Source organism: Streptomyces sp. NPDC047981, from assembly GCF_040653315.1.
In the GTDB taxonomy this organism is placed as follows: Bacteria; Actinomycetota; Actinomycetes; order Streptomycetales; family Streptomycetaceae; genus Streptomyces.
Genome location: NZ_JBEZNQ010000068.1, coordinates 1 through 43,052 on the forward strand (window position 1 = coordinate 1; position 43,052 = coordinate 43,052).

The window sequence follows — 43,052 nt, forward strand, 5'->3', positions numbered from 1 at the left end:
GTTTCTAGAAAAATATTCGAGTTCTTGACCCGGACCTATACTCCCTCCATGGCAAAGCAGTCCCGTGGCGAGGCCACCGTCGAACGCCTCCTGGCCGCGGCACTGGAGGTGTTCGCCACGTCCGGGCAGGCCGGGTTCACCGTGAACGCGGTGACGAGGGCGAGCGGGGTCAGCCTCGGCAGCCTGTACCACCACTTCGGCAGCTTCGACGGTCTCGCGGCGGCCCTGTACGGCCACTGCCTGCAGCAGACGTACGCGGCGGCGCTCGGCGCCGTCGACCGGGCCAGGACCGCCCACACCGGCATCCGGGCGTTCGTGACGACGTACCTGCGCTTCAACCAGGAGAACCCGGCCGTGGCCCGCTACCTGCACGGCTCGGCGTACTCCAGCTACCTGGCCGTCGACGCCGACCGGGCCCGCGGTGCCGAGCCGGACCACTTCCCCCGGGTCGCCGAGCACCTCAAGCGCTGGATCGACGCGGGCGAGATCGCCCCGCTCCCCGGCCCGCTCCTGGAAGTCCTGATCGTCGGCCCGGTCGCGGTGGCCGCCCACCGCTGGCTCGCGACCCCGGAGGACATCGACCTCAACCAGGCGGCCCGAATCCTCTCGGACCGCGTCTGGGCGTCCGTCCGGGCCGACCAGGGCCTGTCCGGCGGATCATGACCGGGGCCGCGGCGCGAGCGGCTAGTTCAGCAGTGCCCTGGCCGCCTGGGCCTTGTTGCGGATCGACGCCGCCGCGCTCGGTTCGACCGCGGCCACGACCGAGGCGTACGCCTCCATCTCCGCCGCCCCCGCCTGGAACTCGCCGCGCTGCACCAGCAGCTCCGCGTGCTCGTAGCGCAGCCGGGCCGGGTGGGAGGGGAGGAGGAGGGACAGTTCCACCGCCCAGAGCGCCACGCTCGACCGCTCCGGGCGAGGGGCCGCCCAGGCGCGGATGTTGTTCAGGACCCGCAGGACGATGTCCAGCGGGTCCGTCGGGCGCAGCATCGACGGTTCGAGGGGCTCGCCGGTCGCGCCCGCGACCAGCAGCTCCGCGTCCATGCCGGTCATCGGCCGGCCGCCCGCGAAGGGGTCCGCGAAGACCTGGGCCGACGGGTCGCCGAAGCCGATCACGAAGTGGCCGGGCAGACCGAGGCCGTACACCGGCGCGCCCGCCCGCCGCGCCACCTCCATCCAGACGACGGAGAGCAGGATCGGCAGCCCGCGCCGGCGCCGCAGCACCTCGTGCAGCAGCGAGGACTCCAGGCGCTGGTAGTCGGCCGGAACGCCCTGGAAGCCGTACCGCCCGCCGAGCACCCGCTCAAGGGCGGCCACCCAGTCCGCCGGGTCCCGCACGCCGTACGGCAGCTCCCCGGCCAGCCGGTCGAGCTCGATCTCCGCCGCGTCCAGGTCGGCCTCGCGCAGGCCGTCGTCCGCCACCGCCCCGATCAGCAGGCAGAGCCGTGCCAGGTCCGGACGCCGCGCCCGGGCCTCCTCGGCGAACTCCCGCCGCCAGTCGGTCACCCCGGTCACCTCGCTCACCCCTCCGTCGGTCGGTAGTGGTGGTAGTGGTGATGGACCGCGAAGCCCATGCCCTCGTACATCGCCCGGGCCCCGTCGTTCTCCGTCTCGACCTGGAGCCAGGCGGCCGACGCGCCCTCGTCGAGGGCCCGCCGGGCGAGTGCCGTCATCACGGCCGAGGCCAGGCCCCGACGCCGCTGCTCGGGGTCGACCTCCACCGCCATGAACCCGGCCCAGCGGCCGTCGACCACACACCGTCCGATCGCCGCCGGTATGTCTCCCGTGCCCGGTACGGACGCGAACCACACACTCGGGCCGCCGGACAGGACGCTCAGCACATGGGGCCCGACCACGCCGGACCGGTTGTAGCGGCGCAGCCACGCCTCGTCCACGCTCCGCGCGAGCCGCACCCGCGAGACGTCCGCGTCCAGGTCACCGACCGGGGCGAGGCCCCCGATCCGTACCTCCGCCGTGACCTCCGCGCGCCAGCCGTGCCGCTCCAGCTCCGCGCAGAGGAGCTCCTGGGTGCCCTCGGCACCGGTCGCCGTCTGGATACAAGGGGGAAGGTTCCGCTTCGCGTACCACTCGCGGACCCGCGCGAGCGCCTCGTCCAGCGGCAGACCGGGGTCGCCGAGCGGCAGCACCGAGTTCGCCCGCCGGGTGAATCCGCCCGAGGCCCGCAGCGTCCACGCGCCGAGCGCCTCGCTCTCCACCGGCGGCCAGCCGCGCGCCATCGCGCGCGCGAGTTCCTCGAAGGAGGCGGCGGGGCCACGCCTGCGGGCCGGGGCGGCGGGCACGACCTTGCCCGCGACCAGGGCGGAATCCGGGATTCGGACGGCCTCGCCCGTCCTGCGTGTGATCAAGAGCACACCCTGATCCCAGGATGTGAGAACTCCGACCGCGTCGGTGAATTTCCCGCCCGGATCGCCCGCGTCCGTCACATACCGAACTGAGACACGTTTTCCCACGTCAGCGCGGGTAATACGCACCTCAAGGCGCCCTCCAGCGGTGAATTCCACAGCTTCTCCGCCCCTCCTGTTCGGATCGTCCCCAAGAACGGAGATACTAGGGGCGGGCATCGACGACGCCGCGCTCCCGCGCAGACCAGCCCTACCGAGGAGGAACGACAGCGTGACCTACGTCATCGCGCAGCCTTGTGTCGACGTCAAGGACAAGGCATGCATCGAGGAGTGCCCCGTCGACTGCATCTACGAGGGCTCCCGGTCCTTGTACATCCACCCGGACGAATGCGTCGACTGTGGTGCTTGTGAGCCGGTGTGCCCGGTCGAGGCCATCTTCTACGAGGACGACACCCCGGAGGAGTGGAAGGACTACTACAAGGCGAACGTCGAGTTCTTCGACGAGCTCGGTTCGCCCGGTGGTGCCTCCAAGCTCGGCCTGATCGAGCGCGACCACCCCTTCATCGCCGCTCTGCCGCCGCAGAACGGCTGATCGAACCGTCCTCGGTCCCGTACAGCCTCGCCGACCGGCGCGCTGTACGGGACCGACGCGTTTCGACCACGCGATTTTTCCGTGCGTCCGTACGTATGAGGAAGTGAGCCAACTCGTGAGCGCAGTCCCGGGCGCAGTCTCTTCGCGCCTCCCCGCCTTCCCCTGGGACAAGCTGGAGCCGTACAAGAAGACGGCCGTCGCCCACCCGGACGGCATCGTGGACCTGTCCGTGGGCACCCCGGTCGACCCCGTCCCTGAGCTGATCCAGCGGGCCCTCGTGGCGGCGGCGGACTCGCCCGGTTATCCCACCGTCTGGGGCACCACCGAGCTGCGGGACGCGCTCACCGGCTGGTGCGAGCGGCGCCTCGGCGCGGTCGCGGTCGGCCACCGCAACGTGCTGCCGGTCGTCGGCTCCAAGGAACTGGTCGCCTGGCTGCCGACCCAGCTCGGCCTCGGCGCCGGCGACCAGGTCGCCTACCCGCGCCTCGCGTACCCGACGTACGAGGTCGGCGCCCGGCTCTGCGGCGCGGAGCCCGTCGTCTACGACGACCCGGTGACGGATCTCGACCCGGCCCGGGTCAAGCTGCTCTGGCTCAACTCGCCCTCCAACCCCACCGGCAAGGTTCTCGGCAAGGACGAGCTGACCCGGATCGTGGCCTGGGCGCGCGAGCACGGCATCCTCGTCTTCTCCGACGAGTGCTACCTGGAGCTGGGCTGGGAGGCCGACCCGGTCTCGGTCCTGCACCCGGACGTCTGCGGCGGTACGTACGAGGGCATCGTCGCCGTCCACTCGCTCTCCAAGCGCTCCAACCTGGCCGGCTACCGCGCCGCGTTCATCGCCGGCGACGCGGCCGTCCTGGGCGAGCTGCTCCAGATCCGCAAGCACGGCGGCATGATGACCGCCGCCCCCGTGCAGGCCGCCACGGTCGCCGCCCTGGGCGACGACGCGCACGTCGCCGAGCAGCGCGAGCGGTACGCGGCCCGGCGCGCGGCGCTGCGCACGGCGCTCGAGGCGCACGGCTTCCGCATCGAGCACAGCGAGGCCAGCCTCTACCTGTGGGCGACCCGCGACGAGCCCTGCTGGGAGACGGTGGCGTACCTGGCCGACAAGGGCATCCTGGTCGCGCCCGGCGACTTCTACGGGACGGCGGGGGAGCGGTTCGTCCGTGTGGCCTTCACGGCGACGGACGAGCGGGTCGAGGCCGCGGTGAAGCGCCTGGCCTGAGTGCGGCCGGCGTGCAGCGGCTCGCGTGACGCGACTCGCGTGAACTGACGCGGAAGGGCCCGGGGAGCCGTGTGCTCCCCGGGCCCTTCCGTGTGTCCGCGGGCGTGTGTCCGCGGGCGTGTGTCCGCGAGATCAGCCGCCGATCGGCAGGCCGCCCAGCGACGGGACGCCGCCGCCGGTCGGGAGGCCACCGCCGAGGCCGCCGGCCGACGGGGCGGTCTCGCCCACGACCTGGCCCGCGTTGCCCGCGGTGTCGCCGGCGATCTGCTGCGCGGCCGGGGTGGCGGTCTTGGTGGCCGAGCCCACGGTCTTGCCGGCGGCCGGAACGGCCTTGCCGACGGCGTTGCCGCCGGTCTCGCCGACGGCACCGGTGGCGGTCTGCGAGGCGCCGTCGACCGTGCTGCCGACCCCGGCGGTGTCCAGCGAGCTGATGCCGGAGAGCGCGCCGGTGGGCGCGATGCTGTGGTCCAGGGCGCTCGCGGAGCCGGCCGCACCGACCACGGGGGCTGCTCCGGCCGCGACGAGGAGGGCGGCGCGGGCGATCCGACGGGTCAGGGGGAGGGACATGGTGCTCCTTCGACGGAGAGGACGTTCTGACGCCGTGCTCAACCGAGGCGGGGGAGGGGGAGGTTTCGGCGTTCGAAGGTAAAGCCCGTGCGATGGATCGCATTATCGGGTGGGGAGGAAAGCGGACGAACGCGCAGAAGATCCAAGCCGTGCTGAACCGTCACTGCCCTTGTGGCACAAGGGCAGTGCGGGTTCGGAGGGGTGGGTGCGCGGCGCGGGTCGGCGAATACCCGGTCGGGTGACACCCCGCACGCACGCACGACGCCCGTACGACCCCGGCCCCGGCTACGACCTCAGCCCCGGCTACCTCTACGGCTGCATCCGGATGCGGACGGCGTCCGCCGCTGTTCCGTCCGGTGTCCTCGCTCGGTTCCACGTGCCCTTGGTGTCGGTCGCCCGCCAGACCATGCCCCCGTACGACACCTCCGCGATCCGCAGGTCGTCCGCGCGTGCCACCGCCCAGTGGGCCAGCTCCCAGCCGCGCTGGGCGCCCGTGCCCGAGGTCGCGAGGACGGGGACCGAGAGCACGGCGGGAGCGGCGGCGGACTTCGCGTCCGCGCCGCCGGCGTTCCGGCCGGCGCTCGGGCCCGCACCGCCGTTCTCCCCCGCCGTCGCCTTCGGGGCGGCCTTCTTGCCGAAGGCCCGGACCAGCTCCGCCCGTACCTGCGCCGGGTCGCCCGGCCGCTTCGTCTCCGCCGGGCTCGTCGTGCAGTTCAGGGCGGCCGCCGAGCGGCCCGTCAACGCGGCGGCGAGCAGCCCCGCGTCCGGCTCGTGCTTCGCGTACGCCTGCGGGAAGCCGCTCTTCTGCACCTTCTGCGCCGCCACCGTCAACGGCAGCCGCGAGTACCCCGGAACCTTCGCCAGACCCTCGTAGAACTTCCCCGAGGAGTACACCGGGTCCATGATCTGCTCCGGCGTTCCCCAGCCCATCGACGGGCGCTGCTGGAACAGGCCGAGCGAGTCCCGGTCGCCGTGCTCGATGTTCCGCAGCCCGGACTCCTGGATCGCCGTCGCCAGGGCGATCTGGACGGCCCGCTCCGGCATCCGGCGCGTGGTGCCCACCGCCGAGATGGTGGCCGCGTTCGCCGCCTGGTCAGGAGTGAACTCGTACGTGTTCTCGCCACTGCCCACCGTGCACATGGGCGCGCCCTTGGAGCCCGTCACATGGTGCACGGCCACATAGCCGGCCAGGCCGCAGAGCACGACGAAGGCGGCCGTGTACCTGGTGAGACGGCCGGTGCGGCGGGTTCGGGGGGAACTGCTCGGCGTGGACACGGGGCCCACCGTACTGGAGGCCGCGTTAGGGTCGGCACATGGCTGACAACGCTCCCTTGGACCTCACGCTCGACGGCCCCGCGCTCACCGCCTGGCTCGTCGACTTCCCCTCGGTCAGCGGAACGGAGAAGCCGCTCGCCGACGCGATCGAGCAGGCCCTGCGGACCCTGCCGCACCTCACCGTGGACCGGTTCGGCAACAACGTCGTCGCCCGGACGAACCTCGGGCGCGAGGAGCGGGTCGTCCTCGCCGGCCACATCGACACCGTCCCCATCGCGGACAACGTGCCCTCGCGGCTCGACGAGGACGGCATCCTCTGGGGCTGTGGCACCTCGGACATGAAGTCGGGCGTGGCCGTCCAGCTCCGGATCGCCGCGACCGTTCCCGCGCCCAACCGTGACCTCACCTTCGTCTTCTACGACCAGGAGGAGGTCGCCGCCCACCTCAACGGGCTCGGGAAGGTCGCCGAGGCCCACCCGGACTGGCTGGAGGGCGACTTCGCGGTCCTGCTCGAAGGCTCCAACGCCGAGGTCGAGGGCGGCTGCCAGGGCACGCTGCGCGTCTTCCTGTGCACGGAGGGCGAGCGAGCCCACTCCGCGCGCTCCTGGATGGGCTCCAACGCCATCCACGCGGCCGCCCCCATCCTCGCGCGCCTCGCCGCGTACGAGCCGCGCAGGCCGGTCATCGACGGCCTGGAGTACCACGAGGGCCTCAACGCCGTACGGATCGAGGGCGGCGTCGCCAACAACGTCATCCCCGACGCCTGCACGGTCGTCGTCAACTACCGCTACGCCCCCGACCTCAGCCCGGCCGAGGCCGAGGCGCACGTGCGCGAGGTCTTCGCCGACTGCGGCGTCGCCGAGTTCGTCGTCGACGACCACAGCGGAGGCGCCCTGCCCGGCCTCTCCCACCCGGCGGCCGAGGCGTTCATGAAGGCCGTCGGCGGCACCGCCCACCCCAAGTTCGGCTGGACCGACGTGGCCCGCTTCAGCGCGCTGGGCGTCCCCGCGGTCAACTACGGTCCCGGCGACCCGATCTACGCGCACAAGATCGACGAGCACGTCGTCGTGGAACGGATCGTTCACTGCGAGGCGAGGCTCCGCGACTGGCTCACTGCCTGACAGCCGAAATTCTGCTTTTTGTCACGTCTGTGGACCTACCCTGACCGAATCAGAAGATCAGTGGATCGGTGGAGGGAGCAGGCCATGGGTATCCCCGAGGGAGCGTCGAAGCCGGAGGAGCAGCGGCTGGGACCGGTGTTGAGGCGCCGGGAGCAGGTCCAGCCGGGCACCACGGATCAGCGTCTGCTGGACACCGAGGGCGACTCGGAGTGGGTGCACACCGACCCGTGGCGGGTCATGCGCATCCAGTCCGAGTTCGTGGAGGGCTTCGGCGCCCTCGCCGAACTGCCGAGCGCGATCAGCGTCTTCGGCTCGGCGCGCACCAAGCCGGACTCGCCGGAGTACGAAGCGGGTGTCCGGCTCGGTCACGCGCTGGTGGAGGCAGGCTTCGCGGTCATCACGGGCGGCGGCCCGGGCGCGATGGAGGCGGCGAACAAGGGGGCACGGGAGGCCAAGGGCATCTCGGTCGGCCTCGGCATCGAGCTCCCCTTCGAGCAGGGGCTCAACCCGCACGTCGACATCGGCGTGAACTTCCGGTACTTCTTTGTCCGGAAAACGATGTTTGTGAAGTATGCGCAAGGGTTCGTCGTGCTGCCCGGCGGCCTCGGCACCCTGGACGAACTCTTCGAGGCGCTCACCCTGGTCCAGACGCGCAAGGTGACCCGCTTCCCGATCGTGCTCTTCGGTACGGAGTACTGGAAGGGCCTCGTCGACTGGCTCCGCGACTCGGTGGTCGCGGGCGGCAAGGCCTCGGAGCGGGACCTGCTCCTCTTCCACGTGACGGACGACGTGGACGAGGCGGTCGCCCTCGTGACCAAGGAGACGGGCCGGTAGGCGCCGGGCGCGGGGCGCACCGGCGCCCCGCGCCTACGCCAGCCCTCGCCGAGCCACGGCGGGCTCACGGTGGCCCGCGATCGACGCCACCATGTCCAGCACCTGCCGCGTCTCCGCGACCTCGTGCACCCGGTACACCTGCGCGCCGAGCCACGCCGACACCGCCGTCGTCGCCAGCGTCCCGAGCACCCGCTCCTTGACCGGCCTGTCGAGCGTCTCGCCCACGAAGTCCTTGTTGGACAGGGACACCAGGACGGGCCAGCCCGTCTCCGTCATCTCCCCGAGCCGCCGGGTCGCCTCCAGGCTGTGGCGGGTGTTCTTCCCGAAGTCGTGGCCCGGGTCGATCATGATCCCGTCGCGTCGCACGCCCAGCTCGACGGCCCGCTCGGCCAGGCCCACGGTGACCCGCAGGATGTCGGCCATGACGTCCTCGTACGCGATCCGGTGCGGCCGGGTCCTCGGCTCGGCGCCGCCCGCGTGGGTGCAGACGAGACCGGCGCCGTACCGGGCGGCGACCTCCGCGAGCCGGGGGTCGACCCCGCCCCACGCGTCGTTGAGGACGTCCGCGCCGGCCTCGCAGACCGCCTCGCCGACGTCCGCGCGCCAGGTGTCGACGCTGATGACGACGTCCGGGTGCCGGCGTCGTACCTCCGCGACGAAGCCGACCGTGCGCCGGGCCTCCTCCTCGGCCGTGACCTCCTCGCCGGGGCCCGCCTTGACGCCGCCGATGTCGATGATGGCGGCGCCCTCGGCGACCGCCTCCTCGACGCGGGCGAGGGCGGGCTCGTCGCGGAAGGTGGCGCCCTGGTCGTAGAAGGAATCCGGGGTCCGGTTCACGATCGCCATGATCACCGGCTCGTGCGGCCCGAATTCACGCCGTCCCAAGCGCAGCATCCCTTTTGTCCTCCCTCGCGTCCGTTCGCCTGCGACCCTAACTGTCAGTGGCGCATGGCACGATCGGCACGGGACGATTTCCACTCCGGGGAGAGGCGCGCTGGTGTTCTGGTTTTTGCTGATCGCGATGGTCGTGGTCGTCGCCGCAGTCACCCTCGCGGTGATCGGCGGGGGCGACAGCGAGGTGCTGCCCGAGGTGGCGCCCGAGCAGCTGGTGGACCCGCTGCCGCGGGCCCGCCCGGTCGACCGCGAGGACATCGAGGCGCTCCGGCTGCCGGTGACGGCGCGCGGCTACCGGATGGCGGACGTGGACGACGTCCTCGGGCGCCTCGGCGCCGAACTCGCGGAGCGGGACGCGCGGATCGCGGAGCTGGAGGCCGCGCTCGCGGGTGGCCACGGCGGACGTGGCCCCTCGGCAGGTCCCTCCCTGCGCAAGGACGAAGGGCCGGAGCGATGACCGGCGAGGCGGTCCCCGGCCCCGACGGGCGGCTCCGCTGCCCCTGGGGCCTCTCGACCGAGGACTACGTGGCGTACCACGACGAGGAGTGGGGCCGCCCGGTCCACGGGGACGACGCGCTGTTCGAGCGGCTGTGCCTGGAGGCCTTCCAGTCCGGCCTGTCGTGGATCACGATCCTGCGCCGCCGCGAAGGGTTCCGCAGGGCCTTCGCCGACTTCGGGATCGCCTCGGTCGCCCGCTTCGACGAGGCCGACCGGGAGCGGCTCCTCGCGGACGAGGGCATCATCCGCAACCGCGCGAAGATCGACGCGACCATGGCCAACGCCAAGGTGCTCGCCGCGTGGGCGCCCGGTGAGCTGGACGCCCTGATCTGGTCGTACGCCCCGGACACGGCGACGCGCCCGGCACCTCTGACGGTCGCCGACGTCCCGGCCGTGACCGACGAGTCGACGGCCCTCTCCAAGGCCCTGAAGAAGCGCGGCCTCCGCTTCATCGGCCCGACGACGGCCTACGCCCTCATGCAGGCCTGCGGCCTGGTCGACGACCACCTGAAGAACTGCGTGGCCCGGGGCGCCCGCTAGGGGCGGCCCCGGGCCACGAGACGCGTGCGCCGGCCTGCGTGCGCCGGTCGCCGGACATCCGTCAGAAGACGTGCGCGCCGTCCGAGGCGTCGAACGGCGTCTGGTAGGTCGGGGCGCCGATGCCGCCCCGGCCGTTGCCGGCGTCGACGTGCAGGTCCCAGAAGTTGATCGTCCGCATGACGTCGGACAGGCCGTCCCCGGTCACGTCCCCGACGCTCAGCACCTGCTCGGTCGAGGGCCAGGCGTACGGCAGCTTGGTGCGGGCGCCGAACGCGCCCTTCCCGTTGCCCGGGTAGAGCCACAGCGCGCGCGAGCCGTCACGGGCGAGCAGGTCGGCCCTGCCGTCCCCGTTCATGTCGCCCGGCGCCACCAGCCGGTTCATGACGTTCCAGCCGGCCCCGACCTTCTGCCGGGCGCCGAACCAGCCCTTGCCGTTGCCCGGGTACGTCCAGAGCACACCGGCCGTGTCCCGGGCGACCAGGTCCCGTCGGCCGTCGCCGGTGATGTCGCCGACCGCGGCGATCTCCCGCATGGTGTTCCAGCCCGCGCCGATCTTGGCACGGGTCTTGAACGCGCCCGCGCCGTTGCCGGGGTAGAGCCAGAGCACGCCGGCCTTGTCCCGCGCGAAGACGTCCTCGTTGCCGTCACCGTTGTAGTCGCCGTGCCGGACGAGCTGGGTCATCGTGTTCCAGCCGCCGCCGATCAGCCGCCCCTTCGGCATCTCCATGCTGCCCCGGGGCCGGTCACCGGGCAGGAACCAGAGCCGGCCGTCCTCCCCTCGGTGGAGGAGGTCGGGGACCCAGTTGTTGTCCAGGTCGCCGAAGTTGGTCACCGGGGTGGGCTCGGGGCGGGCGCTGGGCGCCAGCCAGTCCATCCAGGGGACACCGTAGGAGAGCTCGTGGCTGGTGGTGGCGACCCGGATCGAGCTGATCGTGTTGTCGAACACTCCGTCGAACGCGCCGCCGCCGAAGCTGTAAGCGCCGTCGTGCGGACTGATGTGCAGCGAGTCGTTGCCCGAGTAGTTGGGGCCCGTGTGGGCGCTCGCGTACAGCGAGGAGTTGTTGACGAGCGACGAGGTCCTGTCGTTCCAGGTGCCCATGGTCGCCTGACTGGACGAGATGATCTTCATCTCGCCCTTGAAGTCCGGGTACTGGAAGAGGCAGAGCTTGCCCGCCGGGCAGCGGGCCGAGCTGGCCGCGGCGCTCGGCGCCGTGCCGACGAGGCCGGCCAGCGAGGCCACGGTGGCCAGGGCCGCGACGAGGGCGCGGCGGGGCCGAGAGGTTCCGACCATGGATCGGACTCCCTTCGAAGGAGGGGTGAGGTCAGAAGACGAAGTGGGAGGAGCGGAGCTGGGCGAACGTCTTCGGGGCCGCGAGGCTGCCGTCCGCCTTGCCGGGGTAGACCCGGAGGTAGATCGGGGTGGTGCGGTCCCAGGGCTCGGTGCCCGGGCCGTGCGCGACCAGGTCGGGCCGGCCGTCGCCGGTGAGGTCGCCCAGGCCGGCGAGTTCGCGCAGCCCGTTCCAGCCGCCGGTGCCGATGAGCTTGCGGGCGCCGAACGCGCCGCGGCCGTTGCCCGGGTAGAGCCAGAGCTTGCCGGCCGTGTCGCGGGCCACCAGGTCGGCCCGCCGGTCGGAGTTCATGTCGCCCGCGCCGACGAGTTCGTTCATGACGTTCCAGCCGGCCCCGACCTTCTGCCGGGCGCCGAACCAGCCCTTGCCGTTGCCGGGGTACGTCCACAGGACCCCGGCGGTGTCCGCCGCGAGCAGGTCGGCCTTGCCGTCTCCGGTCAGGTCGCCCGCGGCGGCGATGTCCCGCATGGTGTTCCAGCCCGCGCCGATCTTGAGGGGGGACTTGAACAGGCCCTTGCCGGTGCCCGGGTAGAACCACAGGACGCCGGCCGTGTCGCGGGCGAGGAGGTCCTCGGTGCCGTCGCCGTTGTGGTCGCCGTGCCGGGTCAGCTTGGTCATGGTGTGCCAGCCGCCGCCGATGCGCTGCGTGGTGCCCGTGCTCTCCCAGGCGTGGGTGGACCACAGCCCGCCGACCGCGTCACGGGTGAGCAGGTCGCCGTACTGGTCGCCGTTGATGTCGCCGAACGCGCCGAGCGCCGTCGAGGGGGCGGGCCGCAGCTTGGGACCGGTGTCGCCGTACCAGCTCGGGAGCCGGCTCTCGGCCCCGCAGAAGTCGTCCGCCTCCGGCCCGACGTCGATCGAGCTGGCCGCGCGGTCGAGCTGGGGATACGCGCTCTCGTCGAAGGACTCCGAGGTGTAGAAGTGCACGGACCCTTCGGGAGCGAAGCCGGGCTGCGGATAGAAGCAGACCGCGTCCGAGCTGTAGTTCACGAAGGAGCGGACACGGTTGTCCCAGGCCCCGAGGGAGTACATGGGCTTGCTGACGACGAGCATGTCGCCCTGGTAGAGCGGCTGGCTGAAGACGCAGACCTTGCCCGACGGGCACCGGTCCCAGCCGTCGGCGGCCTGCGCCGGCACGGCGAGGGCCGTCGCCGACAGGCCGAACGCCAGGGCAGCCGTAAGAGCGCCGCGAACGGATCGCGACGCGGAGAGGAGACGCACGGAACCCCCCAGGTATGTGCGTGAAGAACATGTGGAGCACTCGAGGTGAACGAGTGATGTGCGGATCATATAGAGGCGCGCACCACCCGCTCGACCGGGTTCCCCGGGGGTTCCGGCGAGGGCTCAGCGGCCCACGTACTTCGGCTTCTCCTTGGCCAGGAAGGCCTGGACCGCGATCGTGTGGTCCTCGGACGCGCCCGCCGCCGTCTGCAGCTCGTCCTCCTTCTCCAGGGCCTCCGCGAGCGAGTGGTCGGCGCCGTACGCCAGGGACTCCTTCAGGGCCGCGTACGCCACCGTCGGGCCCTCGGCCAGGGTGCGGGCGACCTTCAGGGCCTCCGCGGCGAGGTCGGCGGCCGGGACCAGCCTGTTGACGATGCCCAGCTCGTACGCCTCCTGCGCGCTGATCGAGCGCGGGAAGAGCAGCAGGTCGGAGGCGCGGCTCGCGCCGATCAGCCGGGGCAGCGTCCAGGACATGCCGGAGTCCGCGGTGAGTGCCACACCGGCGAAGGAGGTGTTGAACGCGGCGGTCTCCGCGACCACCCGGTAGTCCGCCGCCAGCGCGAAGCCGAAGCCCGCCCCCGCCGCGACCCCGTTCACGCCCGCGACCACCGGCTTCTTCATGCCGGTCAGCGCCCTGACGATCGGGTTGTAGTGGTCCCGGACCGTGTTCATGGTCGCCTGCGAGCCGGTCTCCTTGTCCTGGAGCAGCAGACCCACGTGCTCCTTCAGGTCCTGGCCCACGCAGAACGCCCGGTCGCCCGCCGCCGTGAGCAGAACCGCCCGTACGGCCGTGTCCGCGCCCGCCGCCTCGACGGCGTCCCGCAGGGCGAGCTTCGCCTCGACGTTCATCGCGTTCATGGCCTCGGGCCGGTTGAGCGTGATCGTGGCGAGTCCGTCGGTCACTTCGTACAGCACGGTGTCGGCCATCGCGGCTTCCCTTCGCGTCTTCGGGGTCCCTGACTCGCCCCAGCATGGCGGAGATCACCCACCCCGCACATGTGACCTGCGTCAAAGAGTCGAGGTGCGGTGGCGGAGCGATGGCGGCGAAGTATCGCAGGCCGATCGCCGAAATGTGCGGTTTTGCGGAAGCGCGTTGCGCAAGCGATGCAGTCCGATGTTGGTCATCGGGTCCTGTGATGCGGGATAATGACCTGGAAGCAATGTGTTCGATGCCGGTGACGTGTGCTCCCGATCAGGGGCCGTCGGCTGACGAAGAGCTGGTTTCAGGAAGGGGAACGAGCATGGCGGCCATGAAGCCGCGGACGGGCGACGGCCCGCTCGAGGTGACCAAGGAGGGGCGGGGCATTGTCATGCGCGTTCCGCTCGAAGGCGGCGGTCGGCTTGTCGTCGAGCTGACCCCGGACGAGGCCCAGGCCCTCGGCGACGCCCTGAAGCAGGTAGTCGGCTGACGCGACAAGCCAGGATTGTCCGCCCCTGCCCCGGCACGGTACCCACCGCGCCGGGGCAGGGGTGTATCGGGGGGAGGGGGCGGGCGTGGGGCGTCAGCCGCGGCGCACGGCGCACAGCAGGCCGTCGCCCACCGGCAGCAGCGAGGGCAGCAGCTCCTGGCTCTCCCGGACCGCCCGCAGCAGCTCGCGTATCCGCAGCACCTCCGCCGGCTGGGCCGCCGAGTCGACCGTGCGGCCGTCCGCGAAGACGCCCTCGAAGCAGACCAGACCCCCCGGTCGCAGCAGGCGCAACGATTCAGCGAGACAGTCCAGGCTCTCCAGCCGGTCGCCGTCGCAGAACACGAGGTCGTACCCGCCGTCCGCCAGCCGGGGCAGTACGTCAAGGGCGCGGCCGGGGATGAATCGCGCCCGGTTCGCGGCGAAGCCCGCCGCCCGGAACGCCGCCTTCGCGAACTGCTGGCGCTCCGGTTCCGGGTCCACGGTGGTCAGGACCCCGTCCGGCCTCATGCCCTGCAGCAGATAGATCCCGGACACGCCCGTGCCCGTACCGATTTCGGCCACCGCTTTCGCGTCCGCCGTCGCGGCCAGCAGGCGCAGCGCGGCGCCCGTGCCCGGTGACACCGAGGGCAGCCCTGCCTCCCGGGCCCGCTCACGGGCCCAGCGCAGCGCTTCGTCCTCGGCGACAAAGGCGTCGGCGAACGCCCAGCTCGTCGGCCGGTTGGCGGTAATGGCCCTCTCCTGTCCCCGTAGTTGGCGCAACGGTGACTGTATCCGCTGCGCCCGGGAACCCGCAGATGGGACCGCGCGTTCACAGGGGGAGGAACGCGGCTGAGAGGTACCGGGGGAAGAAGGAAGACCCGGTCCCCAAATTCGCGTAAAGATTCTTATCCGGAGCTAACGGGCGAGGTGGCTATGGTAGGGGCTCCACTGGACACCACCAGAGCCGACAGGGGAGGTGCGGCTGCGCCTGTGGACCGGGGAGGAGTGCTTCGGCGTCTTCTCAGGTCGGCGGGTGAGCCGAAATCCGTGACCGACACCGCTGACCGAATCCACACCGCCGACTCCGCTCCCACCACCGCGACCTTCGCATCGGATGCGGAATCGCAGGCGTGGACTCCGCCCACCTGGGAGGAGATCGTCAGCACGCACAGCGGCCGGGTCTACCGCCTCGCGTACCGGCTGACCGGAAACCAGCACGACGCCGAGGACCTCACGCAGGAGGTCTTCGTCCGTGTCTTCCGGTCGCTGTCGACGTACACGCCGGGCACCTTCGAGGGCTGGCTGCACCGCATCACCACCAACCTCTTCCTGGACATGGTCCGCCGCAAGCAGCGGATCCGGTTCGACGCGCTCGGCGACGACGCGGCCGAGCGGCTGCCCAGCCGCGAGCCCTCGCCGCAGCAGGCGTTCAACGACACGCACTTCGACGCGGACGTGCAGCAGGCCCTCGACACCCTCGCTCCCGAGTTCCGGGCCGCGGTCGTGCTCTGCGACATCGAGGGTCTTTCGTACGAGGAGATCGCCGCCACGCTCGGCGTGAAGCTCGGTACGGTCCGCAGCCGTATCCACCGGGGCCGCTCGCACCTGCGCAAGGCGCTCAAGCACCGTTCCCCCGAGGCCCGGGCGGAGCGCGCGCTCGCCACCGTCGGCTGGGAGGGCGGAACGGCGTGAGCATCAGTCCTGCCGGCCCGACCCCCGCGGAGCAGCACCTCGGGGACCGACTCGCCGCGCTGGTCGACGGGGAACTCGGCCACGACGCCCGCGAGCGGGTACTCGCGCATCTCGCGACCTGTGCCAAATGCAAGGCGGAGGCCGACGCCCAGCGTCGGGTGAAGAGCGTCTTCGCCTCCACCGCCCCGCCACCGCCCTCCGAAGGGCTCCTCGCACGCCTCCAGGGGTTGCCCGGGGGCCCTGGCGAACCGGGGGGTGACGACAGACGCGGACCCTTCGACGAGCTCTTCGCCCTCGGCGGGGGCAGCGGCGTCGGAGGAGGCATCGGCGGAGTGAGGTCGGACGGCTTCGCTACGGCCGCACCGGTCTCCCCCCACCACTCCGGCTTCCGCATCCACGCCGTCGGGCGGCCCGAGAGCGACCGCTCGTCCTGGCGGAGCCGGCGCTTCGGCATCGCCGCCGCCAGCGCGGTCTCGTTCGCCGCGATAGCACTCGGCGGCGCCCTGCCGCTGGAGACGACGGTGAACGTCGGCGCGCGCGGCGAGGGCACGGGTTCGAACGTCACCCCGCTCCGGTCCGCCGGCGCGGGCCCCGGCACGGGCTCGGTCACCGGGACGGGCACCGGGTCCGGTACGGGCACGGCGACGAGCGCCGGGGCGACCTTCGGGCGAGGCGGGCGTACGGAGGAGCGCACGGCCATCGGCTCCTCGGCGAGCCCGATCGGCGTCGGCTCGACCACCGGCACGGTCTCGGCCGGACCCCTGGTCCCGGGCACGCCGGCCCACGACGTCTCCCTCCGGCTCCAGGGCACATCCAGCCAGTCCGTCTTCGAGCTCTCCCCGTTCGTCAGGCCCACGGGCCCGGCGCTGCGCCTGGCCTTCACGAGCGGGTACGCCCCGCTGAGCGGCCCGGTGGCCACGCCGTCCCCGGCCCCGCTCGTGGACGCCAACCCGACGACGACGCCGCTCACCTCCCACCGCTGAGCCCGGACCTGGTTGAATCCTGGGCACGGGCGCCTGCCGTGAGGCCGGCGCGGACAGGTGAGCTGTTGCGGGGAGAGCATGAACGACGGGAAGCCGACCGGCCAGAAGCCGAAGTGGTGGAGTCGGCCGACGAGTACGCCGCCGGCGGCGATACCGGAACCGCAGGCCGCGGACGAGGGTGACTTCACCCTCGCCGCCCCCGCGACACCGGAGGCGCCGTCCATCCCGGACGCGCCGTCCACCCCGGCGCCCGCGTCCGTACCGCAGCAGGCGGAGGCCGAGGCGCCGGGCGAGCCGCAGGATCAGGTGCCCCCGCAGCCGCAGCCGCAGCCGCAGCCGCAGGCCCAGCCGCTGCACGAGCCGGACGAGTACCGGACCCCGCCCTACGGTGAACCCGGGCCCTGGGCGCCCGCGCCGCCCGTCCAGCGACCGGTGGCGACCCCGGCCCACGGCGTCCCCGTACCGCCGCAGGCCGTGCCGCCACAGCCCGTACCGCCCCAGGCCGTGCCGCCGCACGCCGTCGCCCCGCCGACCGCACCGCAGCCGGCCGCCCCCGTCCCGCAGCCGGTCGCGCCGCAGCCCGCGCCGTGGGTGCAGTACGACCCCTGGGGCTCGCCCGGTGCGCCCGCCGCGCCGCTGAGCGTCGGGACGGAGCCGCTCGTCGAGCCCCGCCGCTCCCGTCGCGGGCTCGCGCTCGTGGGGGCACTGATCTTCGCGCTGATCACCGGCATCGTCGGCGGCGCCATCGGCGCGTACGTGGAGCGCAACGGCGGCATCACCACCGTCGAGCTGCCCCAGGCGGACGTCGAGGACTCCGACCGGGCCCCCGAGAGCGTCGCCGGGATCGCCGCCAGCGCCCTGCCGAGCGTCGTCACCCTGCACGTCAGCGGCGCCGGTTCCTCCGGCACCGGCACGGGCTTCGTCCTGGACACCCAGGGCCACATCCTGACCAACAACCACGTGGTCGACGCGGCCGCCTCCTCGGGCGACATCAGCGTCACCTTCAGCAGCGGCGAGACCGCGAGCGCCAAGCTCGTCGGCAAGGACAGCGGCTACGACCTCGCGGTCGTCAAGGTCACCGGCGTCTCGGGCCTCAAGCCGCTGCCGCTCGGCAACTCGGACAACGTCCGCGTCGGCGACCCGGTCGTCGCCATCGGCGCCCCCTTCGACCTCCAGAACACCGTCACCTCCGGCATCATCAGCGCCAAGGAGCGCCCGATCACGGCGGGCGGCGAGAAGGGGGACGGCAGCGACGTCAGCTATGTCGACGCCCTCCAGACCGACGCCCCGATAAACCCCGGCAATTCGGGCGGTCCGCTGGTCGACTCCAAGGCCCGGGTCATCGGCATCAACAGCGCGATCCGCGCCGCCGGTGACGGTTCGAGCGGGGAGGGCGGCGGTCAGTCCGGCTCCATCGGCCTCGGCTTCGCCATCCCGATCAACCAGGGCAAGCGGGTCGCCGAAGAGCTGATCAACACCGGCAAGGCCACCCACCCCGTGATCGGTGTGAGCCTCGACATGCAGTTCAACGGCGACGGCGCCCGGGTCGGCGAGAAGGGCAAGGACGGCACCGCCTCGGTCACCCCGGGCGGCCCGGCGGCCAAGGCCGGTATCCGGCCCGGCGACGTGATCACCAAGGTCGACGGCCAGCGTGTGCACAGCGGAGAGGAGCTGATCGTGAAGATCCGCGCCCACCGCCCCGGCGACCAACTGGAGCTGACGCTCAAGCGCGACGGCAAGGAACAGACCAAGACATTGACGCTCGGTTCCTCGCAGAGCGACTGAGCGCCATCTGGGAGACACCGCAAGGTACCCGCCCGGCTGTTTCGGCGGGTACCGTGGACGGGCCCGGACCCGTGTAAGGAGCAGCCAAGGTGTTCAACGACATCGGCATACTCGAGCTCGTGACGCTCGTGGTCCTCGCCGTGCTCATCTTCGGCCCGGACAAGCTGCCGAAGGTCATCCAGGACGCCTCGCGTTTCATCCGCAAGATCCGCGAGTTCTCCGAGAGCGCCAAGCAGGACATCCGTACCGAGCTGGGACCGGAGTTCAAGGACTTCGAGTTCGAGGACCTCAACCCCAAGACCTTCCTGCGCAAGCAGCTGGACGGGAACGAGGACCTGAAGGAGCTGAAGGAGCTGCGCAGCACCTTCGACCTCAAGAAGGAGATGAACGAGGTCGCGGACGCGGTCAACGGCCGCGAGCCGGAGCCGGCTCCCGCCTCGGTCCCGGCGGCCGTCAACGGTTCGCCCGACCTGCTGAAGAAGCAGGACAAGCCGGCCGCCGACGAGCGCCCGCCGTACGACTCGGACGCGACCTGACCACACCCGGCCACCTGGGCTGACACACCCCGGCACGAGCCGGTGGCTATCCTCCATCTGTTGTCCGCCGTCGCGGACACGACGGATCGAGGAGGCGGCCGAGATGGAGACGACGAGTCGGGTGGAGGGAGTGCCCGCAGCCCGGCGCACGGCCGAAGGCTATCTGCGTGCACCCTTCACCTGGTACGGACTTGACGACGCGTTCACCGGGGCGCGCTGGCTGATGCAGGTCGGCACGGCGGCGGACGGCACCGTCCAGCACGGGTCGATGGGGCACGGGGACGAGCCGTCGATAAAGTCCGACGCGAGCGGCGCGGAGAAGGAGCGCTTCGCCGTCGTCGTGACGGTCGCGGCGAGCCCCGTGCGCAGGAGTGGTGACGGTACGGGCGTCCTGGACGCCACCACGGTCTCCTCCGCGGCCTGGCTGGCCGGCTCCGGGCTCCTGGCGTACACCTGGCCCGCCCAGCTGGACCACGCGCTGCGGGACGACTGGCTGGACCAGCAGACGGAGACCGCGTTCGAGCTGGCGGACGACCTGAACGGCCCGGAGTGGTCGACGCTGTCGCTCCCCGTGGACGGCGTGCCGATGCCGTTCCACTACCGCGAGTCCGAGTTCGGCTGGGTCCTGGCCGGCTCCGCGGGCGCCGTGCACATCGGCGCGTACGGGCGGGGCATGAGCGCGTACGGTCTGGGCTTCGCCGGGGTCCAGGACCTGGGCGCGTACGCCTGACCGCCGGCGCGTCACGCGGACCACGACGAAGGGGCACCCCGGCCGGGGTGCCCCTTCGTCGTACGGTCTCAGAACTTGTTGCGCGGGGTGATGCCGAGGCTCATGCCCGAGAGGCCGCGCTGGCGGCCGCCGAGCTTGCCGGCGATCGCGCGGAGGGCCGAGCCCGCGGGGGAGTCCGGGTCGGTGATGACGACCGGCTTGCCCTCGTCGCCGCCCTCGCGCAGCCGCACGTCGATCGGGATGGAGCCGAGGACCGGGACCGTCGCGCCCGTGGTCTTCGTCAGGCCCTCGGCGACCTTCTGGCCGCCGCCCGTGCCGAACACGTCGACCATCTCGTCGCAGTGCGGGCACGGCAGGCCCGACATGTTCTCGACGACGCCGACGATCTTCTGGTGCGTCTGCACGGCGATCGAGCCGGCCCGCTCGGCGACCTCGGCCGCCGCCTGCTGCGGGGTCGTCACGACGAGGATCTCGGCGTTCGGCACGAGCTGCGCCACCGAGATCGCGATGTCGCCCGTGCCCGGGGGCAGGTCGAGCAGCAGGACGTCCAGGTCTCCCCAGTACACGTCCGCGAGGAACTGCTGCAGCGCGCGGTGGAGCATCGGGCCGCGCCAGACCACCGGGGCGTTGCCCGGGGTGAACATACCGATGGAGATGACCTTCACACCGTTCGCCGACGGCGGCATGATCATGTTCTCGACCTGGGTCGGACGGCCGTCCGCGCCCAGCATGCGGGGGACCGAGTGCCCGTAGATGTCGGCGTCGACGACACCGACCTTCAGGCCGTCGGCGGCCATCGCCGCCGCCAGGTTGACGGTCACGGAGGACTTGCCGACGCCACCCTTGCCGGAGGCGACCGCGTACACCCGGGTCAGCGAGCCGGGCTTGGCGAACGGGACCTCGCGCTCGGCCGTCGTGCCCCGCAGGGCCGAGGCCAGCTCCTTGCGCTGCTCGTCGCTCATCACGTCCAGCGTGACGTCGACGCCGGTGACACCCTCCACCCGGGCGACCGCGTCCGTGACGCGCTGCGTGATCGTGTCGCGCATCGGGCAGCCGGAGACGGTGAGGTAGACCGTGACGGCGACCCTGCCGTCGGTCCCGATCTCCACCGACTTCACCATGCCGAGATCGGTGATCGGTTTGTTGATCTCGGGGTCGTTCACCGTCGCCAGTGCTTCGCGCACCGCGTCTTCCGTAGCCATATGGAGATGGTACGGCGCCGACCACGGGCACCGGAAAGACCTCTCAGCGGTCGGGTACGTCACGTCCCCGACCGCCGGCGCCGGGGAATAGATCGCGGCGCTCGTCCATCTCCTTGATCAGGTCCTGGAACTCCGACCGGATCCAGTCGCGGGTGGCGACCTCGCCGAGGCCCATCCGCAGCGCCGCGATCTCCCGGGTCAGGTACTCGGTGTCGGCGATGGAGCGCTCGTTCTGCTTGCGGTCCTGCTCCAGGTTGACCCGGTCGCGGTCGTCCTGCCGGTTCTGCGCGAGGAGGATCAGCGGGGCCGCGTAGGAGGCCTGGAGCGACAGCATGAGCGTCAGGAAGATGAACGGGTACTCGTCGAACTTCAGCGAGCCGGGCGCGAAGATGTTCCACAGCACCCAGAGGATGATGATCACCGTCATCCAGACGATGAACCGCCCCGTCCCCAGGAAGCGCGCGATCCGCTCCGAGAGCCGGCCGAAGGCCTCCGGGTCGTACTCCGGCAGCAGCCTCGCCCGGCGCTCGCGCGGCAGGTCGAGCCGGATCCGGGGCATGGACCGCTCCCGTTCGCGCTCCTTCTCCAGCTCCCGTTCCCTGTCCCGTTCGCGCGTGCGCTCAGGTGTCATGGGTCACCCCCTCCTCGTGGAACTCGGCCTCGCGCCAGTCCTCCGGCAGCAGGTGGTCGAGCACGTCGTCCACCGTGACCGCGCCGAGCAGCGACCCGCTCTCGTCCACCACCGGCGCGGCGACCATGTTGTAGACGGCGAGATAGCTGGTGACCGCCGGCAGCGGGGTGTCCGGGGCGAGCGGCGGCAGGTCGTTGTCGGCCAGCGAACTGACCAGCGTGAACGGCGGGTCCCGCAGCAGCCGCTGGAAGTGCACGGTGCCCAGGTACCTGCCGGTCGGCGTCTCGTCCGGCGGGCGGCACACGTACACCTGCGCGGCGAGCGCGGGGGAGAGGTCCTGCTGCCGTACGCGGGCCAGCGCGTCCGCGACGGTCGCGTCCGGCCGCAGCACGATCGGCTCCGTCGTCATCAGACCGCCGGCGGTCCGCTCCTCGTACGCCATCAGCCGGCGCACGTCGGCGGCGTCGTCGGGCTGCATCAGGGTGAGCAGCCGTTCCTTGTCCTCCTCCGGCAGCTCCGAGAGCAGGTCGGCAGCGTCGTCCGGGTCCATCGCCTCCAGGACGTCCGCGGCACGCTCCTCCTTGAGCTTGCCGAGGATCTCGACCTGGTCGTCGTCCGGCAGCTCCTCCAGGACGTCGGCGAGCCGGTCGTCGTCGAGGGCGGCGGCGACCTCGGCGCGCCGCTTGGGGGAGAGGTGGTGCAGCACGTTGGCCAGGTCGGCCGGGCGCAGCCGCTCGAACGTGGCGACCAGGCTCTCCGCCCCCTGGCTCTCCTCCTCCAGGGAGAAGCCGGTCACGGCCGACCACTCGACGGTGAGGGTCTCGCCCTTGCGCCGCAGGGCGCCCGGCTTGCCGCGCCGGACGAACACCCGGTCGATCTCCCACTCGCGGCGGGCGGGGAGCTGCTGGACCGCGATGTCGAGGACGGTGACCTCCTCGTCGGTCTCGACGAGCCGGACGCGGCGGTCGAGGAGTTCCCCGAGGACGAGGCGCTCGGTGGGGCGCGACTCGAAGCGCCGCATGTTGACCACGCCCGTCGTGATGACCTGACCGGACTCGACACCGGTGATCCGGGTCATCGGCACGAACACCCGGCGGCGGCTGAGCACCTCCACCACCATGCCGAGCAGCCGGGGCGGGCGACGGCCCACCCGGAGCATCGCGACGAGGTCGCGGACCCGCCCCACCTGGTCGCCGTTGGGGTCGAAGACGGGCAGGCCCGCGAGGTGCGAGACGAAGATCCGGGGGGCGCCTGCCACCATGCCACGCGCCTCCTCGGTGTCGCACGATTCGGGTCGATGCTGGTCAATGCTGAGGTATGCCGGATTCAGGCTAGCCCGTGGTCATCCGTGGCGCCTTGGTGAGAGCACCCGTACGGCTGCCTGTGGCCCCGCCACGCGGCCCGGGTACGCTGCGTGCTGCCGTCCCCCCACCCTCGACGAACCCCCCGACCGTCGACGACAGACAAGAGGCCGCGCCGGTGACCGCACTCCTCACTGCCTCGCGCATCCGCAGGGCCGTCCTGCCGCTGGCGCTGTGCGCCGGTCTCGCGGCGGGACTCGGCGCCTGCGCGGAGGACCCGGACGAGGGGACGAACGGGGTCGGGAAGCTCGCCCCGGACGCCATCGAGCAGAAGGCGCAGACGGCGGCGGACGGCGCGAAGGCGGTCCGGCTGGCCGGGACGCTCGTCAGCAAGGGCGGCACGTTCAAGCTGAACATGCGGCTCAAGGACGACGGCGCGAGCGGTTCGGTGACGACGAAGAGCAGCACCTTCGAGCTGCTGCGGATCGGTGACGAGCTCTACCTGAAGGCCGACGCCGCGTTCTGGACGCACGGGGAGGGAGGGGCCCAGGGCTCGCCGGCGCCCTCCGCGAGCGCCGACGCCTCCGAGGCCGACAGCGAGGCAGCCGACAAGCTCGACGACAAGTACGTGAAGGTGCCGCAGGACGACCCCTCGTACAAGCAGCTGCGCGGCTTCACCGACATGGACCTGCTCCTGGACGGGCTGATCGGGCTGCACGGCGACGTCGTGAAGGGCGACCGCGACAAGATCGGCGGCATCCGCACGGTCAAGGTCAAGGGCGGCGAGGACGGCGAGGGCGGCACGCTCGACGTCGCCCTCGAAGGCACCCCGTTCCCGCTGCAGTTCGCGCGCGGCGGCGGGGCGGGCGTGGTCGTGCTGTCCGAGTGGGACAAGGACTTCCCGCTGGAGGCCCCCGCACCGGGCGAGACGCTCGACTACGGCAAGCAGCTGCCGCGCACCTGAGCCCGGTGCCCCGCGCTACTTCGTGGCGCGGGTCAGCCCCTGGGCCGCCGCGCCCCGGGACAGCACGGCCTCGGTGACACGGGCGTCGACGTCCGGGTACCGCGTGTCGCACGAGGCGCACACGACGCGGAACGGCGGGCCCATCGCGGAGTACTGCGTGAGGTACTCGGCCTTCGTCACCGTCCACCTCCCCGGGTGCTCCGCGGAGGGCCCGAAGGCGAAGCGCGGGATCGAGGACATGTTGCCGCGCCGCTTCTCGGCCTGGTAGAAGCTGGCGACCTGGTCGCCCATGCCGTAGACCACCCAGACGCCGTTGACCTTCTCGTACGGCTGCGGCACGTGGTTGTGGGTGCCGAGGACGAGGTCGATGTCCGGCAGCCCGTCCGTGGTGGAGGCCGTCAGGGCCCGCGCCAGTGCGAGCTGTGTGCCGTCCGGGGCCTCCTGCCACTCGGTGCCCCAGTGGACGCTGAGCAGGACGACCTGGGCGCCCGCCCTGCGGGCGGCCCGCGCGTCGTCGATGATCCGCTGCCGGTCGGTCAGGTTGACGGCCCAGGGCCTGCCTTCGGGGAGCGGTATGCCGTTCGTCCCGTACGTGTACGAGAGCTGCGCCACCTTCGCGCCGCCGGCCGTGTACCAAGCGGGTCTCCTGGCCTCCTCGGCGTCGCGCGCCGAGCCGACGTGCTTCAGGCCGGCCCGGTCGAGCCCGTCGAGGGTCCGCTTCAGGCCCTCGAAGCCTGCATCCAGGGTGTGGTTCGAGGCGGTCGAGCAGCCTTCGTACCCGGTCTCCTTCAGGGCGTCGGCGAGCTGGTGCGGCGCCGTGAAAGTGGGGTAGCCGGTGTAGGGGCCGCCCGGGGGCCCGTAGGGGACCTCGTGGTGGCACAGGGCGAGGTCGGCGCCGGAGACGATGGGCCGGACACCCGCGAGTATCTTCCGGAAGTCGTGCCCGCCGCCCTGCGCGTCGGCGGCGGCCCGCTGGATGATCGAGGGGTACGGGATGATGTCGCCCGTCGCGACCAGGGTGAACGGGCGGGCCTCCTGGCCGGGGGCGGGCTTCGCGGCCGTGCCGGGGGGTCGGGTGGTGCCCGCGGGGCCGTCGGGAGCCGTCGGAGCCTGCGGGACGCCCGCTGTGGCGCCGTGCGAGCGGGGTGAGCCGTCGGAGCCGAACGCCAGCCAGGCGCCGGCCGCGCCGACGACGCCCAGACAGACGGCCGTCGCCACGGCGGTGGCCGCCCGCCGCCGCCACCGTCGGGGTATCTCGGGATCGCTCGTCATGAAGGGCCCCGATCCTGGGGAGTTCACCGGCTGTCAGCTGAGCGGATGCGTCCGCTGCCAGTCAGGTTGCCTGAGGCCCGGGGATCGCGCACGGCGAGATTCCGCCGTCCGGCCGCCTGTCCCTCGGGGGCCTCAGCGCTTGCGGCGCTTCAGCAGCAGGCGCGGGAGGGCCGCGGGGACGGGGCGCCGGGTGATCGCGTCGGAGGCCTGCGGGACGGCCGCGAGGGAGCCGGTCGGCAGATCGGTCGTCGACGCGAACGGGGTCAGCCGGAGCACCCGGCACTCCCGGGCCCACCGCTCGGGCATGGCCTCGCCGTCCGTCGCGTTCAGGCGCTTGCCCTTCAGCTCCGCGACCGCCGCGTCCCACTCCTCGGTGCCCGGGGCCAGTTCGGAGACCGCCGCCGTCCAGGCGACGATCCGGCCGCCCTTGTCCTTGCTGCGGACGGTGACCTCGGCCGTCGCGCCCGCGACAAGACCCGGGAGGGGCTGCTCGCCCGGACCGTCGCCGACGACGTGCGCCGCGCCCTCGTGCCAGACGTGCCACAGGGCCCGCGCGGCCGGGGCGTCGCCCCTGACCCAGATGAGGCCGGACTTCTTCGTGGCCTCCTCGACGAGGGCGGGCCCGAGCAGCGTGTCTGTCATGCGCGCAGCCTACCGAGCGCGCCGCGCCCTACAGCCAGCCGTTGCGCTTGAGGGTGCGGTGGATGGCGAAGCAGATGACGGCGATGCCGCCGAGCACCATCGGGTACCCGTACTTCCACTCCAGCTCCGGCATGTGCTCGAAGTTCATGCCGTACACCCCGCAGACCGCCGTCGGTACGGCGATGATGGCCGCCCAGGACGTGATCTTGCGCATGTCCTCGTTCTGCGTGACCGTCGCCTGCGCCAGGTTGGCCTGGAGGATGGAGTTGAGCAGCTCGTCGAAGCCGACGACCTGCTCCTGGACGCGCGCGAGGTGGTCGGCGACGTCACGGAAGTACTTCTGGATGTCCGGGTCCACGAGCCGCATCGGGCGCTCGCTCAGCAGCTGCATCGGGCGAAGGAGCGGGCTGACCGCCCGCTTGAACTCCAGTACCTCGCGCTTGAGCTGGTAGATCCGCCCGGTGTCCGTGCCGCGCGTGGAGCCCTTCGCGGGCGGCGAGAAGACGTCGATCTCGATCTGGTCGATGTCGAGTTCCACGGCGTCGGCGACCGCGATGTAGCCGTCGACGACGTGGTCGGCGATGGCGTGCAGGACCGCGGAGGGGCCCTTGCCCAGCAGCTCGGGCTCGCCCTGGAGGCGGTGGCGGAGGTTGCGCAGGGAGCCCTGTCCGCCGTGCCGGACGGTGATGACGAAGTCGGGGCCGGTGAAGCACATCACCTCGCCGGTCTCGACGACCTCGCTGGTGGCGGTGAGCTCGGCGTGCTCGACGTAGTGGATCGTCTTGAAGACGGTGAACAGCGTGTCGTCGTACCGCTCCAGCTTGGGCCGCTGGTGGGCGTGGACGGCGTCCTCGACGGCGAGCGGGTGGAGCCCGAACTCGGCCGCGATACCGGCGAATTCGGCCTCGGTCGGCTCGTGCAGCCCGATCCAGGCGAAGCCGCCGCTCTCCCGTACCTGGCGCATCGCGCCACGCGGCGTCAGGCAGGCGCGGTCGTCCACACGACGGCCGTCGCGGTAGACGGCGCAGTCGACGACGGCGCTGGAGGCGGAGGGGTCACGGGTCGCGTCGTAGTTCGCGTACGGCGAGGCGCCGGCGACGGCGGGCTTGCGCAGGGAGGTGCGCAGGGAGGGGCGGACCGCGGCACGCAGGTCTCGGATCATCGACATGGGCATGCTCCTTCACGGAGAAGCCGTCGGCGAGGCGTGGCACAGCCCGGAATGAGGACGTGGAGCTACGTCGTCCACAAAGCGGGCGGCACCGCGAGGTCGCGGTGACGGCGTTCGCTACAGACAGGCAAAGGCGAAGTGCTCTTCCGTCGTGCGAGATGCCGGGTGATGGTGGGCGGACCGGATGCGGAGGGCTCAGATCACCGGGAGGGACGCACCGGGCTCGGGTGCGGGGCGGAAGAGCGGTTGGTACTGCCCGATCGACTTCGATTCACGACAGTCCCACCTCCTCCGGCCGGTCCCCCGTGGGGGATGACGAGTGGTCGGGAGTACCGACCACCGGCCAAGACTATCAGCCGACAGAGAGCCAATCCCTTTCTTTGCCCGTTTCATACGCGCTTTATGCTCGCCGCATGGGAGAAGTTCTTGCTCTGGTCGAGGCCCGGCTGCGTACGGCGCTCGGCGAACCGGACGCGCGCGCCGCGGTCACCTTTCTCGGCACGGACCGGATCGAGGTGCTCCGCTTCCTGGACGGCGACATCGTCCGGTACGCGACCCTCGGCATGTCCGCGCACCCGATGACCGACCCGACGGCCGCGCTCGCCGACCCGGTGAAGGGACCGCGCGCCGAGTTGGTCCTCTCGGTGCGGGCCGGGCTCGCCGACACCGACAAGGTGCTGCGCCCGCTCGCCGTGCTCGCCTCGACCCCGCAGGTCGAGGGCGTGGTCGTGGCCGCGGGCGCCTCGCTCGACGTGGGTGAACCCCTCTGGCCCGGGGCCCCGTTCAGCTCGGTCCTCGTCGCGGAGTCGGGCGGCCTGGTGGAGGACCTGGAACTCGACGAACCGTTGGACCCCGTCCGCTTCCTTCCGCTGCTGCCGATGACCTCCAACGAGGCGGCGTGGAAGCGGGTGCACGGAGCGCAGGCGCTGGAGGAGCGCTGGCTGATCCAGGGCACGGACCTGCGCGATCCGCTCCGCCGTTCGGTCACCCTCGATTGACGCCGGTCCGGCGTGTCGCGCCGGTGGTTGATCGTTGTACCTGCCACTCGGGGTGAACTGGTCGGTCCGGACGGGTGATCGTCCTTGACGCGGGCGCGGAGGGGTAGGACCGTTGGGCTCTATGAGGGGCGAACCCAGTTGCCCGAGGTGCGGTGGCCGGGTCAGGGCGCCCGGTCTTTTTGCCGACTCCTGGCAGTGCGCGGTGCATGGCCCGGTGCACCCGCTGCAGCCCGTGATCCCGCCCAGCGTCGAGGCCCTCGGTGTCGTGGTGCACCGGGCCCAGGTGCCGGTCTGGATGCCGTGGCCGCTCCCCGTCGGGTGGCTCTTCACCGGGGTCGCGTACGCCGGTGACGACCGCAGCGGGGGACGCGCGACCGCCGTCGCCTGCTCGGGGCCCGGGCCGCTCGGCGGGATCGGTGAGCTGCTGCTCGTCGCCGAGGAGCTGGGCGTCGGCCTCGGCGCGCGGTACGCCGGGCTCGACGGCCCCGACCCCGGAAGCGGTCTCTCCATCGACAAGCCCGCGCACGCCAAGGTCCTCGCCGCCGGGCGCCCGACACCGCTCTGGCACGTGAGCGGGACCCCGCAGGACCGCGCGGTCTTCGCCGGGGAGGCGCGTGGACTGTGGCTCTGGGCGATCGTGTGGCCCGAACAGTCGGGACTGCTCATGTACGACGAGCTGGTCCTCACCGACCTGCGCGACGCGGGCGCGGAGGTCGAACTCCTGCCGTGCGGCGCCCTCACACCGCGGCTGCTGACCTAGGGCGGGGTCGCTGGGCGCGTGGAGCTTGGGGTTCCCGGGGTCGCTGGGCGAGTGGAGCTTGGGGTTCCAGGGGTCGCAGGGTCCGTGGAGCTTGGGTTCTCGTGGGCGCGGGGCCCGTGGAGATTTGCGTTCCAGTGGCTGCGGGGCCGGTGGAGCCTTGGGATCCAGGGGTCGCAGGGGTGTCGCGGCTTGAGTCTGCGGGGCGGGTGTGGCTCGAAGCCTTCGTTGTGCGGGGCCGATCGGCCTTATTCGCCCGTTATGCTGGAGCGTCCCCTCGTTCGCCCGCCCCGAGACCTGGAGTACGACGTCGTGCGCATCGACCTGCACACCCACTCCAACGCCTCGGACGGCACGGACACCCCGGCCGAGCTGGTCCGCAACGCGGCCGCCGCCGGCCTGGACGTCGTCGCCCTCACGGACCACGACACCACGCGGGGCCACGCCGCCGCGATCGCCGCGCTGCCTGAGGGTCTGACCCTCGTGACCGGCGCCGAGCTGTCCTGCCGCATGGACGGCGTCCCCCTGCACATGCTCGCGTACCTCTTCGACGCCGACGAGCCCGCGCTGGCCGCCGAGCGGGAGCTGGTCAGGGACGACCGGGTGCCGCGCGCCCGGGCGATGGTCGGCAAGCTCCAGGAACTCGGCGTCCCGGTCACCTGGGACCAGGTCGCCCGGATCGCGGGGGACGGCTCGGTCGGCCGCCCGCACGTCGCCGAGGCGCTCGTCGAACTCGGCGTCGTGGCGGACGTGTCCGGCGCGTTCACGCCCGAGTGGCTGGCGAACGGCGGACGGGCGTACGTCGAGAAGCACGAGCTCGACCCGTTCGACGCGATCCGGCTCGTCAAGGCGGCCGGCGGCGTCACGGTCTTCGCGCACCCCCTCGCGGTCAAGCGGGGCGAGGTCGTCCCCGAGGCCGCGATCGCCCGCCTCGCGGAGGCCGGCCTCGACGGCATCGAGGTCGACCACATGGACCACGACGAGCCGACCCGGGCCCGTCTGCACGGGCTCGCTCAGGACCTCGGGCTGCTCGCCACGGGCTCCAGCGACTACCACGGCAGCCGCAAGACCTGCGCCCTCGGCGAGTACACGACCGACCCCGAGATCTACGGCGAGATCACGCGCCGCGCCACCGGCGCCTTCCCCGTCCCTGGCACGGGCGGACCGGCCTAGGGCCGTTCGGAGGACCAGGGGCGTAGCCGCGCCCCGGCCCTCCCCGCGTCTCGGGGACGTACCCGCACCGCTCCGCGCGGGGGGTCACCCCTGACCCCGGTGGTCCCCCCACCCCTTCACCTGTCACCCGCCACCGCGCCCTCGCGCGGCGGAGCCGTGGCGCGGGCCCATGCCCGCCCACCCCCTCGTACACCCCTCATCGCAAGGCACACCGTGTTCGACGTCGCCGTATTCGGCTCGCTGTTTCTGACCCTGTTCGTGATCATGGATCCCCCCGGGATCACCCCGATCTTCCTCGGCCTCACCTCCGGCCGGCCCGCCAAGGTGCAGCGGCGGATGGCCTGGCAGGCCGTCGCCGTCGCCTTCGGCGTCATCACCGTCTTCGGGATCCTCGGGCAGCAGATCCTCGCCTATCTGCACGTCTCCGTCCCCGCCCTGATGATCGCCGGTGGTCTGCTGCTCCTGCTCATCGCGCTCGACCTGCTCACCGGCAAGACCGACGAGCCCAAGCAGACCAAGGACGTCAACGTCGCGCTCGTGCCGCTCGGCATGCCGCTGCTCGCCGGCCCGGGTGCGATCGTCTCCGTCATCCTCGCCGTGCAGCACGCCGACGGCGTCGGCGCGCAGGTCTCCGTCTGGGCCGCGATCGTCGCCATGCACGTCGTGCTCTGGCTGACCATGCGCTACTCGCTGCTGATCATCCGGGTCATCAAGGACGGCGGTGTCGTGCTCGTGACCCGGCTCGCCGGCATGATGCTGTCGGCCATCGCCGTGCAGCAGATCATCAACGGCGTGATGCAGATCGTCCAGGGGGCGTAGCCCCTCCCGCGCCGCACAGCACTGCGCCCCCGTACGGATTCCGGTCGTCGGAGTCCATGCGGGGGCGCGGTGCGTGCGGGCGGGTACCTCGTTACGAGGCGGTGGTGTCGGCCGGGCGGATCCAGATGCGCTGGCCGATCGAGGCGGCCTGCTGCACGATCCGGTTGACGGAGGCGGCGTCCACGACGGTCCGGTCGACGGGCGTGCCGTCGATGTCGTCGAGTCGCAGGATTTCGAAGCGCATGGCTTCTCCCTTCGTCTGGAGTTGATCCTCCTGATGGAGAACTGTTGTGCGTGTTACAGAGGGTCCAACGACATGCATCCTGCAAACATTCCCTACGCTAAGGAAATTTTTCGGATGGCTAACTACTATCGTGGGGGGTGGTGGCGGGAGCCCGGTGCCGGGCGGAGAATGAGCCCCGTATGAACGACGCAGAGACACCCCGCACGCCGTCCCCGGACCCCTTCGCCGAGCTGGGCGACCGCCTGGAGCTCACCAATGAGCTCCTGAGGCGGATGCTCGCCGAAGTGGCGAAGACCCCTTCGACCCATGCCATCTTCGTCGACGCGGGTTACGTCTATGCTGCGGCCGGGTTGCTGGTCGCGGGCACCGAGGACCGCCGCTCCTTCGACCTCGACGCCGAAGGGCTCATCGAGGCCTTCATCGACAAGGCCCGCACGATCTTCGCCGACAGCCGGCTGCTGCGCGTCTACTGGTACGACGGCGCGCGGCGCCGCATCCACACGCCCGAGCAGCAGTCCATCGCCGAACTCCCCGACGTCAAGGTCCGGCTCGGCAACCTGAACGCCAACAACCAGCAGAAGGGCGTCGACTCCCTCATCCGCTCCGACCTGGAGTCCCTCGCCCGCCACCGCGCGATCAGCGACGCCGCGCTCGTCGGCGGCGACGAGGACCTGGTCTCCGCCGTCGAGGCCGCCCAGGGCTACGGAGCCCGGGTCCACCTCTGGGGCATCGAGTCAGCCGACGGGCCCAACCAGGCCGAGCCCCTGCTCTGGGAGGTCGACAGTCGGCGCACCTTCGACCTCGACTTCTGGCGCCCCTACGTCACCCGACGGCCCGTCACGACGTACGAGAACGACGGCGGACCACCGCCCTCGCGCGACGAGGTCCGCTTCGTCGGCGCCCAGATCGCCGCCATGTGGATCGCCCAGCGGGGCAGCGACGCGCTGGCCGAGCTGCTGCCGGGACACCCGTACCTGCCGGGACCGGTCGACCAGGAACTCCTCATCGACGCCGAGCGGCTCCTCGGCCGGTCCCTGCGTGGCCACGCGGCGCTGCGCAGGGCGCTCCGCGACGGGTTCTGGCAGCACCTCCAGGCGCAGTTCCAGCTCCCCTAGGGGGTGGGCTCGGGCGGGCCGTCCCAGAACGCCGCGAGCCGGGCCGCCAGCTCCTCCGGGTGCGAGACGTTGGGGGAGTGGCCCGCGCCCGCGACCACCGTGTGGTGCGCGCCCGTCCGTGCCGCGGCCTCGGCCAGGCCGTGCGTCGGCCAGACCATCTCGTCCGCGCCGTACACGATGTGTACCGGCATCGGCAGCGCGGCAAGCCTCGCCGTACCGTCCGGATCGCGCAGCAACAGCCGCCCGGCGCCCGCCAGTTGGGCGATCCGGGTGCGCATCCAGCGGCGCCGCAGGAACCGTACGATCTCCGGCGGGTCGCTCACCCCCGGCTCCTCGCCCCGGCTGTCGAGCCAGCGCGTCGCCCGCCAGACCCGCTCCTTCGGCAGCAGCGCGAGCGCGCCCCGCAGCGCCAGCACCCTGATCCGCTGGGGGCGTGCGACCCGGCCGGGTCCCGAGGAGAGCAGGGTCAGCGAGCGGAAGGCCCCCGGCGCGAGCTCTGCGGCGGCGCGCGCCACCAGGCCGCCGAAGGAGTGGCCGAGCAGATGCACCGGACCGTCGCCGAGCACGGCCGCCTGCGCCACCACGTCCAGGGCGAGCGCCCGGCGGCGGTAGGCGTGGCGCCCGCGCGGCCCCGGGGTCTCGTGCTGGCCGCGCCCGTCGACGGCCAGCGCGCGGTAGCCGTGCTCCGCCAGCGGACCGAGCAGCGCGAGGAAGTCCTCCTTGCTGCCGGTGTAGCCGGGCAGCAGCAGCACCGTGCCGCGCCGCTCGCCCTCGGGCGCGGTGTCCAGGACGGCGAAGTCGCCGCGTGTGGTGCTCAGCCGGTAGGCACGGGTGCGCGGCGGCAGCGCCAGGGACCGGGGCTTGCTCATGGAGCGACTGTATCCGCTGTTCAGCGCGGGCCGGAGGGCGGACAGCAGCGTGGCCCGGCCCCTGGGAAGGGGCCGGGCCACGCGGAAGGTGCGGGCGGCGCGTCAGCTCTCGGGCTGCGCGGCCGCGGCCTTCTTCGTCGTGCGGCGACGCGGAGCCTTGGGGGCCTCCTCGACGACACCGGCCTCCGCCGGAGCGGCGGCCGCCTTCTTGGTCGTACGGCGGCGCGGCGCGGTCTTCGGCTCCGAGGCGTCCGGGGCCTCGGCGGCGACGGCCTTCTTCGTCGTGCGGCGACGCGGGGCCTTGGGGGCCTCCTCGGCGACCGGCTCGACGGCCGGCGTCTCCACCGGCTCGGCGGCCACGGCCTTCTTGGCCGTACGACGACGGGGAGCCTTCTTCGGCTCCTCGACGACCGGCTCGGCGGCCGGGGCGGCCTCGACGGTCTCGGTCACCTCGGCGGCGACGGCCTTCTTCGCCGTCCGGCGGCGGGGGGCCTTCTTCGGCTCCTCGACGACCGGCTCGGCGGCCGACTTGGCGGCCGGCGCCACGGGCTCGGCGACCGGCTCCGCGACCGGGGCGGCCGTGGCCGCCGCGGCGAGGGCCGCGGCCGCGGTCTCCACCGTCTGGAAGCCCACGGTCTCCGCCTCGGGCAGGACACGCGGACGGCGGCGGCGGGGGGCCCTCGGCGCCTCGGGGGCGGCCTGCGGGGCCCGGTCCACCGGCTTGGCCTGCTTGACCACGGGCGCGGCGGCGACAGCGACCGGAGCGGCGGCCACCGGAGCGGCCTCCGCCACCGGCGCGGCGGCCGGTGCGGCGGCGGTCGTCTCGGCGACGCGCGCGGCCGGAGCGGTGGACGCCCCGCCCGTGCGGGTGCGGCGACGACGGCGCGGCGTGCGCGGCTCCGCCGGCGCGTCCTCCGTCACCGGAGCGGCGACCGCTGCCGGAGCGGCGGTCACGGCCGTCTCGGCCGCCTCGGCGCCACCACGCGTACGGCGACGCTGGCGCGGGGTGCGGGTCCGGGCCGGGCGCTCCTCGGCAGCGGGGGCGGCCTGCTTGCGGCCACCGCGGCCACCGCGGCCACCGCGGCCGCCGGGCTCGCCGAGGTCCTCGAGCTCCTCCGCGTCCAGACCGGCGCGGGTCCGCTCGGCGCGGGGCAGGACACCCTTGGTGCCCGCCGGGATGTCGAGCTCCTCGAACAGGTGCGGGGAGCTGGAGTAGGTCTCGACCGGGTCGTGGAAGTCCAGACCCAGAGCCTTGTTGATCAGCTGCCAGCGCGGGATGTCGTCCCAGTCGACCAGCGTCACCGCCGTGCCCTTGGCGCCCGCGCGGCCGGTACGGCCCACGCGGTGGAGGAACGTCTTCTCGTCCTCGGGCGACTGGTAGTTGATGACGTGCGTGACGCCCTCGACGTCGATGCCTCGCGCGGCGACGTCGGTGCAGACGAGCACGTCGACCTTGCCGTTGCGGAACGCGCGCAGGGCCTGCTCGCGGGCGCCCTGGCCGAGGTCGCCGTGGACCGCGCCGGACGCGAAGCCGCGCCGCTCCAGCTGCTCGGCGATGTCGGCCGCCGTGCGCTTCGTACGGCAGAAGATCATCGCGAGCCCGCGGCCGTTGGCCTGCAGGACGCGGGAGATCAGCTCCGGCTTGTCCATGGAGTGCGCGCGGTAGACGCGCTGCGTGATGTTGGCGACGGTCGCGCCCTCGTCGTCCGGCGCGGTGGCGCGGATGTGCGTGGGCTGCGACATGTAGCGACGGGCCAGGCCGATGACGGCGCCCGGCATGGTCGCCGAGAACAGCATGGTCTGACGCTTCGCCGGAAGCATGTTGATGATCTTCTCGACGTCGGGCAGGAAGCCCAGGTCGAGCATCTCGTCGGCCTCGTCCAGGACGAGGGCCTTGACGTGCGACAGGTCCAGCTTGCGCTGGCCGGCCAGGTCGAGCAGGCGGCCCGGGGTGCCGACGATGACGTCGACGCCCTTCTTGAGCGCCTCGACCTGGGGCTCGTACGCCCGGCCGCCGTAGATGGCGAGCACGCGGACGTTACGGACCTTGCCGGCGGTCAGCAGGTCGTTGGTGACCTGGGTGCACAGCTCGCGGGTGGGGACGACGATCAGGGCCTGCGGGGCGTCGGTCAGCTGCTCGGGCTTGGCCCGGCCGGCCTCGACGTCCGCGGGGACGATGACGCGCTCCAGGAGCGGCAGACCAAAACCGAGGGTCTTGCCGGTGCCGGTCTTGGCCTGGCCGATGACGTCGGTGCCGGAGAGGGCGACCGGAAGGGTCATCTCCTGGATGGGGAAGGGGGACACGATGCCGACGGCTTCGAGCGCCTCGGCCGTCTCGGGAAGGATCCCGAGCTCTCGGAAAGTCGTAGTCAGGGTGCTGCCTCTTCTGTGAGACGCGGCGCGAGGCGAACGCTGGGGGTCGTACCGTGCCGATTCGCTTCCGGCCGGATCGACGAATGGATCACAGCCGGGTGGCGCGGGACCACTGCCGTCGCTCGAGCGTCGTGCCGCTGAGGGACCCTCCTGCGGGTGCGCGGGGAGGGCTGTCGGGTCGGAGCCAGTCGGGCCACCGACCGGGCATCCTCATTCATGAGTCGGCCCACCGAGTACGTCCGAACGTGCGAAAGCTTGTCCGCATACTCAGCAGGCGCTTTACCACTGTACCCCGGATTCGCGCATGTGTGTTGGGAGAATTGGTGATGAGGGCGCGGTCACAGTGACTGACCAGGCCCTTGGGTGCCCCGGCGGGCGGGCTATTGTGCGCTTCATGGAGACGCCTGACAACGCCACGCCCGCCGAAGAGCCCCTCACCGGGATCGCCGCCCAGGACTGGGCCACCGCTTCCGCCGAGCCGCAGTACCGCGCCGCGGTCGTCGACCTGCTCGGCGCGCTGGCCTACGGAGAGCTGGCGGCGTTCGAGCGGCTCGCCGAGGACGCCAAGCTGGCGCCCACCCTCGCGGACAAGGCGGAGCTGGCGAAGATGGCCTCCGCCGAGTTCCACCACTTCGAGCGGCTGCGGGACCGGCTCGCCGCCGTGGACGCCGAGCCGACGGCCGCCATGGAGCCCTTCGCCAAGGCGCTGGACGACTTCCACCGCCAGACCGCGCCGTCCGACTGGCTGGAGGGCCTGGTCAAGGCCTACGTCGGCGACTCGATCGCCAGTGACTTCTACCGGGAGGTCGCGGCCCGGCTCGACTCGGACACCCGCGCCCTCGTGCTGTCCGTCCTCGACGACACCGGTCACGGCAACTTCGCCGTGGAGAAGGTCCGCGCGGCGATCGACGCCGACCCGCGCGTCGGTGGCCGGCTCGCGCTGTGGGCGCGCCGTCTGATGGGCGAGGCGCTCTCGCAGGCCCAGCGCGTGGTGGCCGAGCGCGACGCGCTCTCCACGATGCTCGTCGGCGGCGTCGACACCATGGCCGCGGGCTTCGACCTCGCGGAGGTCGGCCGGATGTTCTCCCGGATCACCGAGGCCCACACCAAGCGCATGGCCGCGCTCGGCCTGGCGGCCTGACACCTTCGGCGCGAGGCCGCCGCGACACGGCCCGGATCTCCGGGCCGGACGCGGCGGCCTCGTGGTGTCTGGAGGAGCCTCGTGGTGTCTGGAGGAGCGGCGCTGTTCACGCCGCCGCTGATCGGCGCAGCCTGCGGGAGGCCGGGCGGATCAGCAGCGAGAGCAGGACGGCCGAGATCGCCACGGCCCCGACGAGCGTCGGCAGGGCGTGGCCCGGGCCGAGGGCGCCATGGGTCACCAGAGCGCCGAAGACGGCGCCGAGGGTGCCGGTCGTGAGGACGACCGTGCGTGCGGGGAGGCGGTCGGGCAGCCGGTGCACGGCGGCCCAGGCCAGGGCGAATCCGAGCAGTGCGGCGCCGAGAGCTTCCAGGAACACGTGATCACCTCGCGTGCGGTGCGGGGCGGGCATTGCGGTCGTAGCCGTCCTACCCGGGGCGACTCGAACGCAATCCTCCCCGCCCGTCCCACCTGCACCTTCGCTCCGCCCTCAGGCGCTGGGGGCGGAATACGGGCCACCCGGACGGACGAAGGGCCCGGCGGAACGAATCCGCCGGGCCCTTCTCCTGTCGGCTGTCTCAGAGAGCGCCGAAGCCCACCCGTCGCACGGCAGGCTCGCCGATCTCCACGTACGCGATCTTCTCGGCCGGGACCAGGATCTTGCGGCCCTTGTCGTCCGTGAGGCTGAGCAGCTGCGCCTTGCCGGCCAGCGCGTCGGCCACGGCGCTCTCGACCTCCTCGGCGGACTGCCCGCTCTCCAGAACGATCTCCCGGGGTGCGTGCTGCACGCCGATCTTGACCTCCACGGCTATGTCCCTCCGAACGGTCAGCGTTGCGCGTCTACCGCGCCGTACGCTGCACACATTAGCCCGGAGAGGGGACCCGCACGGCCCACCGGCGGAACGCCAGGAGCGAACACCGCCGGCGAAGGCTCAGTGACCCTCGGCAGCGGCCGGCTGGCCGTCCGTCGGATGCAGCGGGAAGCCCGCGATGCCCCGCCACGCCAGCGAGGTCAGCAGCGCCACGGCCTTGTCGCGGGGGATGGCGGACTCGCTGGAGAGCCAGTAGCGCGCCACGACCTGGGAGACACCGCCCAGGCCCACCGCGAGCAGCATGGACTCGTCCTTCGACAGGTCGGTGTCCTCGGCGATGACGTCGGAGATCGCCTCTGCGCACTGCAGGCTCACCCGGTCCACCCGCTCGCGCACGGCCGGCTCGTTGGTGAGGTCGGACTCGAAGACCAGCCGGAACGCGCCGCCCTCGTCCTCCACGTACGCGAAGTACGCGTCCATCGTGGCCTCGACCCGCAGCTTGTTGTCGCTGGTCGACGCCAGGGCCGTGCGCACGGCCTGGAGCAGCGCCTCGCAGTGCTGGTCGAGCAGGGCCAGATAGAGCTCGAGCTTGCCCGGGAAGTGCTGGTAGAGGACGGGCTTGCTGACGCCCGCGCGCTCGGCGATGTCGTCCATCGCGGCGGAGTGGTACCCCTGCGCGACGAACACCTCCTGGGCCGCTCCGAGGAGCTGGTTCCGTCGGGCGCGGCGCGGCAGGCGCGTGCCCCGAGGGCGTGCTGCCTCTGTCTGCTCGATGGCTGTCACGCCGCCTCCCAAAAATCGATCCATGCGCGCTGTGGTGTCGCGCCCGCCATCGTACTTTTGGGTAACCCGGCTGTGCGCGGTGCGGACGCAGAATTTCACGGACCGGACGCCGAGGGCGACAGGAGATTCAACGTTAAACCGAACAAATCAGCGGTAGTCGTCTTCGTCGAGGGCGACCACGCGCGCCTGTTCGGAGGAGTCCGCCTCGTTCGCCGAGTCCCGTTCGACATGGGTGTGCGGCTCGTCCTCGCGCTGCTGCAGTTCCGCGCGCTGCTCGGCCGCGTCGGCCTCAGGGATTTCCTCGTCGAGCACGACGTCCTCTTCCTCGGCGAATGTGTCCGGCTCGGTCGGATCGACAGTCATGCGGTTCCTTCCGGCATGCGGGTCCTCTCCGATGGCCCTCCCTACGAGCGTAGGAGCACACTCCGCGCGGCGCACCCGATCCTGTGACGCCACACACACGCGCCGCCGCGTGATCGTCTCGTAATATTGCGGCCATGTCGTCGACCGAGCTTCCGGAGACCCGGACCGCCGCCGCACCGCACACGCCGCGGACCCGCGCCGTTCGGGTCGCCGACGGCGAGGAGCTGCGCTCCGTCGCGCTGCCCGGGCTCACGCTCACCGTGCGCGCCCGGCCCGGCACCCGCCCGGGCCTCCCGCCCGCGCTCTACGTCCACGGCCTCGGCGGTTCCTCGCAGAACTGGTCGGCCCTGATGCCGCTGCTCGCGGACCAGGTCGACGGCGAGGCCGTCGACCTGCCGGGCTTCGGCGACTCCCCGCCGCCCGACGACGGCAACTACTCCGTGACGGGACACGCCCGGGCGGTCATCCGTTTTCTGGACGCCGCCGGCCGCGGTCCGGTCCACCTCATCGGCAACTCGCTGGGCGGCGCCGTCTCCACCCGGGTCGCCGCCGTCCGACCCGACCTGGTGCGCACGCTGACCCTGGTCTCCCCGGCCCTGCCCGAGCTGCGCGTCCAGCGCACCGCCTGGCCGACCGCGCTGTTCGCCCTGCCGGGCGTGGCGCCGCTGTTCGCGAAACTGTCCCAGGACTGGACGCCCGAGCAGCGGGTCCGCGGCGTCCTCTCGCTCTGTTACGGAGACCCCGGCCGGGTCTCCGAGGAGGGCCTGCGGCACGCCGTGGAGGAGATGGAGCGCCGACTGGAGCTCCCGTACTTCTGGGACGCCATGGCCCGCACCTCGCGCGGCATCGTCGACGCCTACACCCTCGGTGGCCAGCACGGCCTGTGGCGGCAGGCGGAACGGGTGCTCGCGCCCACCCTGCTCGTCTACGGCGGTCGGGACCAGCTCGTCTCGTACCGAATGGCGCGCAGGGCCGCCGCCGCGTTCCGCGGCTCGCGCCTGCTGACCCTCCCGGACGCCGGGCACGTGGCCATGATGGAGTACCCCGAGACGGTCGCTCAGGCCGTGAAGGAACTGATCGAGGCCGACACGGCGACCACAGCCGGTACGGCGAGCCAAGCTGGTACGGCGACCACAGCCGGTACGGCGGCCGGCGACGACAGCGGCAGGAGCTGATCCGGGGCGTGGGACGACATAGTCGTAAGGGCGCCGCGCCCACTCCCCCCGCCGAACAGGCGCAGGGGCGGGACCAGGGGCGGGGCGCGAGCGGGGCGGGAACGGGGCGCCGCAGGCGCGCACCGGGCGCCGAGGGCGCGCCCGCCCAGGGCGGGTACTCCCCGGGTTCGCCCGCCCGGAGTCCGTACGGCCAGGACCCGTACGGCCAGGACCCGTACGACCGGGGCGGGTACGCGCAGGCGCGGCCGACCGGGTACGCGCAGGGCACGGGCACCGGTTCCTACGGGCAGGCGCCGAGCGGGTACGGGCAGCAGCCCGCGGCGCGGCCCGCGCCCGGTGGGCGACCCGTCTGGGACACGCCGATGCACGGCACCCCCGTCTACACCGCCCCCGTGGAGACGGCCGTACGGGGCGGGCACCCCGAGCACACCGAGACCCCGCCGCATCCCCAGCGCTACGGCGACTGGCAGGGGCGCCGCAGGACGGGGCCGGCCGAGACCGCCGACGCGCCCCCGCCGCTCATCCCCGGCCCGCGCCGGGAGAGCGACGCGGACGACACCGGCACACCCGAGCGGCTTCCCGAGGAGGCCCCGGCCAAGGCGGGCGGCAAGGGCCGCACGTTCACCGGCATCGCGGCCGCCGCCGTGACCACCGTCCTCGCCGTCGTCGTGGCCGGTCAGGTGACCGACCGGGGCACCGGTGCGCCGGTCACGCGGTCGGCGGAAGGGCCCACCGACCGGGCCGTCGACAACGGCGGGGCCTCGCGCTCCGACGACCGGCTGACACCGTCCCACCCCGTGGCCCCGTCCGCCGAGCCGGCCGCACCCGCCGCGCCGGTCACGTACGAGCAGTTGATGGCCCGTCAGTACCCGATCGACCCCAAGCTCCAGGGCTCGGGCGAGTTCGAGGCCGTGGCCGGTTTCGACAAGGCGCCGGGGAAGGGGCGGAAGATCCGCTACCGCGTCGATGTCGAGAAGGGGCTCGGCCTCGACGCGAAGCTCTTCGCGCAGGCCGTGCAGAAGACGCTCAACGACCCGCGGAGCTGGGCCGGCAACGGCGCCATGACCTTCGAGCGGATCTCCACCGGAGAGCCGGAGTTCGTGGTCACGCTCGCCAGCCCGGGCACCACCGGGAAGTGGTGCGCGAAGTCCGGTCTCGACACCACCGTCGACAACGTCTCCTGCGACTCCGCGTCCACCTCCCGCGTGATGATCAACGCCTTCCGCTGGGCGCGGGGATCGGACACCTTCGGCGACAAGGCGATGTTCGCCTACCGCCAGATGCTCATCAACCACGAGGTCGGCCACCGCCTCGGACACAGCCACGTCACCTGCCGCACGCCGGGGGCGCTCGCGCCCGTGATGCAGCAGCAGACCAAGTCCCTGGACATCGACGGAATCAAGTGCCGTCCCAATCCATGGGTCCATCCGGGAAGTTGATCCCCGGCGGGCCGTGCCCGACGGGCGCCGGTCCCGCGTGAATTCCGCGGTTTCCGTGGATTCGGCCGCGGCCCGCGCCGCGGCCTTGTCCGTGGTCGCGGCCATATCCATGGCCGCGGCAATTCCGCGCGGGTGAAATCCGCCTCCGCCATTCCGGACGGAAAGGGCGCGGACTTCGCCGTGGCCGCAGCCTGACGCTGCGTATGCGAAACATCCCGTAGCGCGACGAAACGCGACCGGGCTGGGAAAGTTACGTGCATTCACCCCTTCCGGTGGCGCGACGGACAACCGTCCGTCGCGCCACCGGTTCATCCGCTTACGTTCTTCCCGCTGCGGGTCGCCGGACGGAGGTGGCCGCCGGACAAGTGAGATCGGGGGTGTCCTCATGCGGATCGGACTGCTCACGGAGGGTGGCTACCCGTACGCCACGGGTGAGTCCAGGCTCTGGTGCGACCGGCTCGTGCGCGGGCTCGCGCCGCACGAGTTCGACGTGTACGCCCTCAGCCGCAGCGCCCGCCAGGAGGAGGCCGGCTGGGTCGACCTGCCCCCGCAGGTCCGCTGCGTCCGCACCGCCCCGCTCTGGGCCCCCGAGGACGACGGCCACACCTACGGCCGGCGCGAACGGCGGCGCTTCGCCGAGCACTTCGGCGCGCTGGTCACCGGGGTCTGCGCCGAGGACGACACGACCGGCGCCGCCTCCTCGTTCGCCGAGGGGCTCTACGGCCTCGCCGAACTCGCCGCCGAGCGCGGCGGCCTCTACGCCGCCCTGCGCTCCGAACTCGCCGTCCGCACCCTGGAGTCCGCCTGCCGCACGCCCGGCGCACGCCGGGGCGTGGCCGCCGCCACCGTCCCCGACTACCTCGACGTCGTGGACCAGTTGGAGCGCGCGCTGCGCCCGCTGTCACTCGACTGGTACGGCGAGCAGGCGCTCGGCGCGGTCGACCTCTGCCACGCGGCCTCCGGCGGCTCCGCGGCGCTGCCCGGGCTTCTGGCCAAACGCTTCTTCGGCACCCCCCTGCTGGTCACCGAGTACGGCGTACAGCTCCGCGCGCACTATCTCTCCACCGGTGAGGCGCCCCGCTCCGCCCCCGTGCGCGCGCTGCTCGCCGCCTTCCAGGGGCGGCTCGCCGGCGAGGTCTACCGGCAGGCCGCGCTCCTCACCCCCGGCAACACGCACGCCAGGCGCTGGCAGGAGAGGTGCGGCGCCGACCGGGCCAGGCTGCGCACGGTCTACCCCGGCATGGCCTCCGAGCGGTTCACCGAGGTCGGCGAGGACGAGGAGAGCGGCGACCCGGCGACGCTCGTCTGGGTCGGCCGGGTGGAGCCCGCCAAGGACCTCATCGCGCTGCTCCACGCCTTCGCGGACGTCCGCAGGGCGCAGCCCGACGTACGGCTCAGGATCATCGCCGCGCCGGTGCGCGAGCCGGGCGCGGACGCGTACGTCGCGCACTGCCGGGCGCTCGCGGCCCAGCTCTTCCCCGACGAGGCGCCCGGGGCGCACGCCGTCGGCGAGAACCCGGTCTCCTTCGAGGAGATCGGCGGACCTGAGGCGCCGACGCTGGCCGAGGCGTACGCGGCGGGCGCCGTCGTCGTCCTCTCCAGCGTCGTGGAGGGCTTCCCGATCAGCCTGGTCGAGGCGATGTTCTGCGCGCGGGCCACGGTCTCGACGGACGTCGGCGCGGTCGTCGAGGTCATCGGCGGCACCGGACTCGTCGTACCCCCGCGCAATCCGAGGGCGCTCGCGGACGCGTGCCTCGCGCTCCTGCGCGACCCCGAGCGCCGGTACCGGCTGGGGGCGGCGGCGCGGGCGCGCGCGCTCGAACTGTTCACCGTCGAGCAGAACCTCGCCGCCTTCCGCGGCATCTACCTCGAACTTCTCTCCCGTTCCCCGGTGCGCCGCCGCGCCGCGGAGGGCGTCCCCTTCGCCCACCCGGCCGAGGCGTACGTCCCCGGCAGCTGGGCGGACCAGCCGGTGAGCACCACCGGCGGAACGGGAGCCCCCGATGCCTGAAGGAGGCACCCCCATGCGCGGCTCCGCCGCCCCGACGAGCCCAGGCCCCTGGGACTCCCACTCGGAGACGCTGCTCGAGAAGGCGGCCCTGACGGTGGCCGTCACGGTCTCCGTGACCACGGACGGCCAGGCCGCCGCCGGACCGGTGCGGCCCGCACCGCCTCACGCGCCCGCGGCCCCCGTGCCCGCTCCCGTCACCACCGCGACCCGCGA

The 43,052-nt window shown here is 72.5% G+C and carries 45 protein-coding genes and 1 pseudogene; 24 read left to right on the plus strand and 22 right to left on the minus strand.

The window, feature by feature from the left end:
• Window positions 1–48 precede the first annotated feature (48 nt).
• Window positions 49–663, plus strand: a complete 615-nt coding sequence (locus AB0E14_RS30330) for a TetR/AcrR family transcriptional regulator (RefSeq protein WP_362425241.1) — start codon at window positions 49–51, stop codon at window positions 661–663.
• Window positions 664–684: 21 nt separating this feature from the next.
• On the opposite strand, the gene AB0E14_RS30335 is transcribed toward AB0E14_RS30330, so the two are convergent.
• Complete coding sequence (locus tag AB0E14_RS30335) at window positions 685–1,521, minus strand: transglutaminase-like domain-containing protein (protein WP_362425244.1); 837 nt, start codon at window positions 1,519–1,521, stop codon at window positions 685–687.
• Window positions 1,518–2,519 carry a GNAT family N-acetyltransferase gene (locus AB0E14_RS30340; protein WP_362425248.1) on the minus strand — a complete coding sequence of 334 codons (1,002 nt, stop codon included), beginning with the start codon at window positions 2,517–2,519 and terminating at the stop codon, window positions 1,518–1,520. Before AB0E14_RS30340 ends, AB0E14_RS30335 begins: the two co-directional genes overlap by 4 nt.
• Window positions 2,520–2,631: 112 nt before the next feature.
• On the opposite strand from AB0E14_RS30340, the gene fdxA reads away from it, so the two are divergent.
• Entirely contained in the window at window positions 2,632–2,952 is a 321-nt protein-coding gene (gene fdxA, locus AB0E14_RS30345; RefSeq protein WP_003985062.1) for a ferredoxin, read from the plus strand.
• Between the two features lie 115 nt (window positions 2,953–3,067).
• Window positions 3,068–4,177, plus strand: coding sequence for a bifunctional succinyldiaminopimelate transaminase/glutamate-prephenate aminotransferase (locus tag AB0E14_RS30350; RefSeq protein WP_362425251.1), 1,110 nt, complete (start codon window positions 3,068–3,070; stop codon window positions 4,175–4,177).
• A gap of 132 nt (window positions 4,178–4,309) precedes the next feature.
• Here the strand turns inward: AB0E14_RS30350 and AB0E14_RS30355 are convergent, their stop codons facing one another.
• Both AB0E14_RS30355 and AB0E14_RS30360 read right to left on the minus strand, forming a co-directional pair.
• Window positions 4,310–4,744 (minus strand): ATP-binding protein, encoded by a 435-nt coding sequence (locus tag AB0E14_RS30355; RefSeq protein ID WP_362425254.1) that lies wholly within the window; start codon window positions 4,742–4,744, stop codon window positions 4,310–4,312.
• A gap of 309 nt (window positions 4,745–5,053) precedes the next feature.
• Window positions 5,054–6,028, minus strand: coding sequence for a hypothetical protein (locus tag AB0E14_RS30360; RefSeq protein WP_362425257.1), 975 nt, complete (start codon window positions 6,026–6,028; stop codon window positions 5,054–5,056).
• A 29-nt stretch (window positions 6,029–6,057) separates the two neighbouring features.
• On the opposite strand from AB0E14_RS30360, the gene dapE reads away from it, so the two are divergent.
• Together dapE and AB0E14_RS30370 are read left to right on the plus strand one after the other, a co-directional pair.
• Entirely contained in the window at window positions 6,058–7,140 is a 1,083-nt protein-coding gene (gene dapE / locus AB0E14_RS30365) for a succinyl-diaminopimelate desuccinylase (protein ID WP_362425260.1), read from the plus strand.
• Between the two features lie 84 nt (window positions 7,141–7,224).
• A complete protein-coding gene (locus AB0E14_RS30370) occupies window positions 7,225–7,974 on the plus strand; it encodes a TIGR00730 family Rossman fold protein (RefSeq protein ID WP_362425263.1) in 750 nt (249 codons plus the stop codon).
• A gap of 33 nt (window positions 7,975–8,007) precedes the next feature.
• Here the strand turns inward: AB0E14_RS30370 and folP are convergent, their stop codons facing one another.
• Window positions 8,008–8,868: a dihydropteroate synthase gene (gene folP / locus AB0E14_RS30375; protein ID WP_362425267.1), complete on the minus strand. Its 861-nt coding sequence runs from the start codon at window positions 8,866–8,868 to the stop codon at window positions 8,008–8,010.
• 103 nt (window positions 8,869–8,971) lie between these two features.
• Between folP and AB0E14_RS30380 the strand changes: the two genes are divergently transcribed.
• Together AB0E14_RS30380 and AB0E14_RS30385 are read left to right on the plus strand one after the other, a co-directional pair.
• Window positions 8,972–9,325: a DivIVA domain-containing protein gene (locus tag AB0E14_RS30380; protein ID WP_362425270.1), complete on the plus strand. Its 354-nt coding sequence runs from the start codon at window positions 8,972–8,974 to the stop codon at window positions 9,323–9,325.
• A complete protein-coding gene (locus AB0E14_RS30385) occupies window positions 9,322–9,906 on the plus strand; it encodes a DNA-3-methyladenine glycosylase I (RefSeq protein ID WP_362425273.1) in 585 nt (194 codons plus the stop codon). The genes AB0E14_RS30380 and AB0E14_RS30385 overlap by 4 nt, the downstream gene beginning before the upstream one ends.
• 61 nt (window positions 9,907–9,967) lie before the next feature.
• On the opposite strand, the gene AB0E14_RS30390 is transcribed toward AB0E14_RS30385, so the two are convergent.
• From AB0E14_RS30390 to AB0E14_RS30400, 3 genes are all read right to left on the minus strand, one after another.
• Window positions 9,968–11,197 carry an FG-GAP-like repeat-containing protein gene (locus AB0E14_RS30390; RefSeq protein WP_362425276.1) on the minus strand — a complete coding sequence of 410 codons (1,230 nt, stop codon included), beginning with the start codon at window positions 11,195–11,197 and terminating at the stop codon, window positions 9,968–9,970.
• Window positions 11,198–11,228: 31 nt separating this feature from the next.
• Window positions 11,229–12,476 carry an FG-GAP-like repeat-containing protein gene (locus AB0E14_RS30395; RefSeq protein ID WP_362425279.1) on the minus strand — a complete coding sequence of 416 codons (1,248 nt, stop codon included), beginning with the start codon at window positions 12,474–12,476 and terminating at the stop codon, window positions 11,229–11,231.
• Window positions 12,477–12,599: 123 nt separating this feature from the next.
• The gene (locus AB0E14_RS30400) at window positions 12,600–13,403 is read right to left on the minus strand and encodes an enoyl-CoA hydratase-related protein (protein WP_362425282.1); all 804 of its coding nucleotides are present in this window, start codon (window positions 13,401–13,403) and stop codon (window positions 12,600–12,602) included.
• 314 nt (window positions 13,404–13,717) lie between these two features.
• On the opposite strand from AB0E14_RS30400, the gene AB0E14_RS30405 reads away from it, so the two are divergent.
• Window positions 13,718–13,885 carry a DUF3117 domain-containing protein gene (locus AB0E14_RS30405; protein ID WP_073809075.1) on the plus strand — a complete coding sequence of 56 codons (168 nt, stop codon included), beginning with the start codon at window positions 13,718–13,720 and terminating at the stop codon, window positions 13,883–13,885.
• 93 nt (window positions 13,886–13,978) lie between these two features.
• Here the strand turns inward: AB0E14_RS30405 and AB0E14_RS30410 are convergent, their stop codons facing one another.
• The gene (locus tag AB0E14_RS30410) at window positions 13,979–14,644 is read right to left on the minus strand and encodes a class I SAM-dependent methyltransferase (protein WP_362425285.1); all 666 of its coding nucleotides are present in this window, start codon (window positions 14,642–14,644) and stop codon (window positions 13,979–13,981) included.
• 153 nt (window positions 14,645–14,797) lie between these two features.
• Between AB0E14_RS30410 and sigE the strand changes: the two genes are divergently transcribed.
• From sigE to AB0E14_RS30435, 5 genes are all read left to right on the plus strand, one after another.
• A complete protein-coding gene (sigE, locus tag AB0E14_RS30415) occupies window positions 14,798–15,556 on the plus strand; it encodes an RNA polymerase sigma factor SigE (RefSeq protein ID WP_352191173.1) in 759 nt (252 codons plus the stop codon).
• Window positions 15,557–15,558: 2 nt separating this feature from the next.
• The gene (locus AB0E14_RS30420) at window positions 15,559–16,539 is read left to right on the plus strand and encodes a zf-HC2 domain-containing protein (protein ID WP_362425352.1); all 981 of its coding nucleotides are present in this window, start codon (window positions 15,559–15,561) and stop codon (window positions 16,537–16,539) included.
• Window positions 16,540–16,617: 78 nt separating this feature from the next.
• Window positions 16,618–18,324, plus strand: a complete 1,707-nt coding sequence (locus AB0E14_RS30425) for a trypsin-like peptidase domain-containing protein (RefSeq protein ID WP_362425290.1) — start codon at window positions 16,618–16,620, stop codon at window positions 18,322–18,324.
• An 89-nt stretch (window positions 18,325–18,413) separates the two neighbouring features.
• Complete coding sequence (locus AB0E14_RS30430; protein ID WP_362425293.1) at window positions 18,414–18,860, plus strand: sec-independent translocase; 447 nt, start codon at window positions 18,414–18,416, stop codon at window positions 18,858–18,860.
• A 103-nt stretch (window positions 18,861–18,963) separates the two neighbouring features.
• Window positions 18,964–19,590: a hypothetical protein gene (locus AB0E14_RS30435; protein ID WP_362425296.1), complete on the plus strand. Its 627-nt coding sequence runs from the start codon at window positions 18,964–18,966 to the stop codon at window positions 19,588–19,590.
• A 68-nt stretch (window positions 19,591–19,658) separates the two neighbouring features.
• On the opposite strand, the gene AB0E14_RS30440 is transcribed toward AB0E14_RS30435, so the two are convergent.
• The 3 genes from AB0E14_RS30440 to AB0E14_RS30450 are packed head-to-tail and all read right to left on the minus strand — an operon-like array spanning window position 19,659 to window position 22,684.
• Window positions 19,659–20,792 carry an Mrp/NBP35 family ATP-binding protein gene (locus AB0E14_RS30440; RefSeq protein ID WP_362425299.1) on the minus strand — a complete coding sequence of 378 codons (1,134 nt, stop codon included), beginning with the start codon at window positions 20,790–20,792 and terminating at the stop codon, window positions 19,659–19,661.
• A 43-nt stretch (window positions 20,793–20,835) separates the two neighbouring features.
• Window positions 20,836–21,423 (minus strand): DUF1003 domain-containing protein, encoded by a 588-nt coding sequence (locus tag AB0E14_RS30445; RefSeq protein ID WP_362425302.1) that lies wholly within the window; start codon window positions 21,421–21,423, stop codon window positions 20,836–20,838.
• Window positions 21,413–22,684 carry a CBS domain-containing protein gene (locus AB0E14_RS30450; RefSeq protein ID WP_362425305.1) on the minus strand — a complete coding sequence of 424 codons (1,272 nt, stop codon included), beginning with the start codon at window positions 22,682–22,684 and terminating at the stop codon, window positions 21,413–21,415. The genes AB0E14_RS30445 and AB0E14_RS30450 overlap by 11 nt, the downstream gene beginning before the upstream one ends.
• Window positions 22,685–22,902: 218 nt before the next feature.
• Here AB0E14_RS30450 and AB0E14_RS30455 point away from each other — a divergent pair, with 218 nt between their 5' ends.
• A complete protein-coding gene (locus tag AB0E14_RS30455) occupies window positions 22,903–23,688 on the plus strand; it encodes a hypothetical protein (protein WP_362425308.1) in 786 nt (261 codons plus the stop codon).
• Between the two features lie 15 nt (window positions 23,689–23,703).
• Here AB0E14_RS30455 and AB0E14_RS30460 read toward each other — a convergent pair whose 3' ends face one another.
• From AB0E14_RS30460 to AB0E14_RS30470, 3 genes are all read right to left on the minus strand, one after another.
• Complete coding sequence (locus AB0E14_RS30460; protein WP_362425311.1) at window positions 23,704–24,960, minus strand: CapA family protein; 1,257 nt, start codon at window positions 24,958–24,960, stop codon at window positions 23,704–23,706.
• 132 nt (window positions 24,961–25,092) lie between these two features.
• Window positions 25,093–25,602 carry a hypothetical protein gene (locus AB0E14_RS30465; protein WP_362425313.1) on the minus strand — a complete coding sequence of 170 codons (510 nt, stop codon included), beginning with the start codon at window positions 25,600–25,602 and terminating at the stop codon, window positions 25,093–25,095.
• Window positions 25,603–25,630: 28 nt separating this feature from the next.
• Complete coding sequence (locus tag AB0E14_RS30470) at window positions 25,631–26,770, minus strand: magnesium and cobalt transport protein CorA (protein WP_362425316.1); 1,140 nt, start codon at window positions 26,768–26,770, stop codon at window positions 25,631–25,633.
• A gap of 413 nt (window positions 26,771–27,183) precedes the next feature.
• On the opposite strand from AB0E14_RS30470, the gene AB0E14_RS30475 reads away from it, so the two are divergent.
• The 4 genes from AB0E14_RS30475 to AB0E14_RS30490 all read left to right on the plus strand — a co-directional run bounded on the left by AB0E14_RS30475 (window position 27,184) and on the right by AB0E14_RS30490 (window position 30,517).
• Window positions 27,184–27,768, plus strand: coding sequence for a suppressor of fused domain protein (locus AB0E14_RS30475; RefSeq protein ID WP_362425319.1), 585 nt, complete (start codon window positions 27,184–27,186; stop codon window positions 27,766–27,768).
• A 121-nt stretch (window positions 27,769–27,889) separates the two neighbouring features.
• Window positions 27,890–28,528 carry a DUF6758 family protein gene (locus AB0E14_RS30480; RefSeq protein WP_362425322.1) on the plus strand — a complete coding sequence of 213 codons (639 nt, stop codon included), beginning with the start codon at window positions 27,890–27,892 and terminating at the stop codon, window positions 28,526–28,528.
• A 309-nt stretch (window positions 28,529–28,837) separates the two neighbouring features.
• On the plus strand, window positions 28,838–29,698 hold the full coding sequence (locus tag AB0E14_RS30485) for a PHP domain-containing protein (protein WP_362425355.1): 861 nt from the start codon (window positions 28,838–28,840) through the stop codon (window positions 29,696–29,698).
• A gap of 213 nt (window positions 29,699–29,911) precedes the next feature.
• Window positions 29,912–30,517 carry a MarC family protein gene (locus AB0E14_RS30490; RefSeq protein ID WP_362425325.1) on the plus strand — a complete coding sequence of 202 codons (606 nt, stop codon included), beginning with the start codon at window positions 29,912–29,914 and terminating at the stop codon, window positions 30,515–30,517.
• A gap of 91 nt (window positions 30,518–30,608) precedes the next feature.
• Here the strand turns inward: AB0E14_RS30490 and AB0E14_RS30495 are convergent, their stop codons facing one another.
• A complete protein-coding gene (locus AB0E14_RS30495; RefSeq protein ID WP_318103221.1) occupies window positions 30,609–30,761 on the minus strand; it encodes a hypothetical protein in 153 nt (50 codons plus the stop codon).
• Window positions 30,762–30,940: 179 nt separating this feature from the next.
• Between AB0E14_RS30495 and AB0E14_RS30500 the strand changes: the two genes are divergently transcribed.
• Window positions 30,941–31,876: an NYN domain-containing protein gene (locus tag AB0E14_RS30500; protein WP_362425327.1), complete on the plus strand. Its 936-nt coding sequence runs from the start codon at window positions 30,941–30,943 to the stop codon at window positions 31,874–31,876.
• On the opposite strand, the gene AB0E14_RS30505 is transcribed toward AB0E14_RS30500, so the two are convergent.
• Both AB0E14_RS30505 and AB0E14_RS30510 read right to left on the minus strand, forming a co-directional pair.
• Window positions 31,873–32,745 carry an alpha/beta hydrolase gene (locus AB0E14_RS30505; RefSeq protein WP_362425330.1) on the minus strand — a complete coding sequence of 291 codons (873 nt, stop codon included), beginning with the start codon at window positions 32,743–32,745 and terminating at the stop codon, window positions 31,873–31,875. The genes AB0E14_RS30500 and AB0E14_RS30505 overlap by 4 nt on opposite strands.
• Before the next feature lie 102 nt (window positions 32,746–32,847).
• Entirely contained in the window at window positions 32,848–35,025 is a 2,178-nt protein-coding gene (locus AB0E14_RS30510) for a DEAD/DEAH box helicase (protein ID WP_362425358.1), read from the minus strand.
• Between the two features lie 487 nt (window positions 35,026–35,512).
• Here AB0E14_RS30510 and AB0E14_RS30515 point away from each other — a divergent pair, with 487 nt between their 5' ends.
• Window positions 35,513–36,259, plus strand: a complete 747-nt coding sequence (locus AB0E14_RS30515; protein ID WP_362011224.1) for a ferritin-like fold-containing protein — start codon at window positions 35,513–35,515, stop codon at window positions 36,257–36,259.
• A gap of 106 nt (window positions 36,260–36,365) precedes the next feature.
• Here the strand turns inward: AB0E14_RS30515 and AB0E14_RS30520 are convergent, their stop codons facing one another.
• The 4 genes from AB0E14_RS30520 to AB0E14_RS30535 form a co-directional block, all read right to left on the minus strand.
• Window positions 36,366–36,635 carry a hypothetical protein gene (locus AB0E14_RS30520; protein ID WP_362425333.1) on the minus strand — a complete coding sequence of 90 codons (270 nt, stop codon included), beginning with the start codon at window positions 36,633–36,635 and terminating at the stop codon, window positions 36,366–36,368.
• Window positions 36,636–36,834: 199 nt separating this feature from the next.
• Entirely contained in the window at window positions 36,835–37,062 is a 228-nt protein-coding gene (locus AB0E14_RS30525) for a DUF3107 domain-containing protein (RefSeq protein WP_362425336.1), read from the minus strand.
• Between the two features lie 126 nt (window positions 37,063–37,188).
• Window positions 37,189–37,851 (minus strand): TetR/AcrR family transcriptional regulator, encoded by a 663-nt coding sequence (locus tag AB0E14_RS30530; protein ID WP_362425339.1) that lies wholly within the window; start codon window positions 37,849–37,851, stop codon window positions 37,189–37,191.
• Window positions 37,852–37,998: 147 nt separating this feature from the next.
• On the minus strand, window positions 37,999–38,214 hold the full coding sequence (locus AB0E14_RS30535) for a hypothetical protein (protein ID WP_361964205.1): 216 nt from the start codon (window positions 38,212–38,214) through the stop codon (window positions 37,999–38,001).
• Between the two features lie 134 nt (window positions 38,215–38,348).
• Here AB0E14_RS30535 and AB0E14_RS30540 point away from each other — a divergent pair, with 134 nt between their 5' ends.
• The 4 genes and pseudogenes from AB0E14_RS30540 to AB0E14_RS30555 all read left to right on the plus strand — a co-directional run.
• On the plus strand, window positions 38,349–39,389 hold the full coding sequence (locus tag AB0E14_RS30540) for an alpha/beta hydrolase (protein ID WP_362425343.1): 1,041 nt from the start codon (window positions 38,349–38,351) through the stop codon (window positions 39,387–39,389).
• A gap of 8 nt (window positions 39,390–39,397) precedes the next feature.
• Complete coding sequence (locus tag AB0E14_RS30545) at window positions 39,398–40,828, plus strand: DUF3152 domain-containing protein (RefSeq protein ID WP_362425346.1); 1,431 nt, start codon at window positions 39,398–39,400, stop codon at window positions 40,826–40,828.
• Between the two features lie 385 nt (window positions 40,829–41,213).
• On the plus strand, window positions 41,214–42,839 hold the full coding sequence (locus tag AB0E14_RS30550; RefSeq protein ID WP_362425349.1) for a DUF3492 domain-containing protein: 1,626 nt from the start codon (window positions 41,214–41,216) through the stop codon (window positions 42,837–42,839).
• A gap of 13 nt (window positions 42,840–42,852) precedes the next feature.
• Window positions 42,853–43,052: pseudogene (locus tag AB0E14_RS30555) on the plus strand (hypothetical protein); the annotation flags it as partial.

What these genes read in the sequence shown, in the direction of transcription:
- AB0E14_RS30330 (WP_362425241.1), top strand. Translation starts at nt 49, where the DNA reads ATGGCAAAGCAGTCCCGTGGCGAGGCCACCGTCGAACGCCTCCTGGCC.
- AB0E14_RS30355 (WP_362425254.1), bottom strand. Translation starts at nt 4,744, where the DNA reads ATGTCCCTCCCCCTGACCCGTCGGATCGCCCGCGCCGCCCTCCTCGTC.
- dapE (WP_362425260.1), top strand. Translation starts at nt 6,058, where the DNA reads ATGGCTGACAACGCTCCCTTGGACCTCACGCTCGACGGCCCCGCGCTC.
- AB0E14_RS30370 (WP_362425263.1), top strand. Translation starts at nt 7,225, where the DNA reads ATGGGTATCCCCGAGGGAGCGTCGAAGCCGGAGGAGCAGCGGCTGGGA.
- folP (WP_362425267.1), bottom strand. Translation starts at nt 8,868, where the DNA reads ATGCTGCGCTTGGGACGGCGTGAATTCGGGCCGCACGAGCCGGTGATC.
- AB0E14_RS30385 (WP_362425273.1), top strand. Translation starts at nt 9,322, where the DNA reads ATGACCGGCGAGGCGGTCCCCGGCCCCGACGGGCGGCTCCGCTGCCCC.
- AB0E14_RS30390 (WP_362425276.1), bottom strand. Translation starts at nt 11,197, where the DNA reads ATGGTCGGAACCTCTCGGCCCCGCCGCGCCCTCGTCGCGGCCCTGGCC.
- AB0E14_RS30400 (WP_362425282.1), bottom strand. Translation starts at nt 13,403, where the DNA reads ATGGCCGACACCGTGCTGTACGAAGTGACCGACGGACTCGCCACGATC.
- AB0E14_RS30405 (WP_073809075.1), top strand. Translation starts at nt 13,718, where the DNA reads ATGGCGGCCATGAAGCCGCGGACGGGCGACGGCCCGCTCGAGGTGACC.
- sigE (WP_352191173.1), top strand. Translation starts at nt 14,798, where the DNA reads ATGGTAGGGGCTCCACTGGACACCACCAGAGCCGACAGGGGAGGTGCG.
- AB0E14_RS30425 (WP_362425290.1), top strand. Translation starts at nt 16,618, where the DNA reads ATGAACGACGGGAAGCCGACCGGCCAGAAGCCGAAGTGGTGGAGTCGG.
- AB0E14_RS30435 (WP_362425296.1), top strand. Translation starts at nt 18,964, where the DNA reads ATGGAGACGACGAGTCGGGTGGAGGGAGTGCCCGCAGCCCGGCGCACG.
- AB0E14_RS30440 (WP_362425299.1), bottom strand. Translation starts at nt 20,792, where the DNA reads ATGGCTACGGAAGACGCGGTGCGCGAAGCACTGGCGACGGTGAACGAC.
- AB0E14_RS30445 (WP_362425302.1), bottom strand. Translation starts at nt 21,423, where the DNA reads ATGACACCTGAGCGCACGCGCGAACGGGACAGGGAACGGGAGCTGGAG.
- AB0E14_RS30450 (WP_362425305.1), bottom strand. Translation starts at nt 22,684, where the DNA reads ATGGTGGCAGGCGCCCCCCGGATCTTCGTCTCGCACCTCGCGGGCCTG.
- AB0E14_RS30460 (WP_362425311.1), bottom strand. Translation starts at nt 24,960, where the DNA reads ATGACGAGCGATCCCGAGATACCCCGACGGTGGCGGCGGCGGGCGGCC.
- AB0E14_RS30465 (WP_362425313.1), bottom strand. Translation starts at nt 25,602, where the DNA reads ATGACAGACACGCTGCTCGGGCCCGCCCTCGTCGAGGAGGCCACGAAG.
- AB0E14_RS30470 (WP_362425316.1), bottom strand. Translation starts at nt 26,770, where the DNA reads ATGTCGATGATCCGAGACCTGCGTGCCGCGGTCCGCCCCTCCCTGCGC.
- AB0E14_RS30475 (WP_362425319.1), top strand. Translation starts at nt 27,184, where the DNA reads ATGGGAGAAGTTCTTGCTCTGGTCGAGGCCCGGCTGCGTACGGCGCTC.
- AB0E14_RS30480 (WP_362425322.1), top strand. Translation starts at nt 27,890, where the DNA reads ATGAGGGGCGAACCCAGTTGCCCGAGGTGCGGTGGCCGGGTCAGGGCG.
- AB0E14_RS30495 (WP_318103221.1), bottom strand. Translation starts at nt 30,761, where the DNA reads ATGCGCTTCGAAATCCTGCGACTCGACGACATCGACGGCACGCCCGTC.
- AB0E14_RS30500 (WP_362425327.1), top strand. Translation starts at nt 30,941, where the DNA reads ATGAACGACGCAGAGACACCCCGCACGCCGTCCCCGGACCCCTTCGCC.
- AB0E14_RS30505 (WP_362425330.1), bottom strand. Translation starts at nt 32,745, where the DNA reads ATGAGCAAGCCCCGGTCCCTGGCGCTGCCGCCGCGCACCCGTGCCTAC.
- AB0E14_RS30510 (WP_362425358.1), bottom strand. Translation starts at nt 35,025, where the DNA reads ATGACCCTTCCGGTCGCCCTCTCCGGCACCGACGTCATCGGCCAGGCC.
- AB0E14_RS30515 (WP_362011224.1), top strand. Translation starts at nt 35,513, where the DNA reads ATGGAGACGCCTGACAACGCCACGCCCGCCGAAGAGCCCCTCACCGGG.
- AB0E14_RS30535 (WP_361964205.1), bottom strand. Translation starts at nt 38,214, where the DNA reads ATGACTGTCGATCCGACCGAGCCGGACACATTCGCCGAGGAAGAGGAC.
- AB0E14_RS30540 (WP_362425343.1), top strand. Translation starts at nt 38,349, where the DNA reads ATGTCGTCGACCGAGCTTCCGGAGACCCGGACCGCCGCCGCACCGCAC.
- AB0E14_RS30550 (WP_362425349.1), top strand. Translation starts at nt 41,214, where the DNA reads ATGCGGATCGGACTGCTCACGGAGGGTGGCTACCCGTACGCCACGGGT.